Source organism: Bradyrhizobium sp. 956_D2_N1_4 (assembly GCF_052076025.1).
GTDB classification, from domain to species: Bacteria; Pseudomonadota; Alphaproteobacteria; order Rhizobiales; family Xanthobacteraceae; genus Bradyrhizobium; species Bradyrhizobium barranii.
The window spans coordinates 7,702,709-7,759,100 of record NZ_CP197237.1 but is presented as its reverse complement, the minus strand read 5'-3'; the positions used below and the strand labels follow the sequence as shown (position 1 = coordinate 7,759,100).

Sequence of the window (56,392 nt, the reverse complement as noted above, 5' to 3'; positions counted from 1 at the left end):
CACGGGGATCTGGAACGGATTGAGGAAGGTCGAGACGGCGACGATCGCGGCCATGGACGCAGCCACCGTCACCGGCACCGCGATGCGCAGAATCCGCACCAGGCGGCTGTGGCGCGCCGCGCTGGCAAACTTCGCCGCAAGCGCGGCGTCGTAGGTTGGATTCTGGGCCGAATTCACCTGAGCTCCCGAGGTGTCGCTCGTCTCGTCCGGTTGACGGGCGCACGCCATTGTATCCGGCGCCGCCTGAATATGCAGCCTGCGACAGGCCGCACGAAAGTGTCCGAAACGGGGCGGCAGCCCTAAGCTAACAGCGGCCCGAGGCCTCAGGAATGCGCGAAAATGTCCTCTTCCTGCCAGCCCTGGAGGTCGAGCAGGGCGCGGGTCGGCAGGAAGTCGAAACAGGCTTTTGCCAGCGCGGTGCGGCCTTCCCGCACCAGCATGGCGTCGAGCCGTTCGCGCAGGGCATGAAGGTGCAGCACGTCGGAGGCGGCGTAGGCGAGCTGCGGCTCGGTCAGGCTGTCGGAACCCCAGTCGCTGGATTGCTGCTGCTTGGAGAGGTCGACATTGAGCACCTCACGCACGAGGTCCTTGAGGCCATGCCGGTCGGTGTAGGTGCGGGTCAGGCGCGAGGCAATCTTGGTGCAATAAATCGGGCCGGTCATGACGCCGAACGTCTGGTACAGCACCGCGACGTCGAACCGCGCGAAATGGAAGATCTTCGTGATCGCGGGATTGGCCAGGAGGGCCTTCAGGTTCGGCGCGTCGGTGTGACCCCTGGGGATCTGCACCACGTCGGCGCTACCGTCGCCGGGCGAGAGCTGCACCACGCAGAGCCGGTCGCGGTGCGGGTTCAGCCCCATGGTCTCGGTGTCGATCGCCACCGCTCCGGTGTAGCGGGACAGGTCGGGCAGGTCGCCGCGATGCAGGCGTACGGTCATGGCGTTTCAAAACCTCAATCGAATTGGTCGGTCGGCATCATAAGCTAATCGGATTGCCCGCGATGTAGCCACTGGCGGCGGGCCGCGCAAGCGGCAGCTGGTCCCGCCGGGGCGCGGTCAGATCGCCGCCAGCATGATGCAGATCATCGCCGCCACCGTCGCGCGGCTGGCGCCATCGCGAAAAGTGTAGAGAATCGGATCGTCGGGCATCTCGCGGCGATGCGCCATCATCAGGGCACGGCCGAACCAGTAGAGCAGCAGCGGGTTGAGCAGCCACAGCATCCAGGGACGGCTGTAGAGCGGCGTCACCGCGGAGGAGGAGACGTAGAGCGAGAACACGGTCACCGCGTTCATGGCGCTTGCCGCCGCCATCGCGCCGATGATGTGCAGGTCGGTGATCCTGTAATCGCGGTTGGAGGGATCGGCGAGGCCGGCGCTCTCGCGCATGCTGAGCTCGCTGAAGCGCTTGATCAGGGCCAGCGAGGTGAACACGAACAGCGAGAAGATCAAGAGCCATTCCGACAGCACCACGCCGACGCCGACCGCGCCGGCGATGATGCGTAGCGTGTAGAGACCGGCGAGCGTCACGACGTCGACCAGCATCTTGCGCTTGAGCACGAGCGAATAGGCGATCGTGGTGGCGAGATAGCCACCGAGCACGCCGAGGAACAAAGGCGAGATGCAGAGGCTGGCGGCGACCGCGAGCAGCCAGAGCGCGGGAATCGCAAGCAGCGCCGAGGACATCGGCAGTCGACCTGCCGCCAGCGCGCGATGGCGCTTGGTCGGATGCTGCCGGTCGGCTGAGAGATCGAGCAGATCGTTCATCAGGTAGGCGCCCGACGCGCAGGCCGAGAACGCCAGGAACGCCAGCAACGCATAGCCGAGCGTCGCAAGGTTCATCTGATGCGCCGTGATCGCCGGCACGAATACCAGCGTGTTCTTGGCGTATTGATAGACGCGCAGCGCCTGCGCCCAGGTTTTGAGGCTGGCACGGCTGCTGCCGCGCGTTTCGATGCGCTCCATCGAGGCGCGATCGAACGGCAGCCAGTCACCCGCCGCGAGATCAGCCGGCGCAACGACGCCATCGAACCCGAGATGCGCGGCAATGCCCGCCGCATGGTGCGCCAAGCGGCCGGCCACCAGATAAATCTTGTCGCCCCCCGCCCGCGCCGCCAGGGCCTGGTTCAGCACGTCGGCATCATAGGGCAGATGGGCGTAGTCGAGCTCGGCCCGCGCCAGGATATCCGTGAGCGCCGCCATGCCCGGGCGTCCACCCGCGCCGAAGCGGGCCAGCATCCGGCCGGGGCTGGAGAACAGCGCTTCCAGCAGCAGCTCGGAACGGAGCAGGGCGCCTTCGAGATCGATGACAAGCGTCCGCGCCGCGGCGGGGACCGCCGACGGTGTGGGGACGCCAGAATCGTAGTGCCAGGCAGGCTGCTCCATCCGAAAACGCTCTGACTTGCCGCAACATGACCGGCCCTGAGGCCGGGGAGCAGGGAAATGGACGGCCGAGAGCCTAGGGGGCATTCGCTAAGGGCGACTTAACCGGGGGGAGAAGGGCCGGCGGCCCCTGGGGGATGCCGGGTCCAAACCATGCACCCTGCTGTTGCATGGATCCCACAACCCGGCGCCAGCTTCATGTTCCGGCAGGGCTTTTGCCGCGCGCCCCGTGAAAATCCTCCCGGCCGACCCCATCTGCCAGTTTTCGCGCGCTCGCCTGCCCCGCCCACAATGAAATCAGGTGTCATGACCGAACAGACGCTCGCTGCGCCTATCGACGACCAACAGGAACGCCAGCGCGGCTTTACGCGCTACCAGGCGCTCCTGATCGCGCTGCTTGCGTTTACGCAGTTCACGATCATTCTGGATTTCATCATCATGTCGCCGCTCGGCGCCATCCTGATGCCGGCGCTCGACATCACGGCCGGGCAATTCGGCGTCGCGGTGTCGGCCTACGCGTTCAGCGCGGGACTGTCGGGCATCCTGGCCGCCGGCTTTGCCGATCGCTTCGACCGCAAGCGCCTGCTGCTGTTCTTCTATGTCGGCTTCATGCTCGGGACCCTGCTCTGTGCCGCGGCGCAGACTTACCATGTGCTGCTGCTCGGCAGGATCGTGACCGGATTGTTCGGCGGCGTGATCGGCTCGGTCGTGCTGGCCATCATCACCGATCTGTTCGCGCTGCACCTGCGCGGCCGCGTGATGGGCTTCGTCCAGACGGCGTTCGCCGCGAGCCAGGTGCTCGGCATACCCGCCGGGCTGTTTCTCGCCAATCACTGGAACTGGCATGTCTGCTTCGTTGCGATCGTCGGCCTGTCGATCGTTGCGATCGCAATCATCGCCTTCGCGATGGAGCCGGTCGACGCGCATCTGAAACTGAAGCAGGACAGAAACCCGTTCCGCCATCTGATCGCGACCGTCGGACAACCGCGCTATACGCTGGCCTTCGCCGTCACGACATTGCTGGCGACGGGCGGATACATGCTAATGCCGTTCTCCAGCGCCTTCACCGTGCATAATCTCGGCATCGACATCCTGCATCTGCCGACGATCTATCTCGTCTCCGGCCTGTTCAGCATCGTCACGGGACCGCTGGTCGGCAGGGCGAGCGACGCGTTCGGCAAGTACCCGACCTTCGTCTTCGGCAGCGTGGTGTCTGTCATCATGGTGCTGATCTACACCCATCTCGGCCACGTCTCGCTCGCGACCGCGATCCTCGTCAACGTGCTGATGTTCGTCGGCATCTTCTCGCGCATGATCCCGTCGCAGGCGCTGATGTCGGCGATCCCCGACCCCAGCCAGCGCGGCTCATTCAGCGCGGTCAGCGCGTCGCTTCAGCAGCTCTCCGGTGGGCTCGGTTCGGTCCTCGCCGCCGCCATCATCGCGCAACAACCGGATGGTTCGCTGCTCCATTTCGACCGGATCGGCTACGTCGTCGTCGCGTCGGCAATCGTCTCGCTAGTCGCGATGTACTTTGTGCAGAAGGCGGTGGCGGAACGGACCGGGAGACGGGTGGTCTGAGGGCTCGACTTGAAAAAGCCCGCTATGCCCGCCCGCCGGCCAGCATTTCAAGCTGGTCGTGAAGCTGCGCAGGAAGATACGGCTTGGGGATGAACCTCGCCCCGAGTGGGATGTCATCCGCTGCCGGGCTGAGTTGGCCGGACGTAATGAGGAGCCGCACGGGCGGCCATCGGTCTCTGATCACCGCCGCCAGCCGAAGGCCATTCATCGAGCCGGGCATCTGAATGTCGGTGAAGACGACGGTGATCGCCGGTTCCGTCTCCAGCAGATTGACAGCCTCGTCCGCGTCGGCCGCCTCGAAGATATCGAAGCCCATATCCCGGACCATGTCAGCCGCGTTCATGCGGATGAGAAGGTCATCTTCGACGATGAGGATCACGTCCCTATGCTGGCTGAGATTGGACACTTATGCTCCGGCATAACCGAGCATAAGGTTTGAACGGCTTCTTTGTTCCACCGAACGTCTTGCAAAGGATCGCGTTTGTTAGAGTAGGGCGTTAGGGTTCACCATGGCAATTGACATCAAGGCGGACGTGGATGCCGTCCAGCAGATTGGGGCAGTTCCCAAAGTTTTGGATTTGGCCGCACGCATAACGGGCATGGGCTTCGTCGCGATAGCGCGCGTGACTTCAGATCAATGGATTTGCTGCGCCGTTCGGGACAGCATCGCCTTTGGCCTTGAGCCGGGCGGAGAACTGCGTGTCGAGACGACCATCTGCAACGAGATCCGGCAGCACGGCAACACGGTCGTCATCAACGATGTGCAGACGGACAGCGACTTCTGCAATCATCCGACACCGGCCATGTATGGATTTCGCAGCTACATCTCAGCTCCCATCGTCCTGATCGACGGAGCCGTCTGGGGAACATTGTGCGCCATCGACCCCACGCCTCGACAACTTCGTACGCCTGAAATCCTCGACACGTTTCAGCTGTTGGCCGAACTGATCGCTGCACAGCTCGAACTCAATCAACGTCTGGAGCGGAGTCAGGCCGATCTCATCGACGAGCGAAAAACGGCAGAGCTTCGCGAGCAGTTCATCGGCGTATTGGGGCACGATCTTCGCAATCCCCTCGCAGCCGTCGATGCGGGAATGCGCGTGCTGCTGAAGAACCTCGACACCGGGCGGGCGCCCGAAATCGCGCTCGGCGTTCAAAAAGCCGTCTATCGCATGGCCGGCATCGTCGAAAACGTCATGGACTTCGCGCGAGGCCGACTTGGCGGAGGTCTTACGATCAAGCGAGATGCGACGCTGCCTTTGGCGCCGGTGCTGGAGCAAATCATCGCGGAGTTCAGGACGGCCTGGCCGACCGTGACGATCAGTTCATCGGTCCAGATCGAAGAGCCCATCAGCTGCGATCGGAGCAAGATGGGCCAACTTTTCTCGAACCTGCTCGGGAATGCAATTACGTACGGTGACCAGAGTAGGCCGATCCACGTCGTAGCCAGAACCTTGGACGGAACGTTCGATCTGACGGTGTCCAACGAAGGCCCGCCAATCTCCGAAAAGGCGCTGGCAAACCTCTTCAAGCCATACACGCGAGGCGACCGGCCCAGTCAGCAGGGTCTGGGACTTGGTCTCTACATTGCTTCGCAGATCGCTCAGGCCCATGGCGGCAAATTGAGTGCGATATCGACCGGACGCGAAACGACCTTCTCTTTCGAGATGCCGATCTAGGCGGGCCGGGAGCAGGATCGTCTGGAGCCAGGTTATTGCTTTACGCTGGCCGGGAAAATGAGCGACTGATCGTCGATCTCCTGATCCGGGAGCTGATGGACGCCCGCCATGACGTGCAGCTCGACCAAGGGCGGCATGGCCGCTGCGGATAGCTCTATCGAGCGAGGTTGCGTCCTGAAGATCAGGGCAGAAGCGGCGATCAGAGCTGCAACGACGAAACAGGCGATCAGCAACCGGCGCATATGGCGTCTCCCACGTCTATGTGGAGAACAGAAAGCTTAACAAACAATAATGACCGCTAAACGCGGGCGCTCGACTCAGCGAACGCCGTTGTGGCGGACTCCTGCACGAAATGATCAAGGATGCCCGCGGCACCGAGTGCGACGACGGCGGCGAACAGACAGGCAATTATGAAAACGCGCATTCTGTTGATCCCTACATCTATAATCTAGCACGCTCCCAAACGGATTTGTGCAGCGGCGGTACAAAACGCCGTGTTCAACCTGGAAGTGCGAAGGCCTCCGCCTCGATATCGATGAACGTCCGTCCGAGCGCGCCAACGGCGGCATAGAAGTCTGCCGAACGCGCCCGCTCGAGATCGGCGAAAAAGCGCCTCATCCAGCGTGAGACATGCTGATCAAAGAAGAGGCGCTCGGCGCCTGCTGGTGCCAAAATGCTCCCGCCGGCAAAGCCTGCCATGATCTCACAGAGAAATCCCGCGTGATCCTCGGGCTCCGTACGCTCCGGGGCCTTTTCGAGGCCGAGCCCCTCGAGAGTTTCCCGCAACCGCGCGAGTGGACGGCCATACAGGGTATCGGACAGGTAGTGTGACGCATAAGGCAGGAGTGTTCCCTTGCCCAACCCTGCAAAGAGGGCGAAGAACTCGCGCGATGCGGCCTGCTCATTCGTCCGGCGCGCTGCATCCGCCAGCGCCATGTGCGCCACGCCCATCGGGCTGGAATCGCCGTGCAATGCAGAGATCCGGTGCAGCAGCTGCGTGTCCGGGCTGCGCGTCAGCAACGTCGCCAACAGCGCATATTCCTGCGCCCGGGCGAGGTCGAATTCATCGACGATACGCACTGAAGCGGTCGTTGAAGTTGGATCCATCATTGTTCGATCGCGCAAGACATATCATCCTGCCGGTTGCTAGCGAGGCAATGCGCTGCCATGACGTCGTGTTCGCTGGGAGGGCGGCTCTCCGGCAGCAGGACTGACGGACTGCATGCTCTCATTCCGCTCCTGGTCCGGTCGCGCCGTGGCATCATCGGGCAGCGATTGAGCTGCCCATGTCGTCGGTTCGAGACTGGGCTGTTCGGCATCGGGCTGCCCTTGCGGAATGAGCTCGGTTGGCGGCGGCACGTCCGCAAGCGCGTCACCCACCTGCTCCAGCCCCTTCGACATCCGCGCGACGAGATCGGCGACGTTGTCCGCCGGATCGAGCGGGCCAAATCCTGGAATTGCGTTGGGATCGTTGAAATCCCACTGGTTCTCCGCGATCCCGATGAAGTCGCGGATCGCAGGGTCGGCCGCCCAGGCACGGCGCAACGCCAGGCGCGTCAGTTCGGCCGGAACGCCCGTCTGCAGGAACGCCGCAATGTCGGTGTGAGCGGTGATCGATTCGATCGACGGCAAACTGGCGAGATCGAAAGGCTGGTCGTTCCCGTCATTCGCTACGGACGGCTCGGCAGCCTGCTCCTTGTCGACCGGAGCAAGTTCAGCGTTTTGGCTTTTCGAGGCTTGCTTGAGCCGCGCCCAGCGAACGAAGACGTTAGTCTCTGACATCGATCTCTCTCATGCCGTTGCTAACGATTGCGCTGCCGTTTGACGAATGGTCGTTCGACATGATGCTCGGCGATGAACCGGCCGACGATCTCGGAGATGCCTGGTGGCATCGGCACGGCTTCGACCAGATTGCTGCCTGCATCGGTAAACGCCTCGCCCTCCGCCGGATCGGCCGTGACCGCGAGCAGCTCGTAGGGCGGCTCGGAACCGGTCGGGCGCAAATTGACCCACAGCGTCGGCGATCCTGACGCGAGATTTTCGCGATAGTTGGTGGTTTCGGTCCGGTGCAGCTCGATCACGGCATCACCGGCATAGAACAACGTGACCTCGCCTTCGCCACCAATCGGAGTCCACGGCTTCGCGGACGGCTCTCCCGCGAACACCGAGACGGGCCGCCACAGAAAATCGGCCCACGCACTCTTCGCCTTGCGCCGTTCGATTGCGACACCGACAGCGATGCGTGCAAGACTTGTCGAGACCAATGTACCCTCTCGCGATCGAGACGTGGTTCCTGCTTCCGAAGCCAATCCAGCGAAGCCGCGCGCTCGCGCCAGGCGAGAGCGATAATCGTGCGCTCGTGATACGGGCGTCGTCTTTTCCGATACGCGGAGTATATACTTCGGGGGTGAACGGGCCAGTAGGTGGCCGCTCTATTTTGGGAGCCGCGAGATATTGTGACCGTCATATCTGACACCGGCAGGCGCCTCCTGATCTGCTCGTGCGAAGGGACGATGCCGCTCGATGCAGACGCAATTCGCCGCGGCTGCCGCGGTGAAGTGACGGCAGCGACGCAGCTCTGCGGCGCCGAACTCGGCCGATTCAAGGCTGTCGCCGCCGAAGATGGTCCGCTCACGGTGGCCTGCACGCAGCAGGCGGCGTTGTTTTCGCAGGTTGCTTCCGAAAATAATCGTGCGAATTCGATACAGTTTGCCAACATCCGCGAGACCGCCGGATGGTCCGGCGATGCCGACCGCGCGGGACCGAAGATGGCCGCGCTGCTGGCCGCCGCGGCCGAAGTCGCCGCACCCGCGCCGATGGTCCAGCTGGAAAGCAGCGGGGTCATCCTGATCTACGGCCGCGACGAGGCCGCGATCGAGGCTGGCGACTTGCTGAAGGAGCATCTCGACGTCACCGTGCTGATTGCGCCGCCAGCCGCGATCGCACCGCCACGTAACGCCGACTATCCGATTGCCAAGGGCCGGATAACGAGTGTCAAGGGACACCTGGGCGCGTTCGATGTGGTGGTCGACGATTTCGCCGAAGCCGCACCGTCCTCGCGTCGCGCCCTGACGTTTGGCGCGTCGCGCAACAACGCCCGTTCGACCTGCGACATCGTCCTCGACTTGACCGGCGGGCCGGCGCTGGTTCCTGCCGACTTGCGCGACGGCTATCTGCGTGCGGATCCCGGCAGTCCCGCAGCAATCCTCCAGGCCGTGCTGAAAGCGCGCGACCTCGTCGGGACCTTCGAGAAGCCACGCTACATCACCTTCGACGCCGGGCTTTGCGCCCACTCGCGCTCGAAGCGGACCGGCTGCACGCGCTGTCTCGATTCCTGTCCGGCCGGCGCGATCACACCTGCCGGCAACCATGTGGCGATCGACGCCGACATCTGCGCGGGCTGCGGCCAATGCGCGACGGCCTGTCCCACCGGCGCCGCGTCCTATGCGCTGCCGGCGGAAGACGCGCTGGTCAGAAAGCTGCGTGCCATGCTGCTCGCATACCGTCAGGCGGGCGGCGAGCGGGCCGTTGTCCTCGTCCATGACGAAAGCCACGGCGCGCCGCTGATCGACGCGCTGTCGCGGTTCGGCGACGGCTTGCCCGCGAACGTGCTGCCGTTCGCGGTCAACGAGGTCACGCAAATCGGGTTGGAGAGCATCATCGCGGCTTTTGCCTATGGCGTGTCGGCGGTGCGCTTCCTGCTGCGGGCCAAGCCGCGCCACGACGTCTCCGGATTGACGTGGACGGTCGCGCTGGCCGATCCGATCCTTGCCGGACTCGGCTGCGGCCCGGCCCGGCTTTCCATCATCGCGACCGACGATCCGGACCGTCTGATCGAAGCGCTCCGCACCGCGCCGGCCGACGCGCCCACTCCGCGCCCTGCGAGCTTCCGCGCCGTGGGCGGCAAGCGCGACGTGCTGCGCTTTGCGCTGGCCGAACTGCACCGCGCGGCGCCTGCACCCGTCGATGTCATTCCGTTGCCCGAAGGCGCGCCGTTCGGAGCGGTCGAGATCGATGCGGCCGGCTGCACGCTTTGCCTGTCCTGCGTGTCGGTCTGCCCAACGAGTGCGCTGCGCGACGACCCCGAGCGCCCGGCGTTGCGTTTTGTCGAAGACTCCTGCGTCCAGTGCGGCCTGTGCCGGACGACGTGCCCGGAAAACGTCATCACCCTGGTTCCGCAGATCGACTTCCGCGCCAGCCGCGCGCCAACCCGGGTGCTCAAGGAAGAGGAGCCGTTTTGCTGTATCCGCTGCGGCAAGCCATTCGGCGTCAAGAGCAGCATCGAGCGTGTGGTCGCGAAGCTCGAAGGCCAGCACTGGATGTATTCGGGCTCGGCGCAGCGGCTCGACGCCATCAAGATGTGCGGCGACTGCCGCGTCGGCTTCGTGGCCGAACAAGGTTTTGAATCTTATGGCGCAACGAGCCCGACCGTCCGCACCACCGACGATTACCTGCGTGACCGGGACGGGAAGCAAGACCCGGACGGCCGCTCCAACTGAATTGCCCGGTTCAGGTTAGTCCGGGCGCCATCGCGCTATTCAGCCGGCGTGGCCGAGGCTTGCCGGCCTTCCGCTTCGAGCTTTTCGGCGAGCCAGCGGTCGTGATGCTCTCTCGCCCAATTGATATCGACCTCGCCCGTACCCATGGCTTCGAACGCGCCTTCCATGCCGAGCGTGCCGATATAGATGTGTCCCAGGATCAGCGCGATGAAAAGGATCGCGATGACGGCGTGGGCGACCTGGGCGATCTGCATGTCCGCAATGTTGGTCCCGTAGAAGGGAAACAGCAGCACGAATCCCGATGCGGAGACCAGGAGGCCGGCTGCGACCGACAGCCAATAGACGAATTTCTCACCGAGATTGAAGCGGCCTGCAGGCGCATGTTTCGACTTGATGAAGCCGCCCCCCTGCTTGACCCAGTCAATATCGACTCGCTTAAACAGATTGTCCCTGAAGAAGAGCACCGTGATCAGAACGAGGCCCGCCACGAAGGCGAAGCTCGTGAAATTGTGCACGTACTTGGCGACCTGGGAGATGTCCGAGAATAGTTCCGGGCCGACGAGCGGCCGCAGCAGGACCTTGCCGAAGGTGATGTTCAGGCCGGTCAATCCGAGCAGCACGAACGAAACCGCCGTCAGCCAATGCGCGAACCGCTCGAAAGCCTTGAAGCGGACGATCGTCTGCCCGGAGCGCCCCGCTTCGATGCGAAGCCGGCCCATGATCAGATAGGCAAGCGCGAGCACCGCAAGCATGCCGACGATCACCACCGCCCCACCCCAGTGCAGCAGGACCTCGTGGAAATAATCCCAGGTCCGTCCCGCCGGCTGCATCAGCACGCTGGCTTTGACATCTGGGATGTCGATCCGGCCCTGGATGCGCGGCGCCTGTTCCAGAAGCGTCTTCTGATTGGTCACACTGGCGGTCGGATTGGGTGCCCCATCGGGACCGAGCTTCTGGGCGAGCACCGGGGCTGTCGTGAGACCGAACAGCATCAACAACAGCGCTGCGAAGCGAATGCGTGCGAAAGCCGTCATGACGGATACCCAATCTTCGTCCCTGATCGTCGCGCTTCCCATCGGCGGTAAGCGCAGGTCCCCTTACGACTTGACGTCCTCGTGATAGGCGGTTGTCCAGCCCCAGGCTCCGGAGCCGTAGCCGCGCTTCTCGACGCGCTCCTCGTAGATCTGGGCGATGATGTCGCCATCGCCTGCGAGCAGCGACTTGGTCGAGCACATCTCGGCGCACATCGGCAGCTTGCCTTCGCCGAAGCGGTTCGAGCCGTATTTCGCATATTCTTCGGCGCTGCCCGGCGCCTCCGGTCCGCCGCCGCCCGCGCAATAGGTGCACTTGTCCATCTTGCCGCGCGAGCCGAAGTTCCCGACCTGGGGATATTGCGGCGCTCCGAACGGGCAGGCGTAGAAGCAATAGCCGCAGCCGATGCACAAATCCTTGTCGTGCAGGACGATGCCGTCTTCGGTCGGATAGATGCACTTGACCGGACACACCGACGCGCAAGGCGCATCGGTACAGTGCATGCAGGCCATCGACACCGACCGCTCGCCGGGCTTGCCGTCATTGATGGTGACGACGCGCCGCCGATTGATGCCCCAAGGCACTTCGTTCTCGTTCTTGCAGGCGGTCACACAGGCATTGCAGTCGATGCAACGGTCCGCATCGCACAGGAATTTCATGCGTGCCATTGGTCTAACCTCTCATGCGGCCCGGATCTGACACAGCGTGGCTTTCGGCTCCTGCATGCCGGTGGCAGGATCATAGCCATAGGTCGTCAGCGTGTTGTTGCTCTCGCCGAGCACGATGGGATCGGCCCCCGTTGGATATTTCGCCCGAAGGTCGGCTCCCTCGTACCAGCCGGCGAAATGGAACGGCATCCAGGCAACGCCCTTGCCGACGCGTTCAGTCACCTGCGCCTTCATCCGGGCCCGCGAGCTGTTCTCTGCACCGGTCACCCAAACCCAGCCGCCATCGACGATGCCGCGCTCGGCTGCGTCCGCCGGGTTGATCTCGACGTACATGTGCTGCTTCAGTTCGGCGAGCCATCTGTTGGACCGCGTTTCCTCGCCGCCGCCTTCGTATTCAACCAGACGGCCCGAGCTCAGGATCAGCGGGAACTGCTTCGAGATCGCGCGATCGACGGCGGCCTTCTGCACGGAGAAACCGACATTGGGCACGCGGAATTGCTTCGCGTCCGGCAAGGTCGGATAGTCGGCGACGAGGTCGGGACGCGGCGTGTAGATCGGCTCGCGATGCACCGGAACCGGATCGGGAAGATTCCACGCAATCATGCGTGCCTTGGCGTTTCCGTAAGGCGAACACCCGTGTTCGATCGCAACCCGCTGGATGCCGCCGGACAGATCGGTCGACCATGACACCTTGTCGGGATCGGCCGGATTGATGCGCTCGATCACCTCGCGTTCTTGCGTCGTGAGGTCCTTGTCCCAGCCGAGTTTCTTCAGCACGCCAAGGGTGAATTCGGGATAGCCGTCCTTGATCTCCGAACCGACGGAGTACGAGCCCTCGGCAAGAAGATTATCGTGATCTTCCCGCTCCACCTCCTGCCCGTTCTCCATCACCTTGCGCTTCACGACGCGCTCGACTCCGAACCGCGCGCGGAAGGTGCCGCCGCCCTCCTTCACCGGAAGGTTGGTATTGTAGAGGATCGGCGTGCCCGGGTGCCTGTACTCGGGCGTGCCCCAGCACGGCCATGGCAGGCCGTAATAATCTCCACCAACCTCCGGATCATCCTTCGGCGCCCGCAGCGTCACCAGATCGAACTTGTGCTGGTTTCTCATGTGGGCCTTGAGCCGCTCCGGCGACTGGCCGCAATAGCCCGTCGACCAGCCGCCGCGGTTGATCTCGCGCAGGATGTCCTCCGCCGAGACCGCGCCGTTCTCGACCTTGATGTTCTTGAACATCAGGTCGGCAAATCCGAACTTGCGGGCGAACAGGTACATGGTGTCGTAGTCGTTCTTCGATTCGAAGACCGGATCGACGATCTTTTCGCCCCATTGCAGGGAGCGGTTGGAGTTGGTGCGCGAACCTTCCATCTCGAAGCTCGTGCAGGCCGGCAGGAGGTAAGTGCCGTTCTTGCGCTCCGACAGCACCGACCATGCGGTCGGATAGGGATCGCAGACCACCAGCAACTCCAGCTTCTCGATGCCCTTCACCGCTTCCGGCATCCGCGTGATGGTGTTGACGCCATGGCCCATGATGAACATGGCCTGCACCGGATTGGGCTGGCTGATCTGATTCTTCGGGAGCAGGGTTGCGTCGAACCAGCGCGTGCTGGGAATGCCAGGCGTTTCCATCAGCTTCTTGTCGGGGAAGCGCGACTTCATCCAGTCGTAGTCGACCTCCCATACCCGGCACCAATGCCGCCAGGCCTCCTCGGCAAGACCGTAGTACAGCGGCAGCGACGTGACATCGAGACCGAGATCGGTTGCACCCTGCACGTTGGTGTGGCCGCGGAAAATGTTGGCGCCTGCGCCGGGCAGCCCCATGTTGCCGGTGGCGAGCAGCAACAGGCAGCTGGCGCGGACATTGGCGGTGCCGGTGGTGAACTGGGTCTGCCCCATCGCCCAGATCAGGGTGGACGGCTTCTGTTTGGCGAACAGTTCGGCGACGTGCTTGACCTGCGCCTCCGGCAGGCCGGTCACGCGCTCGACCTCCTTGGGCGGCCACTTCGCAACCTGCTTCCGGACCTCATCCAGGCCATAGACGCGCTGAGCGAGGAATTCCTTGTCCTCCCAGCCATTCTCGAAAATGTGCCACAGCATGCCGTAGATCGTGGCGATATGCGTGCCGGGGCGAACCCGGACATATTCGGTCGCGTGCGCAGCGGTCCGCGTCATCCGGGGATCGACCACGATCATGTTGGCGCGGTTGAGCTCCTTGCCTTCAAGAATGTGCTGCAGCGAAACCGGATGGGCCTCGGCTGGATTGCCACCCATCAGCAGGATGGTCTTGGCGTTGCGGATGTCGTTGTAGCTGTTGGTCATCGCGCCGTAGCCCCAGGTATTGGCTACACCGGTGACCGTCGTGGAGTGGCAGATCCGCGCCTGATGATCGGAATTATTGGTGCCCCAGAACGCCGCAAGCTTGCGATTGAGATAAGCGGCCTCGTTGGTGAACTTGGCGGAGCCAAGCCAATAGACCGAGTCGGGCCCCGCCTTCTGGCGGATATCCAGCAGCTTGTCGCCGATCTCGTCGATCGCCTTCTCCCAGGAAATGCGCGTCCACTTTCCGTTGACGAGCTTCACGGGGTAACGCAGGCGTCGTTCGTTCAACACGTCGTCGCGAACTGCCGCACCCTTGCAGCAATGCGAGCCGCGATTGATCGGACTGTCGTAGTCGGGTTCCTGCCCGATCCATACGCCGTTGGCGACCTTGGCGATCACCGAGCAACCGACCGAGCAGTGCGTGCAGACGTTCTTGCGGGTCGTGACCGTTGTGCCGACAGGTGGCGGCGGACCGGCTTCGGCCTTGCGCACGCTGTGCAGCGCGAGTTCACCCACCGCGGCCAATGCGCCGGCCGTGACTCCCGAGCGCTTCAGGAACGTCCGCCGGTCCAGTTTCGCCGATGCTTCGTCGGCCGCCGCATCGAAAAGCCTGGCACGCTCCGGACGACGCTCGGACTTCCTGATCAGCACGGAAGTCTCCTATCGAACGGGATAGCTGTTGACGCGATAGAAATTCCTGACTTCCTGGGAGTCAGGTCGATAGCGAGCCTTCCGCTTCTGATCGAGATCAACGGGCTTTGCGGAAGCCGCTGCCGGCAACAATTGGCCGGCACCCAACGCACCGGCACAGACAATTGTCAGCCGAAGCAAGTCACGTCGAAGAAGCTTTGGCGCTTGATCATTCTTCAACGAAGCACACTCCCTGTCGGGGTCAGGCCTTCCCGAAGGCTATCCGAGTTTTGCGCCGGACATCAATCACAGACCTGCGTTGCATAATCTGCAGGAGCAGCCGTGCACGCAGCTTTGCGCTGGTGTTACCGCAACAAGCGGTCAATCGCCGTCAACATCATTGTTATCAGCCGTTCGGCTCTGCAGATTGTCGTGCGAATTGGAAACGGCGAAACATCGAGCAGGTGATTGCCGGACGGGTGACGTCACACGCGTCGCGAGTGACGAACTCGCGATCGATACGAATGATACGTCGACATCGTGAGCGATCGCCGAAATCCGCGTCGGGTCGAAGTCAATTCTGGGCGAGACGTCGTCACAGGCGAAGGGTGCTCAAAGTGACCCGCCTGTCACTGGCCGCGATTGGGAATGCGCTGCTTGAATGACCAAGACCCACCCCGGCGTATCGGCGGGACCGCGCCCCTTCGTTGCGCAGTCGTGGTCACGCAACACAAGGATGCGATTTATCTATCTGGAAATGCTGGGTATCCAGAAAAAGCTGGCGCCCCGGAAAGGACTCGAACCTTCACGGCCGCGAAGGCACCTGAAGCCAGAGCGTCTACCAATTCCACCCACCTGCGCGCGCCGTTTGGGGCACGGAGGCGGTTACCATGGTTCGGTGACGCGCTTGGCGCAGGACGATGCGCCTCTCTGGCAGCGTCAGAAATCAACCGTCATTGACAACCACAACGTACGCGGCATGCCGCTGATCACATAACCAGTCGGATTGCCGATCCAATAGCGTTTGTCGAAGAGGTTCGTGAGAGAAGCACGGAACGTAGTGGGTCGTCCCGCCAGCTGGGTTGCGTAACGTGCACCAATGTCGAACGTCATCCAGGCCGGAACACTTTGGATGTTGTCAGCGCTGACATAGGCCTGGCTGGTGTAGATGGTACGCGCCGTCGTGGTCAGCCCGGGCAGGAACGGAGTGTCCCACTCAACACCGAGATTGCTCTGCCATTCCGGAGCGCCGATGGCACGGTTGCCATCATGGAGGTGCCCTTCAGTCTTTGTCAGCCGCGCGTCAAGGTAAGTCACCCCTCCCAGGACGCGGATCCCGGGCCCCACTTCACCGAACGTATTGAACTCGATGCCCCGGTTCCTTTGCTCACCATCGAGACTGAAGATCCTGGTAACCGGATCGGTCGCGCCGCTCGGCAGGCTGATCTGGAATGCCGCGAGGCTCGCGCCGAAGCCTCCGAGATCGAGCTTGGTTCCGACTTCATACTGCTTTGTCTTGAAGGGCGCGAACACCGCATTGGTGTTGGCGGCGCCGGACGGCGGCGTTGGTCCAGGCGTGAGGCCTTCGATGTAGTTGGCGTAGAAGGACAGCTCCTTGATCGGCCGAACCACCAGCGCCACGGAAGGCGACGTGGCGCTCTGATCGTAGTGGGTCATTTCCAGGCCGCTCACGGGGGCATAGCTGTTCGCGATAACCTGCTGCTGTCGCGCTCCGACGATCACCTGAAGCATCCCGTTCATCATCGAGAGCGTATCGGCAACGCCGACACTTCTCAGACCGAGGAAATCCGACTTCCCCTCAGGGAATGAAGACACCGGGGTGCCCGGACTCGCCAGCAGGGTCGGCGTGTAGATGTTGGTAAGATAGTTTCCGTAATTGGTCTGACCGAGCCAGTCAGTGCGGTTCATGGCGCTGCCGCTGACAACGACCTCATGACCAACCGGACCTGTGTCGAAACGCGCCCGTACGCCGGCTTCGCCCGATACGCCGTCGTTTTTGCCGGTCTGGAAGCGAGAGGTCGAGAGGGCATCGCCTGCTGTGTTTAGAATGGTGGCGCCGGGGGCTTCCTGCTTATCGAAGGTGAATTGGTTGGCGCCGATTGCGCCGAACACGGTGACATTATTCGACACATCATATTCGGCGCGCGTAAGCCCGGTGAGGCTCTTCGCGCGGGCATAGTCGAACGGCTGGGCGAGGTTGATGCGGGGGTCCGGAGCGTTCGGCACCGCGATGCCAGTGACGGGCGTGTAGCCGCGAGCTGCCGCTTTCATCCAGTCGTCCTGATAGATGACATCGGCGGACCACCTGAAGCGCTCGCCCCGATAGTCAACGCCAAGCGAACCGACTCCGTCGCGTACCGACTGACGGTCGATCGTCGTATTGCCGCCATCGATCCCGCCGTTGAAACGAACGCCCCATTCGCGCTGCTCGCCGTAACGGCGCGCCACGTCGATCTCCGTGCCAAACCGCGCATTCGAGATGTAGCCGGCAGTCAGACGCGTCAGGTCCTCGTTTGCCCGTTTGGTCACGACATTGACGCTGCCGCCGATGCTGCCGGACGGAGCCATGCCATTGAGGAACGCCCCGGGTCCCTTGAGCAGCTCGATGCGCTCGATCGGCGCAGGGTTGATCCGGTAAGCCGGCACGAGGCCGTACAGCCCATTCAGCGCGATCTCGCTGTTCTCGACCCGGAAGCCGCGAATGGTCAGCGCGTCATAGCGATTGCTGCTACCGATCGCCGCCCGTACTGACGAATCGGAATTGGTCAGGACCTCGGCGACACTGGTCGCCTGCTGATCGCGGATGGTCTTTTCCGTGTAGCTCGTGAGGCTATATGGCGTTTCCATATAATCCCTGTTGCCGAGCAGGCCGACCTGTCCGCCCCTTGCGACTTGCCCTCCAACATACGGCACCGGCAACGCTGCCTGCCTTGCTCCAAGCGTAGCCGGCGCGCTCGTCACCGGCGCGTTCTCACGTCGCTCTGCCCGCCGCGTCGTCGCAGCGCGCGATGTATTGGATGACCGCTGTCGCCGCGCGAGAGAGGCTCGCTGCTCAGGCGCGACGACGGTCACGGGAGGGAGTGACTGTCCGGACGTCGCCGATTGTTGGCGGCCCGACTGCTGTGCGACGGATGAGGTCGTGGTCAAAAACACTGACACGCACGCAAGCCCAAATGCGCGCGAGAAGGTCACGTCGTTAAGCATGCAGTCCCCGGAGTCTTTTCTTCTTGATGCCCCGTCCCAGACACGAATCGCTTGGGACGAGAGCGAATAAGCATTCGGGAAAATCCATGCCAACTAGAAGGCGTCTAAGCTTCCAATTGATCCTGGCGCGCCGCTCTACGTTTCGATTTCACATCGCATCGATTGTTGGTAAGCGCGAAAGCCTTTTGCTGCCGCCCGAACGCGGGATTCGAAAAACTTCGTAAGACCGCAACGCGCCGGATGTGATCGCGACGAGCTATGAGGCAGACCGCGCGAAACCACCGCGGTCAATTGTCACAGACGCGCAATTGCTGGGGACTCAAGACCCGACATGACATCGCTACTGGTAAATGCATCGCACACCGCCGCGCGGAAGCGACCCAACATGCGATCGCTGCGGACGTGGGCCGGCATCCACCGCTGGACGAGCATCATCTCGACGCTGTTCCTGCTGATCCTCTCCCTGACGGGCTTGCCGCTGATATTTCAAAAAGAGATCGACGAGGCGTTTGGTTCATCGGGAATGCTGGCCGAAGTCCCGGAAAGCAAGGGCGTGCCAACGCTTGATTCCATCGTCTCGGCAGCGCGGGCGCGACACCCCGGCGATACGATGATCTCACTCGAATTTGCCAAGCGGTGGCCAATCGTGGAGACGCGCTCGGCGCCAACCCCGGATGCCGGACCCACCCGGATACACCGCGAGGTGATCGACCTTCGCACCGGTCAGCTCACAACGATGCCGCAACGGCGTAGTCCCGTGATGCAATTCCTGCACACGCTGCACGCGGATTTGTATCTGGGGCTGCCCGGCGGCTTGTTCCTTGCCGGCATGGCACTCGTCGTCATCGCCTCTGTCGTCTCGGGCTTGATACTCTATCCGCCATTCGTCCGCCGATTTGGATTTGGCACGGTTCGCATGAACAAGAGCCGAAAACTATTGTGGCTCGACCTGCACAATCTGACGGGCATCATTACGATGGCATGGCTGCTCCTCGTTGCCACGACCGGAGCAATCAACACCCTGCATGGCCCCGTTTCCACTTCGGTAAGGACAGCCATGTCCGACGAGATTCGGCGGCGGGTCGTCGTGACACCGGCAGGGCAAATGGAAGAGGTCGATCGGCCTGGGTCAATCGAAGCTGCGATTGCAGCTGCCCGCGGCAAGGTGCCAGCAGCGCGAGTGATGTCGTTGTTGTTCCCGAACGCTGAGATTAGTCCGTCCAACCACTACGTGGTTCTGATGAAGGACGGACAAATGATGACACAGGAGCTCTTCTACGCGGTGCTCATCGACGCCCATACCGGTGGCGTGTCGGATGTATTCGAGCCGACGGGTGTCACGAAGGCGCTGCTGATCGCCGAGCCGTTGCATTTTCCGACGACGTTTCCCGGCCTGGCGCCCAAGCTCGTCTGGGCGTTTTTCGACATCGTGACGATCATGGTGCTGGTGAGCGGTTTGTATTTGTGGGCCAGCAAACCGGGCGGTCGCATCCAGCGCAAACGCCCTGCGAAATAGGAAGCGCCGGTGCCGACACGGCGAGCGTATTCTTGCAAGCCAGGAGACAAACCACCCGTGGCCAAGAGAGCCGTCCAAGCACGCAGACGGGGCTCAACTAACTGGAATTGCTCATTTTCCAGAATTGTATGGTGCCCAGGAAAGGACTCGAACCTTCACGGCCGTTAAGCCACTGGCACCTGAAGCCAGCGCGTCTACCAATTCCACCACCTGGGCATGCCGTTTGGGGCACGGAGGCGGTTACTACGGTTCGGTGACGCGGTTGTCAAATGCTGCTTGGCACCTGCGCGGGGATGCGGATTGCGCATCGCAAACCGGCCCGATACAAGCCTGATAACACGCACTCTTTCCGCAGGAATGGACCCCAGGAATGGATCCCATGGCATCGAATCTGGAAACTCTCGTCACGGTTTTCGGCGGATCGGGGTTTTTGGGCCGGAATGTCGTCCGCGCGCTGTGCCGGCGGGACTATCGGGTCCGGGTCGCGGTGCGGCGGCCGGAACTGGCCGGGTACCTCCAGCCCTCCGGCAAGGTCGGGCAGGTCCACACCGTGCAGGCGAATCTGCGCTATCCGGCGTCGGTTGAGGCGGCGCTGCGTGATTCGCATGTCGTGATCAATCTGGTCGGCATCCTCACCGAGGGCGGCGCGCAGAGCTTTGACGCCGTCCAGGCGAGGGGCGCCGAGACCGTCGCCAAGGCGGCCGCCGCTGCCGGGGCGCGCCTGGTGCATGTCTCCGCGATCGGCGCCGATGCGGAATCGCCCTCGCGCTATGCCAAGGCCAAGGCGGCCGGCGAAGCGGCGGTGCTGGCCGCGGTGCCCTCGGCCACCATCTTCCGTCCCTCCGTGATGTTCGGCCCCGAGGACCAGTTCACCAACCGTTTTGCCGCGCTGGCGCGGATGTCGCCGGTGCTGCCGCTGATCGGCGGCGAGACCAGGATGCAGCCGGTCTATGTCGGCGACGTCGCCACCGCGATCGCGGATGCCGTCGACGGCAAGGCCAAGGCGGGCGCGACCTACGAGCTCGGCGGGCCGGAAGTGCTGACCATGCGCGAGATCATCGAGGCCATTTTGGCCATCACCGACCGCAAGCGGGCGCTGGTCCCGCTGTCGTTCGGCCTTGCTCGCTTCCAGGCCAACTTCCTGCAATTCGCGCCGGGTGCGCTGAAGCTTACGCCGGACCAGGTCACGCTGCTCGAGCACGACAATGTCGTGTCGGAGGCGGCCAAGGCGGCGGGGCTGACGCTGGAAGGCCTCGGCATTGCCGGGGATTCGCTGGAGGCCATCGCCCCGCAATATCTCTGGCGTTTTCGCGCGGCCGGGCAGTTCCAGCGAATGAGCGTTTGAGGTTTCCGCAGCGTCATGGCCGGGCTTGACCCGGCCATCCACGTCTTTCTCACCGCGGCCACCAAGAACGTGGATGCACGGCACAAGGCCGGGCGTGACGAGACTGTGGTGTGGGTCGCAACCGCCTCAAAACTTCAGCTTCTTGAACACCGCTTCCGGCAGCGTCTTGATGATCAGCATCACGAGACGCCATTTGCCGCTGACATAGACGACGTCGGTCTTCTTCTCGACGGCGTTGAGGATCGCATCGCCGACGACCGGCGCCTCGACGGTGAGCGGGCCGATCAGCTTCATGCCTTCCGTCATTTTCGTGCGGACGAAGCCAGGTTTCACCGTGACGACGTGGACGCCGCTGCGGCTAGCGCGGGCGCGCAGGCCCGACAGGAAGGCGGAAAAGCCTGCCTTCGCTGAGCCGTAGACATAATTGGAAGCGCGGCCGCGATCGCCGGCGACCGAGGACACGCCGACAATCGTGCCATTGCCGCGCGCCAAAAACTTTTCCGCGAACAGGCCGAGAATCAGCGAGGGGCCCTCGTAGTTCGAGCGCATGATCGTGGTGGCATGCGCAAGTTCGCTTTCGGCATTTTGCTGCACGCCCAGTAGGCCGACGATCGAGATGACGACATCAGGCAACGCAGCAAGGCCGCTCACAAAGCCCTCGAACGAAGCGGTATCGAGCACATCGAATTTGTGGAGGCCAACCTCGACATTGTAGCGCGCGCGCAGATCGGCGGCGTCAGGCTCCAGTGCGGCGACGTCACGGCCCGCGAGGGCGACATCGTATCCGGCCTTGGCAAAGGCGCGCGCGGCGGCGCGGCCGATATCGGAGGAGCCACCGAGCACAATTGCGGACTTGCGTGACGTCACGGCTTAAACCTCATCGAACAGGCGTTGTGAAAGTTTTGAGCGGATGGTCCCGGCGGGATCGAGCGATTTGCGGATCGCGTTGAAGCGCCGCAAGGCCGGATAGCCAGCTTCGAACGTGGCGCGCGACTGGCGGGCATCCTTGGCCAGATAAAGCCGGCCGCCGGCGGCGACGACCAGGCGGTCGATCTCGTCGAGGAAATTCAGGATGTCGCCCTTCACCGGGAAATCCAGCGCCAGCGTGTAGCCGGGCAGTGGGAACGACAGGATGCCGTCGCCCTGGCCGAGTTTCTTGAGCACCGCGAGGAAGGAGGCATCGCCGCGCCGGGCGACGCGATCGAGGATCTCGCCGAGCACGGCGCGGGCGCCCAGCTCCGGGATCACGCATTGATGCTGGAGGAAGCCACGCCGGCCGTAGATGCGGTTCCAGTCGGCGATACTGTCGAGCGGGAAGAAATACGGATAGAGCGAGACCACATGGCCGCCGCCGGCGCGCCGCGCGCCCATGCGATAGTAGAGCTCGTTGAAGGCGCGGATGCTGTAGCGGTTCAGCGTCATCGACGGCAGGTCGACGGGCACCGCGAGGCCGGGATTTTTGCCGGCGGGAAATGCACCGGCGCCGTCGGCAATCTCGCCCGTCCTTGCGTGCTCGCCGAGATAGATCAGCGAGCGGCCGAGTTCACTGCCGCGTGCGGCACAATCGATCCAGGCCACCGAATAGGTCGCGGAATCGCCCGCATCGAGCGCGCGCATCGCGGCGTCGAGATCGGATGCGGAGATCACCCGCTCGCGGATCCACCCCGTTTCGACCGGTCGTAGCCGCATCGTCGCCTCGAGGATCACCCCGGTGAGGCCCATGCCGCCGACGGTCGCGAAGAAGGCATCGGAATTCTGTTCGCGCGAGGCCTCGATGGTCTCGCCCTGCCCGGTACGCAGCAGGATGCTGTCGACATAGCGGCCGAAACCACCCTCACAATGATGGTTCTTGCCGTGGACATCGGCGGCAATGGCGCCGCCAACCGAGACGAAGCGCGTACCCGGCACGACGAAGGGCAGGAAGCCGCGCGGGCCAAAAGTGTCGATCAGGTCCGACAGCAGCACGCCGGCTTCGAGCCGGATGCGTCCGGTCACGGGATCGAACGACCGGACCCGGTCGAACCCCGTCATCGCGATGGTCCTTGCGTCGCCGATCGCGGCATCGCCATAGGCGCGGCCATTGCCCCGAGCCACGGAGCCCGTCACCACGGCTTCGCCCAAGGCCTCGAACGACCGCGGCCGCAGCAGCTCGCTATCGACGACCGGGAAACGCCCCCAGCCGCTGACGAGGGTCATAGTTCAGCTCCTGTGCCGGGCGCGCGCCGCCCTGCTCTGGAAACTGCCTACCGATCAAAAGCTTATATTGCGTTGAGGCGCGTCAGTGAGTTTTCGAGAGGTTAACGGCCGAGCGCCAGTGCGATCAGGCCGAGCGTGCCGACGATCACGCGCCACCAGGCAAACACCGCGAAGCCGTGGCGGGTGACGTAGCTCAAAAACGTCTTCACCACGATGATCGCGGTGATGAACGACACCACGAAGCCGATCGCGACGATGCCCATGTGGTCCATCGTCATCTCGGAGCGGTTCTTGTAGAAATCGTAGGCGAACGCGCCGATCATGGTGGGAATGGCGAGGAAGAACGAGAACTCCGCCGCCGCGCGCTTGTCGGCGCCCAGAAACATCGCGGCGACGATGCTGGCGCCGGAGCGCGACACGCCCGGGATCATCGCGATGCACTGCGCGATGCCGATATAGAGATACATCAGCAGCGGAAAGCGGGTGGCGTCATGCTCCCGCGCCTTGAGATCGAGCCGATCGACCCACAGCAGGATGGCGCCGCCGACGATCAGCGAGAAGCACACGACCCACGGATTGAACAGCAGGGTCTTGATGTATTTGCCGGCAACGAGACCGACGATGACCGCGGGCAGGAACGCCACCAGCACGCCGATCACGAAGCGGCGCGCATAGGCGTCGCCGGTGAACATGCCGATCGCGACGTCCCACAATTTCTTGAAGTACAGCACGACGATCGCAAGGATGGCGCCGAGCTGGATCAGAACGGTAAACGAATCCCAGAACGCGCCTTCGCCGAGATGGAAGAAGCGCTCCGCGAGCAGAAGGTGGCCGGTCGAGGACACAGGAAGGAACTCGGTCACACCCTCGATGATGCCGAGGATCACTGCCCGTATTGCGTCTGACATATTTACGGTCCATTTCCGCTGGAAAAGCGGGGCTCTTCTCGCCTATTCGTCCTGCTCTCGCAATCGCAAAATGCGGCATCGCACCCTTGCCTCGCGGTTTTGAAGGACTAGTGTGGCGCCGCACAAACATTGATGGATTCTTAATCACCATCAAATAGTCAAAGGCTTCATGTTTACGCTGTTTCATCATCCGTTCTGCCCGCATTCGCGTTTCATCCGCCTGATCGCGGGAGAATACGGGCTCGAATTGCGGCTGGTCGAAGAACGCAGCTGGGAGCGGCGCGAGGCATTTCTGCTGCTCAATGCGGCCGGCACCACGCCCGTCCTGGTGGACAAGGAACAATCGCCCATACCGGGCGCCGCGATCATCGCCGAATATGTCGATGAGGCCTACGGCGCCGACATGGGACCGAAGCGCCTGATGCCGGAAACGGTCGCCGAGCGCGTCGAGGTGCGCCGGCTGATGGCCTGGTTCAACGAAAAATTCTTCGAGGAGGTCTCGCATCCTCTGGTCACCGAGCGCATCTACAAGCGCTTCATGAGCGAGGAGAACGGCGGCGGCGCACCCTCGGCCGACGTGATGCGAGCCGCCAAGGCCAACGTGCGCTATCATCTGGCCTATATCGGCTGGCTGGCGCAGACGCGGAACTTCCTCGCCGGCGACCGGCTCACCTACGCGGACCTCGCCGCCGCGGCGCATCTCTCGGCGATCGACTATCTGGGCGACGTGCCATGGAGCGAGGACGACGCAGCAAAGGCGTGGTACGCGCGGGTGAAATCCCGCCCGTCGTTCCGTCCGCTGCTGAGCGAATGGCTGGCGGGCGTGCCGGCATCGCGGACCTACGTGGACCTCGACTTCTGAACTCGGATCCGACCGAATTGAAGGCGGCGCTTGCAAACGAGGCACGCGCGCTCGGCTTCGACTGCATCGGCATCACCGCATCCGGCACGATCGAAAACGCCGGAAAGCATTTTCTCGAATTCATCGCCTCGGGCGGCCATGGCGACATGGACTGGCTTGCAGCACACCCCGAGCGCCGCGTCGATCCGCGCGGGCTGTGGCAGGACGTGCGCAGCGTCATCATGCTCGGCGTCAATTACGGGCCCGACCAGGATCCGCTCGCGATCCTGAAGCAGCGCACGCGCGCGGCGATCTCGGTCTATGCGCAGGGCGACGACTACCACGATCTCATCAAGAAGCGCCTGAAGGCGCTGGCGCGCTGGTTGGTCGCGACCGCGCCGTCGGACGTCAAGGTGTTCGTCGACACCGCGGCGGTGATGGAGAAGCCGTTGGCGCAAGCCGCGCATCTCGGCTGGCAGGGCAAGCACACCAATCTCGTCTCGCGCGAGTTCGGCTCCTGGCTATTCCTCGGTGCGATCTACACGACGCTCGAGCTGCCGCGCGACGACGCCGAGATCGATCATTGCGGCTCATGCCAGGCGTGCCTCGACATCTGCCCGACGTCGGCGTTTCCGGCGCCCTACAAGCTCGATGCGCGGCGCTGCATCTCGTATCTCACCATCGAGAACAAGGGACCGATCCCGCGCGAGTTTCGCAAGGCCATCGGCAATCGCATCTATGGCTGCGACGATTGCCTTGCAGCGTGTCCCTGGAACAAGTTCGCGCAGGAAGGACGTGAGGCAAAGCTCGCCGCGCGCGACGAATTGCGCGCGCCGTCGCTTTCCGAACTCGCACGGCTCGACGACGCATCGTTTCGCGCGCTGTTCACGAAGTCGCCGGTGAAGCGCATCGGCCGCGACCGCTTTTTGCGGAATGTGCTGATCGCGATTGGTAACTCCGGTGAGGCGATGCTGGCGGAGGAGGCGCGGCGATCGCTCGGCGATGAGAGCGCGTTGGTGCGCGGCGCTGCGGTGTGGGCGCTGAGGCAGTTGGTGTCGCGCGGAGAGTTTGAGGCGATGAGGTCTGCCGCGGCGAGCTACGAGCACGACGAAAGCGTGCGTGAGGAGTGGCAAGCCGCCTCCCAACTCTCCACTGTCATGCCCCGCGAAAGCGGGGCATCCAGTACGCCGCGGCCTCTCGATTGAACCACAATCGTCTCGGGGTACTGGATCGCCCGGTCAAGCCGGGCGATGACACCGTTGTTGTGGTGAGAGCGCTTCACGCCTCCTCACCATGAGGATTGGGGACCTTGATTTCCTCACGCGTTTCCTCAAAGTCGCGCGTCATGACAAACATGCCTTTCTTCACCCGCGACGACGATACATTCCATCCGACGGAAGTGGCCAACGGTCCCTGGGATCCGAAATCGCTGCACGGACGCGTCATCGTCGGCCTGCTCGGCTTCGCCATCGAGGAGCGCCATTCCGGCCCGGAATTCGTCCCGGCGCGGCTCACGGTCGACATGTTTCGGCTGCCGACCATCGACAAGCCGATCGAAGTGACGACGCGGCTGGTGCGCGACGGACTACGCATTCGCGTGGTCGAGGCCGAATTTGTCTCCGGCGGCGTCAGCATGGCGCGTGCCTCGTGCCAGCTGCTGCGCAAAACGCAGAATCCGGACGGCAACGTCTGGTCGCCGCCGAACTGGGACGTACCGAAGCCGGACGACATTCCCAAGCCCACCGATCCCAGGCTCGGCATGAACGGCAAATGGACGACGCGGCCGATCGTCGGCCATATGGGCTCGCTCGGTCCGCGCCGGCTCTGGATGAGCGAGGTGCGCGAGCTCGTGGCCGGCGTTCCGATGACGCCGTTCGTGCATGTCGCTGTTGGTGCCGACTTCGCGAGCCCCTTTGCGAATGCCGGCGACAAGGGGCTCGGCTACATCAACAGCGACGTCACGATCTATCTGCATCGGCTGCCGGTGACGAACTGGATCGGCTTCGACGTGGTCAATCACCAGGCGACCGACGGCGTCGCGATCGGCGAATGCTGGCTCTACGACGAGCAGGGCCAGATCGGCACCGCCACCGTCGCCGCGCTGGCACAGCGCAAGCCGATGGCGAATCCGTCGAAGCGATAGTCGTTACTGTCATTCCGGGGCGCGCGCAGCGCGAGCCCGGAATGACAAGAGGAGAGGGCCGCGCGGCTACGCCAGATGCCGCTGCATCTCAGGCCGCGCTTTCAGCTCGGCGCCCTGCTTGCCGACGATCTTAGCAATCCGTTCCGGCGCAAACTTCAGATCGACGAACGCCGGCGCGGTGTTGGCGACCTCGTGATAGCTCACGATCTTGCCGTCGCGCAGCGTCATGATCGCGACGCCCTCGAACATCGCCCGCGCGCCGTTCGCTTCGGCCAAGGTCGAGCGATAGCTGAAGGTGTAGCGCGCATAGAGCGTGGTGCCGTCGGTCACGGGGTCATGCATGTCCCAGCGGAAATCGGTCGCCGTGCGATAGAACCAGTCGTCGACCATCGCTGCGATCTTTTCGCGGCCTTCGAAGGCGCCGTAGAAGACATCGTGATAGACGCCGTCCTCGGTGAAGAGATCCGCGAAGGCTTTTCCGTTACGCTGTTCAACGGCGTCGCAGAAGGTGCGCAGCATCGTGGTGGCGGTCATTGTATTTGCCTCCCAGTGTTTCTTGTTGTGCCCTCTCCCCTTGTGGGCCTGTTGCGTAATTCGTCAATTGTGATTCCCTAGGGCAAAGCCTTGGAGGGTAGCGATGGCGGTCAAGCGGACGGGACAGCCGAGCTTTGTGGAAGCGCTGATGCCGAAGGGGGCCGGCGCCAATGCGGCGCTGGATCGGCTGGCGGGCCTGGTCAAGTGGTACCGGTTCGAGAAGCTGATCGGCCATTTGCGGGATGAAGGGAGCCCCGGTCGACCAGGCTATCCGGTGCTGGTGCTGTTTCGTGCTGTGCTGTTGCAGTCGCTGTATGGTCTTTCGGAGCGCGAACTCGAGGAAGCGCTGGGCGACCGGTTGTCGTTCAAGCGCTTCGTCGGTTTGAGCCTCGAGGATGCGACGCCCGACCATACGGTCCTGAACCGCTTTCGGAACCAGCTTGTCGAACAAGGCCTGCTGGAGAAGCTGTTTGGTGAGCTGGATCGTCAGCTTGAAAATGCCGGCGTCATCCTCAAGCGCGGCACGATGCTGGATGCGACCTTGATCCAGGCGGTGTCGGCTCCTCCGAAGGAGGATCGCCCCTCAAACGATCCCGACGCCCGCTTCACCAAGCGGCAAGGCAAGAGCGGCACGACGTTCGGTTACAAGGCCCATGTCGGTGTCGACGAAGGATCCGGCTTGATCCGCACGGTACTGACCACACCGGCCAACATCAACGACACGACACCGGCGGACGCTTTGATCCGCGGCGATGAAGCTGCGGTGTGGGCCGATGCGGCTTACGACACCCATGCCCGACGGGCCCGGCTGAAGGCGGAGGGCAAGAAACCCCGCATTGCTCGTCGGCCCAACCGGCATCACCCGGAGTTGCCGCCGAGGCTCAAACGCTACAACCTCCTCATCGCGCGCCGCCGAGCCCAGGTCGAGACCACCTTCGCTACTCTCAAACGCCGCATGCGGCTGACCTGCATCCGCTACGTCGGTCTGATCAAGGCGACCGGGCAAGTTCTGCTCGCCTCAATCGCCTTCAACATGAGGCGGTGGGCCACGATCGCCGCGTGAGCTGCCCGCTGAGGGCAACAACTACAGATCTTCGCAGGCATTGCCAGGACCAAGGCCTTCTCTCCTGACGTCTTCAGCCTCAAAAGCCGATAACGCAACAGGCCCCTTGTGGGAGAGGGCAGCTCCGCTCGTTGACACGCATTCACCTGGGTGAGGGGTCTGTCTCCGCGAGTCCAACTCTCATTCGGACGTGCAGAGACAACCCCTCATCCGGCGCTTCGCGCCACCTTCCCCCACAAGGGGGGAAGGAAGAAACTCTCACCCGATCTCGGCCACCGCGGCAAGAATGCGGGCGATGTCCTGCGGGCGGGAGAGGCGGTGATCGCCGTCCTGGATCATGGTCAGCACCACGTCGTCGGCGGGCAGGCGATGCGTCAGCGCGAATGCGTGCTGCCAGGGCACATCCGGATCCTGCGCGCCCTGGAGGATGCGCACGGGACAGCCGAGATCGATGGCGCTGCCGAGCACGAGGTGATTGCGGCCCTCCTCGATCAGATTCCGCGTGATCGGATAGGGCGAGCCATCGCCATAATCCGACGGCCGCAGCCAGAAGCCCTTGGTCTCGATTTCTTTCTTCACCGCGGGCGAAAAATTCTTCCACATCAGCCCCTCGGTGAAGTCGGGCGCCGGCGCGATCAGCACCAGGCCCGCAAGCGACGCTTTACTGGCCCGCTTCCTGATCTCGCGCGCGAGCAGCAGCGCCATCCAGCCGCCCATCGAGGAACCGATCAGAACCTGCGGGCCGTCGCAGAACCGCTCGAATACCGCCACGCTGTCCTCGAGCCAGCTTCCGATGGTTCCATCGGCGAAATCGCCGCCGGATTCGCCATGGCCGGAGTAGTCGAACCGGACCGCGGCGCGGCCGTGTTCCCGGGCCCAGCCGTCCAGCGCCACGGCCTTGCTGCCCTGCATGTCCGACTTGAACCCGCCGAGCCAGACCAGTCCGGGTCCTCGACCGGCGCGGCTGCGCACCGCGATCCTGCGTGCGGACGGGCCCTCGCCCACATCGATGAAGCCGAGCACGGCTTCGGGACTTGCATTGCTCATGGAACGTTTACTCTGGTTGTTCGGTTTGAACTGTCTGGATGCGTTCCGAGGCCCAGCCCAGCATCGCTATTGCCCTTTGGGACGCTTGCGGAACAGAAGCAAGGTGTCTATGTCCTGCAGCGTGCCCATGGGCGTGACCAAAATGCCTCGCATTTGAGGCTTTTTCGCCTCCCGCACGCGACTTGCTTGCCCGCAAACGCATCTTCCTTCAGACTAGCCGCCTCTTTCACAATTTTGGAGAACCACCCATTCGCCGTCCCAATAAAGCCCCGCCCGTTGCCAGCAAAGACGGGCCGCGCATCAATGATGATATTCGCAATGCGCAAATCCAGCTGATCGATCAGACCGGTGACAACAAGGGCACGGTCGAAACCGTCATGGCCATCCGCATGGCCCAGGAAGCTGGCATGGATCTGGTCGAGATTTCGCCGAATGTCAGCCCTCCCGTCTGCAAGATCATGGACTACGGGAAGTACAAGTATTCCGCCCAGAAAAAGGCCGCCGAAGCCCGCAAGCGGCAGAAGATCGTCGAGATCAAGGAGATCAAGCTCCGCCCGATGATCGACGACCACGATTACGACGTGAAGATGCGCGCGATGCAGCGGTTCTTCGAAGAGGGTGACAAGGTCAAGATCACGCTGCGCTATCGCGGCCGCGAAATGGCGCACCAGGAGATCGGCACCAAGCTTCTGGACAAGATCAAGAACGATGTCGCCGAGCTCGCCAAGGTCGAGCAGGACGCCAGGTTCGAGGGCCGTCAGGTCGTCATGGTGCTGGCGCCGCGCTGACGTCCGTTTTTCAGGACTGAGAGTTCAACGGCCCGTCCGGATTTCCGGCGGGCCGTTTGTGTATCAGGACCGGGTCGCATGCCAGATGCCGCTGCAGCGGTCGCCGGAAATGATGCCGTTCCAGGAGCCTGCACCGGCCACCCCGCCGAGCCGGCCGCCTCCACTGGCGTGGGACGCGCCGACCGAGACCTGGACCGCGACGGCGCCGCCGCGACGAACCGTGCCGGAGACCCGGCCGCCGCCGGCGGATGACACCCGGCCGCCGGTGACGGTGAAGGGGACGCTGTAACCGGAACTGCAATTGCCCCGCGTGGTGGCGAAAGTGACATTCCAGATGCCGTCATAGCTGCCGATACGGGCGTCGGCGGTCGAGGGCAGCATGGCCGTGGCCAGCACGGCAAGCAGCGCCAGGCGGCGCGGGCGGGCGAGGTCCGTCAAGGACGAAAGCGATCGGGGAAAATGGGCCATTTTGGTCTTGCTCCAGGCAACATGGCTTGGACATATGGGTGGTAACTCCGAATAGTCGCCAGGCAGGTTTCGGCGGTTCAGCGTTGCCATTTGGCTTGTCCTCTGTCATAAGCCCAGCCTTCATCGCCCGGCTGATTAAGGGCTGCCGTGGCGGTGTCCGTGCGGGTTTCGCGCTTGTTCGTAAAACCTGAGCACAATCAACGCTCTAACGAGCATTTTTGACGGCCAGCCGCCTTCGCGGGCGGATTTCTGTGGCCATTAGGAGAGCCAAATGCCCAAGCTGAAGACCAAATCGGGCGCTAAAAAGCGCTTCAAGGTGACTGCCACCGGCAAAGTGATGCACGCCCAGCGCGGCAAGCGTCACGGCATGATCAAGCGGACGAAGAAGCAGATCCGTCAGCTGCGCGGCACTCGCGTGCTGTTCAAGACCGACGGCGACAACGTCAAGAAGTACTTCTTGCCGAACGCCTGATCGCGTCCAAGATCGTCGAAGATCATTGCCACCTCCGCCGCGCTCGCGCGGCGATCCGAAAACCAAGTCATCTCTGAAGGATTTTGTCATGTCTCGCGTCAAACGCGGTGTGACCGCCCACGCCAAGCACAAGAAAGTCTACAAGGCCGCCAAGGGTTTCTATGGCCGCCGCAAGAACACCATCCGCGCCGCCAAGCCGGCCGTGGAAAAGGCCCAGCAGTACGCGTTCCGTGATCGCAAGCGCAAGAAGCGGACTTTCCGCGCGCTCTGGATCCAGCGTCTCAACGCCGCCGTGCGTCCGTTCGGCCTGACCTACAGCCGATTTATCGACGGTCTCGCCAAGTCGGGCATCACCGTGGACCGCAAGGTGCTGTCGGATCTCGCGATCCACGAGCCTGCGTCGTTCCGGGCGATCGCCGAGAAGGCCAAGGCTGCGCTGGCCGCCTAAGCGGCTGCTTCAGAGCAAGCCCAGCACTAATGGCCGGCTCCGCCGGCCTTCAGCGCACGTCGCGAGTAACGCTGGGCGACCTCCGCCCGGCAGAAGGCCGTGGCCGAGATATACATGGTGCCGGACTTGTTCCGGTACTTCCGGTCGCAGACCCGCAACTCGCGCTGATAGCTGAGCTTCTGCGGCGTTCTCAGCCGGCCGACAAAATCGGCCTCGCACTTCTTCTCGACCGCTTCGCCGAATTGCACGTCGCCGCTGGCGCCGTATGCGCAAGCATCGAACAGCGTCATGGCACGGTCGCAGCTCGGCGCCGCGTTCAGGACCGCGATGATGTCATCCATCGACGTCGATTTGGCCGGGCATTCCTCCGCGGCGTGAGCCGCGCTCCCCAAAAGAACCAAGCTCAAGCCGACCACCCAGGATCGTAAACGCATCGTCTTCTCCCTCGACTTCAGGTTGGTGCCAGCCATGCCTATAGGGTTCAAATGCCCTGCATTTACGACGGCTATACGGCTTGACGTTCCGGCCCGGCTGCGGCCACAACCGGCAGCGTTTTGAAAGGATCCGACCGTGTCCGACCTCGCCAGTCTCGTCCAATCCATCCTCACGCAGATCAGTGCTGCCGGGGACGAAGCCGCCCTCGAAGCCGTCCGCGTTGCCTCCCTCGGCAAGAAGGGCTCGATCTCGGCCTTGCTTGCAACGCTCGGCAAGATGTCGCCGGACGAGCGCAAGACGCAAGGCGCGGCGATCAACCAGGCCAAGGACGAGGTCACCCAGGCCCTCGCCGCGCGGCGCGACGTGCTGAAGTCGGCGGCGCTCGATGCGCGGCTCGCATCCGAGACCATCGACGTCACCCTGCCGCTGCGCGATGCGCCGACTGAAGTCGGCCGCATCCATCCGCTGAGCCAGGTCTGGGACGAGTTGACGACGATCTTCGCCGACATGGGATTCTCGGTCGCGGAAGGCCCCGACATCGAGACCGATGACTACAACTTCACCAAGCTGAATTTCCCGGAGGGCCATCCCGCCCGCGAGATGCACGACACCTTCTTCTTCCATCCGAAGGAGGACGGCTCGCGCATGCTGCTGCGAACCCACACCTCGCCGGTGCAGGTGCGCACCATGCTGAGCCAGAAGCCGCCGATCCGCGTGATCTGCCCGGGCCGCACCTACCGCATCGATTCGGATGCGACCCACACGCCGCAATTCCACCAGGTCGAAGGCCTCGTCATCGACAAGCACTCGCATCTCGGCCACCTCAAATGGATCCTGCACGAGTTCTGCAAGGCGTTCTTCGAGGTCGACCACATCAACATGCGCTTCCGGCCGTCGTTCTTCCCGTTCACCGAGCCGTCGCTGGAAGTCGACATCCAGTGCCGCCGCGACAAGGGCGAGATCCGGTTCGGCGAGGGCGAGGACTGGCTCGAGATTCTCGGCTGCGGCATGGTGCATCCGAACGTGCTCCGCGCCTGCGGCATCGATCCCGACGAGTACCAGGGCTTTGCCTGGGGCATGGGCATCGACCGCATCGCCATGCTGAAATACGGCATCGCCGATTTGCGCCAGCTGTTCGACAGCGACGTCCGCTGGCTGTCCCATTACGGCTTCAAGCCGCTCGAAGTGCCGACGCTTGCGGGAGGACTGAGCTCGTGAAATTCACCCTCTCCTGGCTGAAGGATCATCTCGACACCGACGAGCCCCTGGAAAAGCTCGCCGACAAGCTGACCATGATCGGGCTCGAGGTCGAGAACATCGACGACAAGGCGAAGGCGCTGAAGCCGTTCACCATCGCGAAGGTGATCTCGGCCGAGCAGCATCCGAACGCGGATCGCCTGCGCGTCTGCATGGTCGACACCGGCGATGGTGGCGCACCGGTGCAGGTCGTGTGCGGCGCGCCGAATGCGCGCACGGGCCTGGTCAGCGTGTTCTCGCCGCCGGGGACCTACATTCCCGGCAAGGACATCACGCTCGGTGTCGGCACCATCCGCGGCGTCGAGAGCCGCGGCATGCTGTGCTCGGCGGCCGAGCTCCAGATCTCCAACGACCATGACGGCATCATGGAGCTGCCGGCGGATGCGCCGATCGGCGCGGCATACGCCGCATGGGCGGGCCTCGGCGATCCCGTGGTCGAGATCAATCTGACGCCGAACCGGCAGGACTGCACCGGCGTGCACGGCATCGCGCGCGATCTCGCCGCCGCCGACATGGGCAAGTTCAAGGACCCCACCATCAAGCCGATCAAGGGCGAATTCCCCTGTCCCGTGAAAGTCACGGTCGAGGACGCCACGCTGTGTCCGGGCTTCGCGCTGCGCCTCGTGCGCGGGGTGAAGAACGGGCCGTCGCCGGAATGGCTGCAGAAGCGGCTGACCGCGATCGGGCTGCGTCCGATCAACGCGCTGGTCGACATCACCAACTTCATGACCTACGACCGCGCTCGCCCGCTGCACGTGTTCGACGCCAAGAAGGTGAAGGGCAATCTCGTGGTGCGCCGCGCCCGCGATGGCGAGGCGCTGCTGGCGCTCGACGGCCGCACCTACAATCTCGATCCCGCCATCTGCGTGATCGCGGATGAGCACGGCGTCGAATCGCTCGCCGGCATCATGGGCGGCGAAGCCTCGGGCTGCGACGAGAACACCACCGACGTGCTGATCGAATCGGCGCTGTGGAACGAGATCAACATCGCCCAGACCGGCCGCAAGCTCGGCATCAATTCGGACGCGCGCTACCGCTTCGAGCGGGGCGTCGATCCGGCCTTCATGGTGCCGGGGCTGGAGCTCGCGACCAAGCTCGTGATGGAGATGTGCGGCGGCGCGCCGTCCGAGAACGTCGTGGTCGGCAAGGCTTTCGGCGACGATCGCGTGATCGATTTCCCCGTTACCGAGGTCAAGCGGCTCTCCGGCATCGAGGTGCCGCAGCCGGAGATGAAGCGCATCCTGACCCATCTCGGCTTCATGATGGCCGGACCGGGTCCGGTGGTGAAGGTCGCGGTGCCCTCGTGGCGCACCGATGTGCATGGCAAGGCCGACATCGTCGAGGAGATCGTGCGCATCTACGGCGTCGACAAGGTGCCGATGACGCCGTTCGAGCGCGGCGAGGACGCGCGCAAGCCGGTGCTGACGCCGCTCCAGCTCCGCACCCGCCGCGCCAGGCGCGCACTCGCGAGCCGCGGCATCATCGAAGCGGTGACCTGGTCCTTCATCACGAAGTCTGCGGCAACCCTGTTCGGCGGCGGCCAGCGCGAGCTCGAAGTGGCCAACCCGATCGCCTCGGATCTCTCCGACATGCGGCCGACCCTGTTGGCGGGCCTGATCGCAGCGGCGCAGTCCAACGCCGATCGCGGCTTCGGCGATGTCGCGCTGTTCGAGGTCGGCCAGCTGTTCAAAGGCGACCGCCCGCAGGATCAGTTCATGGCGGCCAGCGGCGTTCGGCGTGGCTTTGCCTCGTCCGAAGGTCTGGGACGGCACTGGTCGGGTTCGGCGCAGGCCGAATTGTTCGACGCCAAGGCCGACGCGCTCGCGGTGCTTGCCGTTGCCGGTGCACCGATGCAGGCGCTGCAGATCGTCGCGGGCGGACCAACCTGGCTGCACCCGGGTCGCTCGGGCACGATCCAGATCGGCCCGCAGAACGTGCTCGGCTATTTCGGCGAGATGCATCCGCGCGCGCTCGAGGCGCTCGGCGCCGATGGCCCGCTGATGGTGTTCGAGGTGATCCTCGACCGCATCCCCGAGGCGAAGAAGAAGCCGACCCGCACCAAGCCCCTGATCGAGCTGTCGGCCTTCCAGCCGGTGTCGCGCGACTTCGCCTTCATTGTCGACCGCACCATCAAGGCCGGCGACATCGTTCGCGCCGCGCAAGGCGTCGACAAGAAGCTGATCACCGGCGTGAATGTCTTCGACGTCTACGAGGGCAAGGGCATCGATGACGGCAAGAAGTCGATCGCGATCGCCGTGACGATCCAGCCGCGCGAGAAGACGCTGACCGATCAGGAGATCGAGGCCGTCGCCGGGAAGATCGTGGCGGAAGTCACGAAGAAGACCGGCGGCGTCTTGCGCGGATGACCCTTGCGGATGTTCTTCCGAAGGACGTCAGCCTCACCGTTGCGATGGCGCTCTGCGCCGTCGCTTTTGTTTCGGGCACCGCGCGCGGCTTCTCCGGCTTCGGCTCGGCGCTGATCTTCATGCCGCTGGCGAGCAGCATCGCGGCGCCGCGTCTCGTTGCCGCGCTGCTCCTCGTGATCGATTTCGTCGCGGCCCTGCCGCTGCTGCCCGACGCGTGGCGGAAGGCGGACCGCAAGGCCACCGCGGTAATCGTGCTGGGCGCGCTGGTCGGCGTACCGGTCGGCACCTATTTCCTCAGCGTGCTCGAGCCCGTCACCACGCGCTGGATCATCTCCTGCTTCGTCGCTGCGCTGTTGCTGCTGCTGCTGTCGGGCTGGCGCTATCGCGGCAAGGACCACGCCTGGCTCTCGGTCGGCATCGGCGGCCTCTCGGGCTTCTGTAGCGGACTGGCGCAGACCGGCGGCCCGCCGATCGTCGGCTACTGGCTCGGCCGCCCCATCGCGCCGATCGTCGCGCGCGCCAATATCGTGCTGTTCTTCGGCGCGTCGGATTTCTTCTCGATGGTCAGCTATGCGACGACCGGCCTGATCTCACGCGAATCGCTGGTGCTGTCGCTGATCGTCGGCCCGGTCTATGCGATAGGCGTCGCGTTCGGTGCGTCGCTGTTCGGCCGCGCCAGCGAAAAAGTGTTCCGCGCGATTTGCTACGGTCTGATCGCGATGGCGGTGATCGCGGGGCTGCCGGTGCTGGACGGGATTTTGCGGTAACAATCTCCGCTGTCGTCCCTGCGAAAGCAGGGACCCATACCGCGTGATTTGTCGATAAGCGCAGGTGGCAGTACCGACCAAGGACCCCTAACTGCTAGCTTTCGCCAAACCACTCCCTGTGGTTATGGGTCCCTGCGTTCGCAGGGACGACAGCGGAGTGTTTGGCGACTTAATTGCCCTACTGCCGCGGCGCGCGGCGCTTCTTCGTCGACTGCGTCGGCACGTCGGCCGACTCGTCCTTGAGCGCGCCGATCTTGCGCAAGGCCGCATCCGCCGCGCGCTCGCCGCTTTCCCAGGCGCCGTCGACGGTGCCCCACAGCGTCTCGTGCGTGGCTTCGCCGGCGAGGAACAGGTTGCCGATCGGCTCGGTCAGGATCTTTCGCGAGAGCTGGCCGCCGGGCGAGGCCGCCGACATCGCGCCCATCACGAAAGGCGAGGCGTTCCAGCGCGTCGCGGTGGTCTTCTGCACGGCGGCCGCAGCCTCGCTGCCGAACAGCTTCGTGATCCATTCCCTGGCGAAGGCGACCATCGCCTTCTCGCCCTGCTCGGAGAGATCGCGGCCGAACGAGCCGCCAACATCGATCGAACACAGTGAAGAGCCGCCGATATTGGCGAGCATCAGCGCCGTGCGCGTCGAATTGCTCTGCTCGATGAGGATGTCGTCGCGCGAGAGCCCCAGCGGATTACCCGGCAGTTGCAGCACGATGCGATCGTAGCTGCCGAGCGTGAGCTTTGACGCCGCGTCGAGCGTGCGCTTGGGAATATCAGGCCCGAACTTGATCGCGCCCGACGTCAGCACGTTGGTCGAGACCGTGACAATGGCGGCGCGTGCGGCGATCCTGCCGGATGGCGTCTCCACGCTGACATCGCGATTGCTCCAGACAATCCTGCTCACCGGCGTCGCCAGCGCCACCGGCGCCTGTTCGCCGAGCCTGGTGATCAGGGTCCCCAGGCCCTGGCGGCAGGCGATCGCGGTGTTGCGGTCCTGCGCACGCGCCTTGTCGATCGCCGACAGCTCCTTGAGGTCTTTGCCCGCAAAGCTCGCACCGAGCACGAATTCGGCCGCACCGGCCCAGTCGCCGAGATCCTTCGGCAGCACCGAGGCGCAGGCCGTATCGAGCTTGCCGCGCCCGGCCTCGTCGATGGCGCGGTTGGCGCGCACCAGCGCCGCCAGGAACTGTTCGGTCTCGCCCGCGCGCGCATTGCGGCGGCCGATACGCATCTTCTGGCCGGTCGGTGCCGGCAGCACGTCGAGCCCGGCACTGCGCGCCAGCCGGATCATCGGATTGGTCTCGGGATTGTGCATCCAGCGTGCGCCACGATCGAACGGCACGTCGAAGGTCGTGCTGTCCGTGATACAGCGGCCGCCGATCTGGGATGCCGCTTCTACCACCACGACCTTGCGGTTGGCGGCCATGATGCGCCGCGCCGCGGCAATTCCGGCCGCTCCCGCGCCGATCACGACGATGTCGGCCTCGCGCGGCAGGGGTGCGGCAGTCGCGCGCAGGACCGGCATCGCGGCAAGGGCCGCCGACGCCGATAGGAAGCTGCGGCGCGTGATTGTCATGTCATGGTTTCCGGGAACTTGCGGCGAACGGGAACAGCCCGCGAACCTTGCTGCATCTGGTGTTGCACGGCAACCATCATGGTGAATCAATCGTGCTTGATCTCACAGAGTGATGAACCGAATTGCAACACGTTTCGACCATGATAGAGAAGGGAAAAAGACGGCCGGAAAAGGCCGTGGGGGGAGTTTGAAATGGGGACGGTTCTGGACTCAGTCGGCAAGCTGATTGCCGCGTACCTCTCGAAGGAGGTGCCGGGCTACGAGCCGTTCACGCCGAGCGACCCGGAGCACCTGCGCGGCGTCATCGAGCCCGGCGACGTGCTGCTGGTCGAGGGCAACAACCGCATCTCCGGCATCATCAAATATCTGACGCAGTCGACCTGGTCCCATGCCGCGCTCTATGTCGGTCCGGTCGAGGGCGCCACGGAGCCCAACGGCGAGCCGCATGTGCTGATCGAGGCCAATATCGGCGAGGGCGTCACCTCGGCGCCGCTGTCGAAATATTTCCCGTATCACACCCGCGTCTGCCGCCCGGTCGGGCTGTCCTATGAGGACCGCACCACGGTCTGCCGCTATGCGATCAACCGCATCGGCTTCGGCTATGACACCAAGAACATCGTCGACCTGATGCGCTTCCTGTTCCCGTTGCCGATCCCGCAACGCTGGCGGCGGCGCATGATCTCGATCGGTTCGGGCGATCCGACAAAAATCATCTGCTCGGCGCTGATCGCGCAGGCCTTCGATGCCGTGCGCTATCCGATCCTGCCGAAGATCACCAAGGCCGGCAGCCGCGCCGCCCGCCGCGAGATCCTGCACATCCGCGATTCCTCGCTCTACATGCCCCGCGACTTCGACATCTCGCCCTATTTCGAAGTCGTCAAACCCACCATCGTGCACGGCTTCGACTACACCGCGCTGCACTGGGCCGACAAGCAGAAGCCGCTCGAGGAGGTAGCGGGCACATTCAGTGTGTTTCCAGAAACGCTCAGTGCGCCGCCGCTCGTTCCTGAGACGGTTGACGAAGAAGCGCCGACTGAAGTTCCGGCTGAAGAAGTGAGCGCGCAGCCCGCGGAGATGGGCGCCATCTGCTCCGAGCATTTTGTGCTGCTGAACGAACTGGCGATGTACCGCGCGCGGGGACGCGCGCAGGAGATGGCGGCGTAGCTAATGCGCCGGCTGTCGTCCCGGCGAACGCCGAGAGACGTTGCACCGCTCTTTCCACCGTCATTGCGAGCGTAGCGAAGCAATCCAGAGTCCCTCGGCGGAGGCAGTCTGGATTGCTTCGTCGCTGCGCTCCTCGCAATGACGGAAGTAACGACCTATCGTTCCGCTCGCCCGATCACCGCCATCAGCTCCGCGATCTTCTCGCGCTGATCGGCCTTGTCGCCGCTCGCGATCGCGTGCTCCACGCAATGGGCGACATGATCTTTCAGAACCTCTTCCTCGACCCGGCGCAGCGCGGCACGCACGGCCGAAATCTGCGTCACGATGTCGATGCAGTAGCGGTCCTCCTCGACCATTTTCGAGAGGCCGCGAACCTGACCCTCGATCCGGCCAAGACGTTTTCCGACGGATGCCTTGATGTCCTTGCGCATGCGCTCTATATACCCCCGTAGGGTATATGCTGCAAGGCCGGAGCATGGCAATGAACGACGCCGACCACGGGCACCATCACACGTCGGAAACATCGTCCGGATGCGGCTGTTCCGCCAAGGCTGCTCCCGAGGCCGCCCCCAAGGCTGCCCCGCCAGTCGACAAGCCCGCAGCGTCCTCCTGCTGCGGCGGGCACGGCGATCACGCGCATGACCATGGCGCCGCCGCGACCAAGGTCCTCGATCCCGTCTGCGGCATGACGGTCGATCCCGCGAGCTCGAAGCATCACCACACACATCACGGCGAGACCTTCCATTTCTGCTCGGCCGGCTGCCGCACCAAATTCGCCGCCGATCCCGCAAAGTATCTCGCCAGAGAGAAGGCGCCCGAACCAGAGATGCCCGCGGGCACGATCTACACCTGCCCGATGCATCCGGAGATCCGCCAGGTCGGACCCGGCAGCTGCCCGATCTGCGGCATGGCGCTTGAGCCGGAGGTCGCGAGCCTGGAGACCGGGCCCAATCCGGAACTCGCCGACATGACGCGGCGGTTCTGGATCGGCGGCGCGCTGGCGCTGCCACCGGTGGTGCTGGAGATGGGCGGCCATCTCGCGGGACCACATAACTGGATCGATCCGGCGCTGTCGAACTGGATCCAGCTCGCCTTCGCCACGCCCGTCGTGCTGTGGGCCGGCTGGCCGTTCTTCGTCCGCGGCTGGCAGTCTCTGGTCACCCGCAACCTCAACATGTTCACGCTGATCGCGATGGGTACGGGCGTCGCCTATGTCTACAGCGTCGTCGCGACTGTCCTGCCGCAGATTTTCCCAGCGACCTTCCGCGGTCATGATGGCGCCGTTGCCGTCTATTTCGAGCCCGCCGCTGTGATCACCGTGCTGGTGCTGCTCGGCCAGGTGCTGGAGCTGCGCGCCCGTGACGCGACGTCGGGTGCGATCAAGGCGCTGTTGCAGCTTGCGCCAAAAACCGCGCGCCGCGTCGATGCCGATGGCGGCGAGCACGAGGTCGAGATCGATGCGCTCCACTCCGGCGACCATTTGCGCGTCCGTCCCGGCGAGAAGGTGCCGGTCGACGGAATTATCCTCGAGGGACGCTCCGCGCTCGACGAATCCCTCGTCACCGGCGAATCCATGCCGGTCACCAAGGAGCCCGGTGCGAAAGTCATCGCCGGGACGCTCAACCAGTCGGGCGGCTTCATCATGCGCGCCGACAAGGTCGGGCGCGAGACGCTGCTGTCGCAGATCGTGCAGATGGTTGCGGACGCGCAGCGCTCGCGCGCGCCGATCCAGCGGCTGGCCGACCAGGTCGCGGGCTGGTTCGTGCCGACCGTGATCGCCGTCGCCATCGCCGCCTTTGCCGCCTGGGCCTGGTTCGGACCGGAGCCGCGGCTGGCCTTCGGCCTCGTTGCTGCCGTCAGCGTGCTGATCATCGCCTGCCCCTGCGCGCTTGGCCTGGCGACCCCGATGTCGATCATGGTCGGCGTCGGCCGCGGCGCGCAGGCGGGCGTGCTGATCAAGAACGCCGAGGCGCTGGAGCGGATGGAGAAGATCGACACGCTGGTGGTCGACAAGACCGGCACGCTGACCGAGGGCAAGCCGAAGGTGGTCGCGATCGTTCCGGCTGCCGGCTTTGCGGAGGACGACATCCTCCGCATTGCGGCCAGCGTCGAGCGCGCCAGCGAGCATCCCCTCGCCGACGCCATCGTGCGCGCCGCGAAGGAGAAGCAACTCACCCTCGCTCAGGTCGAACAGTTCGACTCGCCGACGGGCAAGGGCGCGACCGGAATAATCGACGGCAGGAGCATCGTGCTCGGCAACGCAAAATACCTGGGGTCGATCGGCATCGACACCGGAGCGCTCGATGCCGAGGCCGAACGGATGCGCCAGGACGGCGCCACCGTGATCAACATGGCCGTCGACGGCAAGCTGGCCGGCCTGTTCGCGATCGCCGATCCGGTCAAGGCCTCGACCCCGGAAGCGCTGAGGGCGCTGGCCGATGAAGGCATCAAGGTCATCATGCTGACCGGCGACAATCGCACGACGGCGGAAGCGGTGGCGCGCCGGCTCGGTATCGCCGAGGTCGAGGCCGAGGTTCTGCCCGACCAGAAGAGCGCGGTGGTGACGAAGCTGCAAAAGGCCGGGCGCAGCGTCGCGATGGCGGGCGACGGCGTCAACGACGCGCCCGCACTGGCGGCCGCCGAGGTCGGCATCGCCATGGGCACCGGCACGGACGTGGCGATGGAGAGCGCCGGCGTCACCCTGTTGAGCGGTGATCTCACCGGCATCGTGCGTGCGCGAAGACTGTCGCAGGCGACCATGAGCAATATCCGGCAAAACCTGTTCTTCGCCTTCATCTACAACGCCGCCGGCATTCCGATCGCGGCCGGCATCCTCTACCCGGCGTTCGGCATCCTACTGTCCCCGATCATCGCCGCGGCGGCAATGGCGCTGTCCTCGGTGAGCGTGGTCGGGAATGCGCTGCGGCTGCGCGGGACCCGGCTGTGATGATGACGGTGCGCTCCCTCGCCCCGTTCTTACGGGGCCGCGACGAGCTTCGCTCGCACTGAGAGGGTCGGGGTGAGGGGCTGCTTCCGCGACCACGGTGACAATTGGACTCGTGGAGAGTCCCCCTCACCCGGAATTCAAGCTACGCTTGAACTCCGACCTCTCGCCGCAAGCGGGGCGAGGTAACAAGAGCGGTACGCGCGGAGAGGACCTGATGCAGCGGATTACGATCACCATCGAGGACGATCTTTTGGCGGAGATCGACGCGGCTGCAGAAGCGCGCGGCTATCAGAACCGCTCCGAGATCATCCGCGACCTCGCGCGCGCCGGCCTGCAACAGAGCACCGAGGACACCGCACAGACCGGCCCCTGCGTCGCCGGCCTCGTCTACGTCTATGACCACGCCGCGCGTGATCTTTCGAAACGCCTGGTGCAGGAATTCCACGGCCACCACGACCTCGCGCTGGCCACCCTGCACGTCCATCTCGACGACAACAATTGCATGGAGATGACGGCGCTGCGCGGCGACGCCGGCGAGGTCAGGCATTTCGCCGACCACATCATCGCCGAACGCGGCGTCCGCTACGGCCGCGTGGTGATGATCCCGACCGGTGAAGGGAAGCAGGCGAAGGCGCGCAAGCACGGGCACCGGCACGAGTAGGAGCGAGTCGCACACGCGCTTAACCCTCTCCCCTTGTGGGAGAGGGTGGCTCACCGCGCAGCGGTGAGACGGGTGAGGGGTATTTCTCCGCGAATTCTGAACGCGCGGAAGGATACCCCTCATCCGGCGCTTCGCGCCACCTTCTCCCACAAGGGGAGAAGGAAGAGAGAACCTCACGCCGAGAGTAAATTCTGCAGCGCTTCTCCGTTGGGGACACCGAGGCCGGAGCAGGCGTCCCAGCCGGGGCCGGCCTTGTACATGCCGTGCAGATCGCCGGTGATGTCATTGTTGCCGACCGTGATGTCGCGGAACACACCTTGCGTGTGCGCGGCGTAGATCAGCGGGTTGATGAAGCCGACGGTCTTGCCGAATTTCTTCGTCGTCGCCTCGTTGATGCGGGCGATCAACCCCGCCATCAGCGGCGCCACGGCACTTGTGCCGCCGATGGTGGTGCCGACGCCGTTAAGGAAGATCTGGTAGCCGGTCGCGGGATCGGCATCGCCGGCAACATCGGGCACCCCCCGACCATTGTGATGCGTCGGTGATTTCGGCACATGGGCCTGGGCCTGGTATTGCGGCCGCGGGAACACGACGCTGACACCGCCGCCGCCTGCGCCGCCCTGCGGCCCGCCGTTCCAGACCACTTCGTTGATATCGCCGTTCGGCGCCTTCAGATTGGTGCCGCCGCAGGCGAGTGCAAACGGGCTCGAGGCCGGGAAATCTGCATGTGGCTTGCCGTCCCAGTCCGCGCCCATGTCAGCCGAACCATTGTCGCCGGAGGCAACGCAGACGGTGACGCCCATCGCGGCGGCGTCGCGGATCGCCTCGTTCAGGCCGTCGACGAATTGCTGCGAGCCTTCCTGGTCTTCCGGCCCGCCCCAGCTGATCGAGATCACCGAAGGTTTTCGCGCGGTGTCGTGGACGGCGGCCTTGACCGCATCGATGAAGCCGTTGGTGGTATTGGGCGCGAAATAGACCACGATCCTGGCGCCGGGCGCGATCGCACCGGCCACCTCGATGTCGAGCACGACCTCGCCGTCGGCGTCGGAATGGCCGGGCTTGTTGGCGCCGCCGTCGACGCTCGCGGGCGCGATCTTCGGCATCGGGATGCCCGCCTTCTTGAAGAAGGTGCGCAGGTCTGACGTTTTGTAGCCGGCGCCCGTGGGATGGCCTTTCTGGTCGATGTCGTTGAGCTCGATGATGGCGATGCACTGGCCGGCGCCGGTCTCGCCGCCGGGGAAATTGTAGAGCTGGGCGATCTGATCGACCGAGAAGCTGCCGCCCTGCGCGGCGCGTGCGGCTGCGCCCTTCTGCGGCAGCTTGCGGCGGAAGTGGGGTTGCGCCACCGGCCGGTTGTCCAGGCCGTGCACGCCGACCACGATACCTGCGAGCTCGGCCGGGATCTGCACGCTACCTTTACGCATGCGATGGGTCGCGCCCTCGTATCTGACCTTGTTGAGCTTGACGCCGAAGGCTGCGCTCATGGCCTTCACCGTCCCGGTCAGCTTCACGGTGCGGGACGCCAGATGCACGCTCTTGACGTTGAGATCGTGGTGATGCGCGAAATCGTCGATCTTGGCGACGTCGGCGGTATCAGCACCCATCTCTGCGCCGAACTCGGCACGCGAGAGATACTGCCGCTCGCGCGGCGGTTGCGCGCCGAGCGTCATCACCTGCTCATCGTCGGCACGCTTCGCGCGCAGGCGAACGCTGATCTCGATTTCCTGCTTGGGGTCGGCTGCGCCGACGAGCTTGGCCCCCTTTGGCAATTTCCGTGCGCTGTTCGCCAGCGTCACGCGCGTGGTCGAGCTTGCCATGACTTCCTCCGTTTGTGATTGGAAGGCAGATTGTCGCATCTCAACTATAGGTGTAATCTCAAACCCAAATTGGTTCAGGCATTTGAGCGATATTTTTTCGGAAAACCTCTTGTTTGGCAGGGGCAACATCCGACTGGCTCAGATCGGCACGGAATCGGTCAATACTCACGACCATTCGGCGACAAGGATTTCGATTTAAAATTGCAACCGTTGGCTTGTCTGGCCGACCAACGGAAGACGTTTGTCGAAATCAGACGTCTGAAAATCAATTTGGCGGAGACAATGCGATGCGTGCTGACCGCAAATGGGTTGAGAGAAATCTCGGTTTTGATCCGATCACGACGCCGCCCCCGCCCGACACCTTCGTGGTGAAACGCGTGGCCAAGGGCGCGGTGAAGAAATCCGCGAAGGTCACGACCGAAGACTTTCGGCGCGAGATCATCGATTTCGATTCCGAATCGAGCGAGGGCCGCGAGTTCATGGCCTTCTCGACCTCGACCGGGCTGTCGCGCTTCACCGACATTGCCTGGCCGAAAGGGCTGGCGCCGCAAACCGGGCCGAAGCCGAAGGGCAACGGCAAGGGACCGCTGCCGCGCGCCGACGTGCTGGTCGTGACCTGGACCGTCGACGAAGGGCACGCCCTCAGCCGCGTGCTGACGCCGGGCAAGGACTCCCGCAACGATTACCTACCCTATACGCACAATTACGCGGCCATCTCCAAGAAGATGCGCAACGGCTGTCCGGCCAAGGAGCTGAAACGGCTCGGCACCTACTGGACCACCACGATCGGCAAGAAGAAGGTCGTGATCTTCAAATCCGATTCGCACATGTCGCAGGACGGTCCGCAGCTGCCGAACATCGATGTCTGGCGCCAGATCATCACCGAGGTGCAGCCGACGCTCGTCATCACCACGGGCACGGCCGGCGGCATCGGCAAGGAATTCGAGGTCGGCGACGTCGTCGTCAGCCCGATCGTTCGCTTCGACTGCCTGTCGAAGTTCAAGAAGCAGCCGTTCGCGCAGGAGCATTTTTCCAGCAGATCCGCGGTGACGAAGAAATTCGCGCAGGCCAAGACGCTGTTCAAGGCCAATGCCGGGCAATTGCCGAAGGACAATACAAGGGCGCCGAAGATCTTCGTCGTGAAGCCGAGCGGCCTGTCCTCCTCCGTGGTCACCACCGACTTCTTCGGCTTCGACACCTCGGACGACCACTTCCATCTCCAGGGGCTCGGCGACGTCTCCGAAATGGCGATGCCATCCTTGGCCTGGTCGCGCAGGAGATGGGCGACAAGGCACCGCGCTGGCTCGCGATCCGCAACGTCTCCGATCCGCAGATCAAGGCCGAAGGCACCTTGCAGCAGCAGGAGCAGATCGCCGCCAAGATCTACAAGGGGTTCGGCCGCTGGAGCACGGTCTGTAGCGCCATCACCTGCTGGGCCAGCATCGCGGCGGAGCCTTGAGCCGAGCGATCCGGCCAGCGCAGACGACAAAGGACGGACAATCAATCAGGGAGAGTGGAACGGCCATGGCGCAGATCACGATCAACGGCATCACCATCGATCCTTCGGCTCCGCACGCGGAACGCGCGGCGCTGTCGCTGGATCATGCGAATGCGAAGGAATCCGACTACATCATCGTGCAGACCAACCAGCCGCTCAACGCCGAGCGCAGAGGGCAGCTCGCCAAGGCCGGCGCCGAGATCCTGGAAGCCGTCCCGGGCAGCGCCGTCATCTGTCACTTTCCGGCGGCCGGGCTCGACAAGGTGCGGAAACTGCCGTTCGTAACATGGGCAGACCTCTACCCGGGCATCGTGAAGATCGCGCCGGCACTGCGCAACCTCGACACCCAACCCGGAGGCGTCGCTGCGGCGCGCGCGCTTGCGGCAAAGCCGGCGGCGCTCGACCGCACCAGCGTGACCGTCGACGTCATGCTCCACCGCAATGTCGGCGTGAAGGCCGCTGCAAAGAAGATCGCGGAAGCGGCGCATGTGCAGCTCGACGACGTCGTTCCGGGCACTGCCAAGGTGCGGGTGACGCTGAAGATGCGCCGTCTTGCCGACGTCGCGGCGCTCGACGAGGTACGCAGCGTCGAGAAGGTCTTTCCCCGCAAGCTGCTCAACAACATCGCGCGAGGCATTCTTCGCGTTCCCGCGGCGACGCCCAGCAATGGCGGCGAAGGCGCGGGCGAGATCATCGCGATCGCCGATACCGGTTTCGACAAGGGATCGACCACGAACACGCACCCGGCCTTCAAGGGACGCGTCAAGAAGCTCTACGCGCTCGGCCGGCCCGGGCGCAAAGACGATCCTGATGGTCACGGCACCCATGTCGCGGGTTCGGCCCTCGGCGACGGCGTATCGAAAAGCGACGGCCCGATCCGCGGTACGGCTCCGGGTGCCAAGCTGGTTCTGCAATCCGTGCTCGACAGCGGCGGCAATCTCGGCGGCCTGCCCGACAGCCTCGATGCGCTGTTCGGTCCGCCCTACAAGACGGACAAGGCGCGAATCCATTCCAACTCCTGGGGCAGCGTCGGAAATTTCGGCGTGTACGACTCCCAGGCCAACGAGCTCGACACATTCGTCTACGCGCACCGCGACATGCTGATCTGCTTCGCCGCGGGAAATGAGGGCAGCGACAAGGATGGCAATGGCCAGGTCGACCCCAACTCCGTGACGCCGCCGGGTACGGCCAAGAACTGCCTCACCATCGGCGCCTGCGAGAACAATCGCCCCAACGAGGCCATGACCTACGGCAGGGCGTGGCCAGACGATTTTCCGGCCACGCCGATCAGCTCCGATCGTGTGGCCAACAATCCCGAAGGCATGGTGGCGTTCAGCAGCCGCGGACCCACCAACGACGAGCGCATCAAGCCCGACGTCGTGGCGCCGGGATCGTTCATTCTGTCAACCCGATCCCGCGCCACGAAATCGAAGGGATGGAAGCTCTCGCAAGACCCGCTCTACATGTTCGAGGGCGGCACCAGCATGGCGACGCCGCTGGTGGCCGGGTCCGTCGCGGTGGTCCGGGCGTTCCTGAGGAAAAGCCAGGGACTGAAGTCGCCGAGCGCCGCACTGCTCAAGGCGCTCGTCATCAACGGAGCACGCAGTCTCGCCGGACAATACCATCCGTCAGAGGCGGGGTCCGTCGCGAACAACAGCCAGGGCTTCGGCCGGGTCGACGTTCAGGCCGTGGTCGGTCCCCATGCCGCCAACGAAGAGCTGCAGTTCTTCGACGAGAAGAAGAAGCTGGACGCCGGGGACCGCGAAGACCGCACGGTCACGATACCGGCGGGAAGCAGCCGCCTGAAGGTCACGCTGGTCTGGACCGATCCGCCCGGCGAAGGCCTGCAAAGCGACCTCGATCTCGTCGTGGTGGCCAACAAGCAGGAACGCCATGGCAACATGCCGGCCGGCTCGAAGGACTTCGACCGCAGGAACAATGTCGAGCAGGTCAGCTTCGAGAATCTGCCGGCCGGCGAAGCGGTGATATCGGTCATCGCTCATTCCATCGCCGTCGCGCCGCAGAACTATGCCCTCGTCATCAGGGTGAGCTAGAGCGTCTTCAAGCGAAGTGGCTGCCGGCTCGCGCGAAGAAAACGCGTCAAAACAAGCGCCTTGAGCTTCCGTTCTGATTCAATCAGAACCGAAGCTCCGGGCGCGGCAATCTGTCCCGGAAGGCTCGACCTCTTGTCGAACCTTCCGCGCATGTCTACCTCTCGCGGGTGGTTTTGCTGAGAGGTACTCCGATGCTCGATGCCGCCGTAAAGGCGCTGTCGCAATTGATCTCGCCGCCGATGCGCTCGATCCTGTGGCGATCGATCGGGCTTGCACTGGTGCTGATCATCGTGCTGGCGATCGGCTTGCAGCGGCTGCTGAGCTGGTTTGCGACCTATGGCGAGGTCTGGCTGGAAGGCCTGCTCGGGCCGAGCTGGCATTCCTCGCTCGAGGTCCTCGCCTGGATCGTCTCGATCACGGCGGGCCTCGGCGTCGTGTTCGGCGGCGTGTTCCTGATGCCTGCGATCACCTCGCTGGTGGCGAGCCTGTTCGTCGACGACGTCGCCGACATCGTCGAGCGCGAGCATTATCCCGCCGAGCGGCCGGGCGCTGCGCTGCCGTTCAGCCAGGCGATCTACGAGGGCGTCAAGACCGCGCTGCTGACGATCGTGGTCTATCTGGTGGCGTTGCCGCTGGTCCTGTTCGCCGGTGCCGGATTCCTGATCTTCTTCGTCGCCGCCGCCTGGCTGCTCGGGCGCGAATATTTCGAGCTCGCCGCGATGCGCTTCCGTTCGCCGGAGGAGGCCAGGGCGATGCGGCGCGACAACGCCGCGACCATCTTCACCGCCGGCCTTTTCATTGCGGCCTTCGTCTCGATCCCGATCGTCAATCTGGCGACGCCGATCTTCGGCATGGCGTTCATGGTCCACATGCACAAGCGCCTGTCGGGGCCGCGGCCCGAGCTGATCGAGCCGGCGCGGCAGATGCGGTGAGGCCTCTCAGTTCACTTGCACCCCGCATTTGCGCAGCAGCATCTTGGCGAAACCGAACGGCGCCGGCGTGAACGGGCCCGGTGGCGCCCGGGTGATCAGCGCGACGACGCCGAGCGCGACCATCGCTAGCCAGAAGCACAGCCAGAAGCCGTCGATATAGGCGAGCACATTGGCCTCGCGCTGCACCAGGCCCGCGAGCGTGCCGACCGCGCGCGCCTGCGCCATGCCGGTGCCGTGGGCCGCGAAGTAATCGGCGAGCTGCTTGAGCCTACCCACCACGTCGGCATTGCCGACCACAAGGTCCTGGCCGAGATAGAAGGAATGGACCTGCTCGCGCACGCGCAGCCACGTTCCCATCAGCGCGATGCCGATCTCCGCGCCGCCGAGCCGCATGATCTGGATGTAGGCGGCAAAGGAGGTGGCGCGGCTCGGATCGGCGTTCGACAGCAGCGTGATGATGATCGGCAGCAGGAGCAGCGACTGCCCGATCGCCTGGAGCAGCACGATGCCGACAAAATCCTCGCGCGCCCAGACATGGCTGAGCTGCGTGCCCCAGAGATTGGCCGCGGCAAAGCAGGCAAAACCCAGCACCACGACGAGCCGCGTATCGAAATGCCGCAGCAGCCAGATCGAGATCGGCACCAGCACGAACATCGGCAGCGCGCCATAGGTGAGCAGCAGCATCCCGCTCTGCTCCGGCCGGAGCAGAACGACATTGCCGAGGAAATTCGGCACCAGCGACGAGTTGGAGAGGCTGGTCAGCGTGTAGAGCAGGATCAAGATCAGCCCCAACCCGACATTGCGCGAGAACAGCACGTTCACATGCGCCCAGGGCTGTCGCACCAGCGACTCGTTGACGAGGAAGCCTGCGAACAGCACCACACCGCTGACGAGCAGCGCCATCACCGTCCCCGAGTTGAGCCAGTCCAGGCGATTGCCCTGGTCGAGGCCGGCATAGATCATCGAGACCGCGGCGCCGAGCAGCAGCATGCCGCCCCAATCGGCCTCGCGCAGCAGCGTGCGGTTCACCGGCTCGCTCGGCGTGCCCAGATAAACCATCAGGCCCATCAAGGGCGCGATCACGACGCTCTGCCAGTACATCCATTGCCAGCCGAGATGGTCGACATAGAAGCCGACCAGGGAGCTCGACGTATCCAGCGCAAAGCCGACCCGGATCGAATAGAGCGAGATCGCCGGCACCCACCATCGGATCGGCAGGTTTCGTAACACGATCATGAGCGTCGCAGGCACGAAGGTGCCGAGCAGCAGGCCATGAACGACGCTGAGCGCGAGCAGCGTCGGATAATCGTGCACGAAGGGAATGATCAGCGACACCGCGGCGTAGACGAGGCTCGGGATGCCGAGCACGCGGCGCAGGCCGAACACCGTCGCGAGCCACGCCACCGCCGGCGCAATCAGGATCTGCGAGCCGATGCCTGCGGTCGAAAGCCAGGCGCCCTCGTCGAACGAGAGCGAGAACGCACCGCGCAGGTCCGGCAGACCGACCGTGGTCAGCCGGCTGTCGAAATTGGCGAGGAACGAGCCGAGCAGCACCGCCGCCACGGCAAACAACGGCTGTGGCGCGATGCCGCCGCGCGACAGAGGTCCGCGGCCGGCATCGTCATTTTCCGCCATTCGCGGCCTTCGTGTCGATGCTGGTGACGACCGACATGCCCGGCACCAGCCGCGCCAGCAGCGGCTGGTTGTCGTCGAACTGGATGCGCACGGGAATGCGCTGCACGACCTTGGTGAAATTGCCGGTCGCATTGTCCGGCGGCAGCAGGGCCACCTGCGCGCCGGTCGCGGGCGCAATGCGCTCGACCTTGCCGCGCAGCTTCTCGCGCGGGAAGCCATCGACGGTGATCTCGACCGGCTGGCCCGGCGCGACATGCGTGAGCTGGGTCTCCTTGTAATTCGCGATCACATAGACCTTCGGCAGCGGCACCACGTTGATGAGGTTGGTGCCGATGTTGACGTAGTCGCCGGGCTGCACCTGGCGCTCGCCGACGACGCCGTCGAACGGCGCGGTGATCCTGGTATAGCCGAGCTTCAGCTTCGCGCTCGCCAGCGTCGCCTTGGCCGCCGCGACATCGGCGGCGCGCTGCTTCTTGGTGCCCTGCAGAACTTCGAGTTGATGCTGCTGCGCGGCGATGACGGCGCGACTGGCACGTACGTCGGCCTGCGCCTTCGCATAGCCCGCGACGGCCTGTTCCAGCCGCTGCCGCGTGCCGGCTTCCGTCTGCGTCAGGGATTTCTGGCGATCCTGCTCCTGCCGGGCCTCGACTTCCAACGCTTCCGCGGACAGCTGCGCGGCCTGCGCCTGCGCGATGGTCGCATATTGCAGCTCGACCTGGTTGCTCAGATTGTCGAGCACGGCCTGCGCGGCGGCGACAGCGGCCTCGGACTGCGCGACCTGGGCCTGGTAGTCGGCGGGATCGATCTGGATCAGGAGATCGCCGGCCTTGACGCGCTGGAAGTCGGAGACCCCGACGGTCAGCACTTCGCCGGAGACGCGGCTTGCAAGCCGCGTCAGATCGGCGCGCACATAGGCGTCGTTGGTGGTCTGGACCACGGCGTTGCCGACCCATTCGTCGAAGCGCAGCGTCGCCAGTGCCACGAAGGCGAGCGCGACGATCACGGCGAACAGGGGGATCGCGAGCCGGCCCCAGAGCGAGCTCGCCGGCCGCTGTGTCGGCTTCGGCGGCGGAGCCGGTGCCGCGGCCGGCGGTGGCGGTGGCGATGGCGATGGCAATGGCGATGGCGATGGCGATGGCGATGAGATTTGTTCTTGCTGACTCACGACATGTCCCCAAAACCGGCTTGCTTCACATCGCCCCCCGAAACGACGGCGCCACCTCAGACCGTCTTCTCCGGCCACCGGCAGAGATCGTTGATCAGGCAAACCTCGCAGCGCGGCTTGCGGGCGAGGCAAGTATAGCGGCCATGCAGGATCAGCCAATGATGGGCGTGCAACATGAACTCGGCCGGGATCACCTTTTCGAGACCGAGCTCAACTTCGAGTGGCGTCTTGCCGGGCGCGAGCCCGGTGCGGTTGCCGACCCGGAAGACATGCGTGTCGACCGCCATGGTGTGCTCGCCGAAGGCCATGTTGAGCACCACGTTGGCGGTCTTGCGCCCGGCGCCTGGCAGAGATTCGATCCCGGCGCGCGTGCGCGGCACCTCGCCGCCGAATTCGCTGAGCACCTTTGCCGACAGCGCAATCACGTTCCTGGCCTTGGTGCGATAGAGGCCGATGGTCTTGATGTATTCGCGCAAGCGTTCTTCGCCGAGGTCGAGCATCTTCTGCGGCGTGTCGGCGATCTCGAACAATGCGCGTGTCGCCTTGTTGACCCCGGCATCGGTGGCCTGCGCCGACAGCACCACCGCGACCAGCAGCGTGAACGGATTGACGTGCTCGAGCTCGCCTTTCGGCTCCGGATTGGCCTTGCGGAAACGGCTGAAGACCTCGTGGATCTCGGCCGGCGTCCAAGGTTTGGTAGAATTGGGTCTTGTGGCCTTGAGCGATTTCCTGGCGGGAGCCTTCGGCTTCGCAACTATCGCCTTTGCCTTTTTCTTCGGCACGGACGCTTTGCGCGGGGCCGGCTTGCGGGTGATTTTCGCCATGATCCGGATATACTGAGGGACGATGAGCACAGGCAACGAAATTGAGCGCGGGCGATCTGAAAGCGAGACGGAGCCTCAGATCTTCTCCGCGCTCCTGACGCCGCACCGCTCGCTGAACCGCACCGGCTTCCTCGCCGTGATGCTGTTCCTGAGCGTGGTGAGCTTTGCCACCGGCCTCGCCTTCCTGATGATGGGTGCGTGGCCGGTGTTCGGCTTCTTCGGCCTCGACGTGCTGGTGATCTGGTGGGCCTTCAAGGCTAATTTCCGCACCGCGCGGGCGCGCGAGGAGATTTCGGTCACGACGTCTGAGCTGCGGGTGCGGCGCGTCAGTCATCGCGGCCAGGTCGCCGAATGGACGTTCAATCCGCTCTGGGTCCGCCTCGACATGGAGGTCGACGAGGATTTTGGCATCGAGCATCTCTATCTGATCTCGCGCGGCCACCAGATCCAGATCGCCCGCTTCCTCGGCCCGGACGAAAAAGCAAGTTTTTACAAAGGCTTGGTTGAGGCCCTGAACGCCGCCAAGCGCGGCCCGACCTACAACCCGGTCTCCTGAGTCCGGATCGGAAATCGGGTGGTTTCGGCCCGGCGCCACGCCTACATTTCCAGTCATGATGACACTCGCCATAAATGACCAGCGCCTGGCCAAGCCGGGCTCCCAGAACGCCGCGTTGCGCGATTACGACTCCGTGCGCCGGGCGATCGCATTCATCTCGGAGAACTGGCGCACCCAGCCGGCCATCGAAGCGATGGCGGATGCGGCGGGCGTCACGCCGGATGAGCTGCACCATCTGTTCCGCCGCTGGGCCTCGATCACGCCGAAGGCGTTCATGCAGGCGCTGACGCTCGATCACGCCAAGGGACTGTTGCGGGACTCCGCGAGCATTCTCGATGCCGCGCTCGACTCAGGTCTTTCAGGACCGGGCCGGCTGCACGATCTCTTCGTCACCCATGAAGCGATGTCGCCCGGCGAATGGAAGAACGGCGGCGCGGGCCTGACGCTGCGCTACGGCTTCCATCCCTCGCCCTTTGGCACGGCGATCGTGATCGCCACCGACCGCGGCCTGTCAGGCCTTGCGTTCGCCGATCCCGGTGATGAGAAGGTCGCGCTCGCCGACATGACGCGGCGATGGCGCAACGCAACTTACGTCGAGGATCACGAAGGCACCGCACCGCTCGCACAGCGCATCTTCGACACCAAGCTGTGGCGGCCGGACCAGCCGCTGCGCGTGGTGATGATCGGCACCGATTTCGAGGTACGGGTGTGGGAGACGCTGCTGAAGATCCCGATGGGTCGCGCGGTGTCCTATTCCGACATCGCCTGCAACATCAACAGCCCGAAGGCCTCACGCGCCGTCGGCGCTGCGGTCGGCAAGAACCCGGTCTCGTTCGTCGTGCCCTGCCATCGCGCGCTCGGCAAGAGCGGCACGCTCACCGGCTATCACTGGGGCATCACCCGCAAGCAGGCGATGCTGGGCTGGGAGGCCGGGCAGCTGGGGATGCAGTGAGCTCTACGCGAGATGTGCAGAAGCTGAGCTACAGCAGCATTCAAGAAATGCCGTAATCTGCCAAGCGCTTCTTTGCGGCTTCCACCGTCTCTGAAGAAAATTCGCTTGAGTACTTGATAACTAGTGCCTCTGCGGACAGCTCCTTGGCCATTCCAAACTCGACCAACTTCAAGAAGCCCGTCGAGGGTGTGGGCTTCATTGCCAAGTCGGCCAACGTTTGCCTTACGCCAACTCTGCCTAGTTTCTGACGAGTCCTGCTCAGACGCTTTGTCGTGCCGCTTTCTTCCGACAAGGCTTCTTCCAAGGCTCGCATCACGACCGCAAACTCAGATTCCAGTGGATCGTCAATATTGCGCCCTTCAATTCGGCAAAGCTGGCGAAACGCTGCATGATAAACATCATCGCGCTTTAGGCGCTTAGCGTTCGCCATCCAATTGCGCAGCTTTTTTTTATCCCATTCGTTTGACAGGTCAGGAAGCTGCGCATTCATGGACTACCCCGCCAGATCCAGCTTTGAGGCCACCGTCGAATCCGCGTTGAGCCGGTAGATGATCGGCACACCGGTCGCGAGCTCGCGCTTCAAAATGCCTTCGGGCGAGAGCTTCTCCAGCACCATGATCAGCGCGCGCAGCGAATTGCCGTGGGCGGCGACCAGCGTGCGCTTGCCGTTGAGCACGCCGGGCAGGATCTCCTGCACGTAATAGGGCAACGCGCGCGCCAGCGTATCCTTCAGGCTTTCGCCGCCGGGCGGCGGCACGTCGTAGGAGCGGCGCCAGATCAGCACCTGGTCCTCGCCCCATTTCTTGCGGGCGTCGTCCTTGTTGAGGCCGGAGAGATCGCCATAGTCGCGCTCGTTCAGCGCGAGGTCTTTGGAGGTCGGCAGGCCCTTCTGGTCGAGCTCGCCGAGAATGAGATCGAGCGTGTGCTGCGCGCGCGTCAAGACCGAGGTGTAGGCGACGTCGAACACGAGGCCCTGTGCCTTCAGCTTGCGGCCGGCTTCCGTGGCTTCCTTCACGCCGAGCTCGGTGAGATCAGGATCCTTCCAGCCCGTGAACAGGTTCTTCAGATTCCACTCGCTCTGACCGTGGCGCACGAGCACGAGGAGACGTTCGCTCATTGACTGCTTTCCATTCAGGTTATTGTTGAGGAATGATCTTGGCGGAAAGCCGCTTCACATCTTGCGCTAACGCGGCCCTTCGGGTCCGGTTCATGCTCCGGCTCGCTCAGATGTCTGCGAGACCGAGCACGTCGGCCATGGAGTAGTGCCCCGGCTTCTTGCCATGCGCCCACAGCGCCGCCTTGAGCGCGCCGTGTGCGAACAGCATGCGGTCTTCGGCGAGATGCGACAGCGTCAGGCGTTCGAACGGACCGAGGAAGGTCACGCTGTGCTCGCCGGCGACGGTGCCGCCGCGCAAGGAGGCAAAGCCGATGTCGCCCGGCTTGCGCGCGCCGGTGATGCCGTCGCGGCCGCGATCCGAATGCTCATCGAGCGAGATGCCGCGGCCGGCGGCAGCGGCCTGGCCCAGCATCAGCGCAGTGCCCGAGGGCGCATCGATCTTCATGCGGTGGTGGGTTTCCACGACCTCGATGTCGAAGCTCTCGTCGAGTGCCTTGGCGACGCGCTTGACCACCGCGGCGAGCAGATTGACGCCCAGGCTCATATTGCCCGACTGCACCACGACCGCACGGTTGGTGACGCTCTTGATCACGGCGTTGTCGGAGGCCGACAGTCCGGTGGTGCCGATGACGTGCACGATGCCGCGCTCGGCCGCGATCGCGACGTTGGCGATGGTCGCGGCCGGCACGGTGAAATCCAGGATGCCGTCGGCATCTTTCGACATCGCCCAGAGGTCGGCCGAGAGTTTGACGCCGTTGGCCGGCAGGCCCGCGAGTACGCCGGCATCCTTGCCGAGCAGCTCCGAGCCGGGCGCCTCCAGGGCTCCCGCCAGCACCGCGCCTTCGGTGTCGGCAATCGCTCGTGCCAGCGCCCGGCCCATCCGGCCGCCTGCCCCAGCAACAAT

General features: G+C 64.1%; 53 protein-coding genes, 1 tRNA gene and 1 pseudogene (2 of these 55 cut by a window edge). 24 read left to right on the top strand and 31 right to left on the bottom strand.

Features of this window, described 5'->3' with window-relative positions; all coding sequences use genetic code 11:
• From lptC to AB7535_RS36670, 3 genes are all read right to left on the bottom strand, one after another.
• Nucleotides 1–177: the start of an LPS export ABC transporter periplasmic protein LptC gene (gene lptC / locus AB7535_RS36680; RefSeq protein WP_063985962.1), read on the bottom strand. It extends 555 nt beyond the left edge of the window; 177 of the gene's 732 nt are visible here — the first part of the coding sequence; its start codon is at nt 175–177; its stop codon lies off the left edge, out of view.
• A gap of 146 nt (nt 178–323) precedes the next feature.
• The gene (locus AB7535_RS36675) at nt 324–938 is read right to left on the bottom strand and encodes a ribonuclease D (protein WP_354113213.1); all 615 of its coding nucleotides are present in this window, start codon (nt 936–938) and stop codon (nt 324–326) included.
• Between the two features lie 117 nt (nt 939–1,055).
• Complete coding sequence (locus AB7535_RS36670; RefSeq protein WP_354113212.1) at nt 1,056–2,381, bottom strand: UbiA family prenyltransferase; 1,326 nt, start codon at nt 2,379–2,381, stop codon at nt 1,056–1,058.
• 303 nt (nt 2,382–2,684) lie between these two features.
• On the opposite strand from AB7535_RS36670, the gene AB7535_RS36665 reads away from it, so the two are divergent.
• A complete protein-coding gene (locus AB7535_RS36665) occupies nt 2,685–3,956 on the top strand; it encodes an MFS transporter (protein WP_354113211.1) in 1,272 nt (423 codons plus the stop codon).
• 22 nt (nt 3,957–3,978) lie between these two features.
• On the opposite strand, the gene AB7535_RS36660 is transcribed toward AB7535_RS36665, so the two are convergent.
• Complete coding sequence (locus AB7535_RS36660) at nt 3,979–4,335, bottom strand: response regulator (RefSeq protein WP_354113210.1); 357 nt, start codon at nt 4,333–4,335, stop codon at nt 3,979–3,981.
• Nucleotides 4,336–4,465: 130 nt separating this feature from the next.
• Here AB7535_RS36660 and AB7535_RS36655 point away from each other — a divergent pair, with 130 nt between their 5' ends.
• Nucleotides 4,466–5,635, top strand: a complete 1,170-nt coding sequence (locus AB7535_RS36655; RefSeq protein ID WP_063980194.1) for a GAF domain-containing sensor histidine kinase — start codon at nt 4,466–4,468, stop codon at nt 5,633–5,635.
• A 32-nt stretch (nt 5,636–5,667) separates the two neighbouring features.
• Here AB7535_RS36655 and AB7535_RS36650 read toward each other — a convergent pair whose 3' ends face one another.
• The 5 genes from AB7535_RS36650 to AB7535_RS36630 form a co-directional block, all read right to left on the bottom strand.
• The gene (locus AB7535_RS36650; protein WP_354113209.1) at nt 5,668–5,877 is read right to left on the bottom strand and encodes a hypothetical protein; all 210 of its coding nucleotides are present in this window, start codon (nt 5,875–5,877) and stop codon (nt 5,668–5,670) included.
• A gap of 56 nt (nt 5,878–5,933) precedes the next feature.
• Entirely contained in the window at nt 5,934–6,059 is a 126-nt protein-coding gene (locus AB7535_RS36645) for a hypothetical protein (RefSeq protein ID WP_256376444.1), read from the bottom strand.
• A gap of 74 nt (nt 6,060–6,133) precedes the next feature.
• Nucleotides 6,134–6,745 carry a TorD/DmsD family molecular chaperone gene (locus AB7535_RS36640; RefSeq protein WP_354113208.1) on the bottom strand — a complete coding sequence of 204 codons (612 nt, stop codon included), beginning with the start codon at nt 6,743–6,745 and terminating at the stop codon, nt 6,134–6,136.
• Nucleotides 6,746–6,781: 36 nt separating this feature from the next.
• The gene (locus AB7535_RS36635) at nt 6,782–7,417 is read right to left on the bottom strand and encodes a DUF3306 domain-containing protein (protein WP_354113207.1); all 636 of its coding nucleotides are present in this window, start codon (nt 7,415–7,417) and stop codon (nt 6,782–6,784) included.
• A gap of 20 nt (nt 7,418–7,437) precedes the next feature.
• Nucleotides 7,438–7,899, bottom strand: coding sequence for a DUF3305 domain-containing protein (locus tag AB7535_RS36630; RefSeq protein WP_354113206.1), 462 nt, complete (start codon nt 7,897–7,899; stop codon nt 7,438–7,440).
• A 249-nt stretch (nt 7,900–8,148) separates the two neighbouring features.
• Here AB7535_RS36630 and AB7535_RS36625 point away from each other — a divergent pair, with 249 nt between their 5' ends.
• Entirely contained in the window at nt 8,149–10,134 is a 1,986-nt protein-coding gene (locus AB7535_RS36625; RefSeq protein WP_439037532.1) for a 4Fe-4S binding protein, read from the top strand.
• 35 nt (nt 10,135–10,169) lie between these two features.
• Here AB7535_RS36625 and AB7535_RS36620 read toward each other — a convergent pair whose 3' ends face one another.
• From AB7535_RS36620 to AB7535_RS36605, 4 genes are all read right to left on the bottom strand, one after another.
• On the bottom strand, nt 10,170–11,168 hold the full coding sequence (locus AB7535_RS36620) for a formate dehydrogenase subunit gamma (protein ID WP_354113204.1): 999 nt from the start codon (nt 11,166–11,168) through the stop codon (nt 10,170–10,172).
• A gap of 63 nt (nt 11,169–11,231) precedes the next feature.
• The gene (fdh3B, locus tag AB7535_RS36615; RefSeq protein ID WP_014490880.1) at nt 11,232–11,834 is read right to left on the bottom strand and encodes a formate dehydrogenase FDH3 subunit beta; all 603 of its coding nucleotides are present in this window, start codon (nt 11,832–11,834) and stop codon (nt 11,232–11,234) included.
• A gap of 12 nt (nt 11,835–11,846) precedes the next feature.
• Nucleotides 11,847–14,801, bottom strand: coding sequence for a formate dehydrogenase subunit alpha (locus AB7535_RS36610; protein ID WP_439037531.1), 2,955 nt, complete (start codon nt 14,799–14,801; stop codon nt 11,847–11,849).
• Nucleotides 14,802–15,719: 918 nt separating this feature from the next.
• Nucleotides 15,720–17,762 carry a TonB-dependent receptor gene (locus tag AB7535_RS36605; protein WP_439037530.1) on the bottom strand — a complete coding sequence of 681 codons (2,043 nt, stop codon included), beginning with the start codon at nt 17,760–17,762 and terminating at the stop codon, nt 15,720–15,722.
• Nucleotides 17,763–18,336: 574 nt separating this feature from the next.
• Between AB7535_RS36605 and AB7535_RS36600 the strand changes: the two genes are divergently transcribed.
• On the top strand, nt 18,337–19,521 hold the full coding sequence (locus AB7535_RS36600; RefSeq protein WP_354113201.1) for a PepSY-associated TM helix domain-containing protein: 1,185 nt from the start codon (nt 18,337–18,339) through the stop codon (nt 19,519–19,521).
• A 129-nt stretch (nt 19,522–19,650) separates the two neighbouring features.
• Here the strand turns inward: AB7535_RS36600 and AB7535_RS36595 are convergent.
• Nucleotides 19,651–19,737, bottom strand: a tRNA-Leu gene (locus tag AB7535_RS36595).
• A gap of 163 nt (nt 19,738–19,900) precedes the next feature.
• On the opposite strand from AB7535_RS36595, the gene AB7535_RS36590 reads away from it, so the two are divergent.
• On the top strand, nt 19,901–20,866 hold the full coding sequence (locus AB7535_RS36590; RefSeq protein WP_071917038.1) for a complex I NDUFA9 subunit family protein: 966 nt from the start codon (nt 19,901–19,903) through the stop codon (nt 20,864–20,866).
• Nucleotides 20,867–20,992: 126 nt separating this feature from the next.
• Here the strand turns inward: AB7535_RS36590 and AB7535_RS36585 are convergent, their stop codons facing one another.
• From AB7535_RS36585 to AB7535_RS36575, 3 genes are all read right to left on the bottom strand, one after another.
• A complete protein-coding gene (locus AB7535_RS36585; RefSeq protein ID WP_354113200.1) occupies nt 20,993–21,733 on the bottom strand; it encodes an SDR family oxidoreductase in 741 nt (246 codons plus the stop codon).
• A gap of 3 nt (nt 21,734–21,736) precedes the next feature.
• A complete protein-coding gene (locus AB7535_RS36580; RefSeq protein ID WP_439037529.1) occupies nt 21,737–23,062 on the bottom strand; it encodes an FAD-binding protein in 1,326 nt (441 codons plus the stop codon).
• A 101-nt stretch (nt 23,063–23,163) separates the two neighbouring features.
• Nucleotides 23,164–23,970, bottom strand: coding sequence for an undecaprenyl-diphosphate phosphatase (locus tag AB7535_RS36575; protein ID WP_354113198.1), 807 nt, complete (start codon nt 23,968–23,970; stop codon nt 23,164–23,166).
• Nucleotides 23,971–24,139: 169 nt separating this feature from the next.
• On the opposite strand from AB7535_RS36575, the gene AB7535_RS36570 reads away from it, so the two are divergent.
• The 3 genes from AB7535_RS36570 (at nt 24,140) to AB7535_RS36560 (ending at nt 26,954) form a co-directional block, all read left to right on the top strand.
• On the top strand, nt 24,140–24,832 hold the full coding sequence (locus AB7535_RS36570; RefSeq protein WP_063980220.1) for a glutathione S-transferase family protein: 693 nt from the start codon (nt 24,140–24,142) through the stop codon (nt 24,830–24,832).
• Complete coding sequence (queG, locus tag AB7535_RS36565; protein ID WP_354113197.1) at nt 24,781–26,016, top strand: tRNA epoxyqueuosine(34) reductase QueG; 1,236 nt, start codon at nt 24,781–24,783, stop codon at nt 26,014–26,016. Before AB7535_RS36570 ends, queG begins: the two co-directional genes overlap by 52 nt.
• A 140-nt stretch (nt 26,017–26,156) precedes the next feature.
• On the top strand, nt 26,157–26,954 hold the full coding sequence (locus tag AB7535_RS36560; protein ID WP_354113196.1) for an acyl-CoA thioesterase domain-containing protein: 798 nt from the start codon (nt 26,157–26,159) through the stop codon (nt 26,952–26,954).
• A 66-nt stretch (nt 26,955–27,020) separates the two neighbouring features.
• Here AB7535_RS36560 and AB7535_RS36555 read toward each other — a convergent pair whose 3' ends face one another.
• On the bottom strand, nt 27,021–27,488 hold the full coding sequence (locus AB7535_RS36555) for a nuclear transport factor 2 family protein (protein ID WP_135214011.1): 468 nt from the start codon (nt 27,486–27,488) through the stop codon (nt 27,021–27,023).
• 103 nt (nt 27,489–27,591) lie between these two features.
• On the opposite strand from AB7535_RS36555, the gene AB7535_RS36550 reads away from it, so the two are divergent.
• Nucleotides 27,592–28,551: an IS5 family transposase gene (locus AB7535_RS36550; protein WP_166348444.1), complete on the top strand. Its 960-nt coding sequence runs from the start codon at nt 27,592–27,594 to the stop codon at nt 28,549–28,551.
• A gap of 258 nt (nt 28,552–28,809) precedes the next feature.
• On the opposite strand, the gene AB7535_RS36545 is transcribed toward AB7535_RS36550, so the two are convergent.
• Nucleotides 28,810–29,598, bottom strand: a complete 789-nt coding sequence (locus AB7535_RS36545; protein ID WP_439037528.1) for an alpha/beta hydrolase — start codon at nt 29,596–29,598, stop codon at nt 28,810–28,812.
• A 248-nt stretch (nt 29,599–29,846) separates the two neighbouring features.
• Between AB7535_RS36545 and infC the strand changes: the two genes are divergently transcribed.
• The gene (gene infC, locus AB7535_RS36540) at nt 29,847–30,386 is read left to right on the top strand and encodes a translation initiation factor IF-3 (RefSeq protein ID WP_071917037.1); all 540 of its coding nucleotides are present in this window, start codon (nt 29,847–29,849) and stop codon (nt 30,384–30,386) included.
• Nucleotides 30,387–30,449: 63 nt separating this feature from the next.
• On the opposite strand, the gene AB7535_RS36535 is transcribed toward infC, so the two are convergent.
• Nucleotides 30,450–30,854, bottom strand: a complete 405-nt coding sequence (locus tag AB7535_RS36535) for a hypothetical protein (RefSeq protein ID WP_085404991.1) — start codon at nt 30,852–30,854, stop codon at nt 30,450–30,452.
• 271 nt (nt 30,855–31,125) lie between these two features.
• On the opposite strand from AB7535_RS36535, the gene rpmI reads away from it, so the two are divergent.
• Nucleotides 31,126–31,326 (top strand): 50S ribosomal protein L35, encoded by a 201-nt coding sequence (gene rpmI, locus AB7535_RS36530; RefSeq protein WP_008539890.1) that lies wholly within the window; start codon nt 31,126–31,128, stop codon nt 31,324–31,326.
• 88 nt (nt 31,327–31,414) lie between these two features.
• Nucleotides 31,415–31,774 carry a 50S ribosomal protein L20 gene (rplT, locus tag AB7535_RS36525; RefSeq protein ID WP_439037527.1) on the top strand — a complete coding sequence of 120 codons (360 nt, stop codon included), beginning with the start codon at nt 31,415–31,417 and terminating at the stop codon, nt 31,772–31,774.
• 26 nt (nt 31,775–31,800) lie between these two features.
• Here the strand turns inward: rplT and AB7535_RS36520 are convergent, their stop codons facing one another.
• Nucleotides 31,801–32,208, bottom strand: coding sequence for a hypothetical protein (locus AB7535_RS36520; RefSeq protein WP_063985967.1), 408 nt, complete (start codon nt 32,206–32,208; stop codon nt 31,801–31,803).
• Nucleotides 32,209–32,344: 136 nt separating this feature from the next.
• Here AB7535_RS36520 and pheS point away from each other — a divergent pair, with 136 nt between their 5' ends.
• From pheS to AB7535_RS36505, 3 genes are read left to right on the top strand one after another with little or no spacing between them, the layout of a single operon-like run.
• A complete protein-coding gene (gene pheS, locus AB7535_RS36515; RefSeq protein ID WP_354114568.1) occupies nt 32,345–33,427 on the top strand; it encodes a phenylalanine--tRNA ligase subunit alpha in 1,083 nt (360 codons plus the stop codon).
• Nucleotides 33,424–35,832: a phenylalanine--tRNA ligase subunit beta gene (gene pheT / locus AB7535_RS36510; protein ID WP_354114569.1), complete on the top strand. Its 2,409-nt coding sequence runs from the start codon at nt 33,424–33,426 to the stop codon at nt 35,830–35,832. Before pheS ends, pheT begins: the two co-directional genes overlap by 4 nt.
• Nucleotides 35,829–36,599 carry a sulfite exporter TauE/SafE family protein gene (locus AB7535_RS36505; protein ID WP_231143742.1) on the top strand — a complete coding sequence of 257 codons (771 nt, stop codon included), beginning with the start codon at nt 35,829–35,831 and terminating at the stop codon, nt 36,597–36,599. The genes pheT and AB7535_RS36505 overlap by 4 nt, the downstream gene beginning before the upstream one ends.
• A 178-nt stretch (nt 36,600–36,777) precedes the next feature.
• Here the strand turns inward: AB7535_RS36505 and AB7535_RS36500 are convergent, their stop codons facing one another.
• Complete coding sequence (locus tag AB7535_RS36500; protein ID WP_354114570.1) at nt 36,778–38,166, bottom strand: flavin monoamine oxidase family protein; 1,389 nt, start codon at nt 38,164–38,166, stop codon at nt 36,778–36,780.
• Nucleotides 38,167–38,358: 192 nt separating this feature from the next.
• Here AB7535_RS36500 and AB7535_RS36495 point away from each other — a divergent pair, with 192 nt between their 5' ends.
• Nucleotides 38,359–39,330 carry a YiiX/YebB-like N1pC/P60 family cysteine hydrolase gene (locus AB7535_RS36495; protein WP_063980228.1) on the top strand — a complete coding sequence of 324 codons (972 nt, stop codon included), beginning with the start codon at nt 38,359–38,361 and terminating at the stop codon, nt 39,328–39,330.
• Between the two features lie 155 nt (nt 39,331–39,485).
• Here AB7535_RS36495 and AB7535_RS36490 read toward each other — a convergent pair whose 3' ends face one another.
• Complete coding sequence (locus tag AB7535_RS36490) at nt 39,486–39,761, bottom strand: metal-sensitive transcriptional regulator (RefSeq protein ID WP_007598521.1); 276 nt, start codon at nt 39,759–39,761, stop codon at nt 39,486–39,488.
• A gap of 50 nt (nt 39,762–39,811) precedes the next feature.
• Here AB7535_RS36490 and AB7535_RS36485 point away from each other — a divergent pair, with 50 nt between their 5' ends.
• Both AB7535_RS36485 and nikR read left to right on the top strand, forming a co-directional pair.
• A complete protein-coding gene (locus tag AB7535_RS36485) occupies nt 39,812–42,277 on the top strand; it encodes a heavy metal translocating P-type ATPase (RefSeq protein WP_439037526.1) in 2,466 nt (821 codons plus the stop codon).
• 214 nt (nt 42,278–42,491) lie between these two features.
• Entirely contained in the window at nt 42,492–42,938 is a 447-nt protein-coding gene (nikR, locus tag AB7535_RS36480) for a nickel-responsive transcriptional regulator NikR (protein WP_028148816.1), read from the top strand.
• 173 nt (nt 42,939–43,111) lie between these two features.
• Here nikR and AB7535_RS36475 read toward each other — a convergent pair whose 3' ends face one another.
• Together AB7535_RS36475 and AB7535_RS36470 are read right to left on the bottom strand one after the other, a co-directional pair.
• Nucleotides 43,112–44,755 carry a S53 family peptidase gene (locus AB7535_RS36475; protein WP_063980231.1) on the bottom strand — a complete coding sequence of 548 codons (1,644 nt, stop codon included), beginning with the start codon at nt 44,753–44,755 and terminating at the stop codon, nt 43,112–43,114.
• A 265-nt stretch (nt 44,756–45,020) separates the two neighbouring features.
• Nucleotides 45,021–45,422 (bottom strand): hypothetical protein, encoded by a 402-nt coding sequence (locus AB7535_RS36470; protein ID WP_441279806.1) that lies wholly within the window; start codon nt 45,420–45,422, stop codon nt 45,021–45,023.
• A gap of 58 nt (nt 45,423–45,480) precedes the next feature.
• On the opposite strand from AB7535_RS36470, the pseudogene AB7535_RS36465 reads away from it, so the two are divergent.
• The 4 genes and pseudogenes from AB7535_RS36465 to AB7535_RS36450 all read left to right on the top strand — a co-directional run.
• Nucleotides 45,481–45,942 (top strand): annotated as a pseudogene (locus AB7535_RS36465) (phosphorylase family protein); the annotation flags it as partial.
• A gap of 92 nt (nt 45,943–46,034) precedes the next feature.
• The gene (locus tag AB7535_RS36460) at nt 46,035–46,214 is read left to right on the top strand and encodes a hypothetical protein (RefSeq protein ID WP_354114573.1); all 180 of its coding nucleotides are present in this window, start codon (nt 46,035–46,037) and stop codon (nt 46,212–46,214) included.
• Nucleotides 46,215–46,279: 65 nt separating this feature from the next.
• On the top strand, nt 46,280–48,307 hold the full coding sequence (locus tag AB7535_RS36455) for a S8 family serine peptidase (protein ID WP_354114574.1): 2,028 nt from the start codon (nt 46,280–46,282) through the stop codon (nt 48,305–48,307).
• A gap of 191 nt (nt 48,308–48,498) precedes the next feature.
• Complete coding sequence (locus tag AB7535_RS36450; RefSeq protein WP_063980234.1) at nt 48,499–49,239, top strand: sulfate transporter family protein; 741 nt, start codon at nt 48,499–48,501, stop codon at nt 49,237–49,239.
• A 6-nt stretch (nt 49,240–49,245) separates the two neighbouring features.
• Here AB7535_RS36450 and AB7535_RS36445 read toward each other — a convergent pair whose 3' ends face one another.
• From AB7535_RS36445 to nth, 3 genes are read right to left on the bottom strand one after another with little or no spacing between them, the layout of a single operon-like run.
• Complete coding sequence (locus tag AB7535_RS36445) at nt 49,246–50,874, bottom strand: MFS transporter (protein ID WP_071908821.1); 1,629 nt, start codon at nt 50,872–50,874, stop codon at nt 49,246–49,248.
• Nucleotides 50,861–52,039 (bottom strand): HlyD family secretion protein, encoded by a 1,179-nt coding sequence (locus tag AB7535_RS36440; RefSeq protein ID WP_439037525.1) that lies wholly within the window; start codon nt 52,037–52,039, stop codon nt 50,861–50,863. The genes AB7535_RS36445 and AB7535_RS36440 overlap by 14 nt, the downstream gene beginning before the upstream one ends.
• 56 nt (nt 52,040–52,095) lie before the next feature.
• On the bottom strand, nt 52,096–52,863 hold the full coding sequence (gene nth / locus AB7535_RS36435) for an endonuclease III (protein ID WP_167767940.1): 768 nt from the start codon (nt 52,861–52,863) through the stop codon (nt 52,096–52,098).
• 22 nt (nt 52,864–52,885) lie between these two features.
• Between nth and AB7535_RS36430 the strand changes: the two genes are divergently transcribed.
• A complete protein-coding gene (locus AB7535_RS36430) occupies nt 52,886–53,419 on the top strand; it encodes a DUF2244 domain-containing protein (protein WP_135213996.1) in 534 nt (177 codons plus the stop codon).
• A gap of 55 nt (nt 53,420–53,474) precedes the next feature.
• Nucleotides 53,475–54,371, top strand: a complete 897-nt coding sequence (locus AB7535_RS36425; RefSeq protein WP_135213995.1) for a methylated-DNA--[protein]-cysteine S-methyltransferase — start codon at nt 53,475–53,477, stop codon at nt 54,369–54,371.
• Nucleotides 54,372–54,411: 40 nt separating this feature from the next.
• On the opposite strand, the gene AB7535_RS36420 is transcribed toward AB7535_RS36425, so the two are convergent.
• From AB7535_RS36420 to dapB, 3 genes are all read right to left on the bottom strand, one after another.
• Entirely contained in the window at nt 54,412–54,861 is a 450-nt protein-coding gene (locus AB7535_RS36420) for a hypothetical protein (RefSeq protein ID WP_135213994.1), read from the bottom strand.
• A gap of 3 nt (nt 54,862–54,864) precedes the next feature.
• Nucleotides 54,865–55,488 (bottom strand): 2,3-bisphosphoglycerate-dependent phosphoglycerate mutase, encoded by a 624-nt coding sequence (locus AB7535_RS36415; RefSeq protein WP_014490847.1) that lies wholly within the window; start codon nt 55,486–55,488, stop codon nt 54,865–54,867.
• Nucleotides 55,489–55,594: 106 nt separating this feature from the next.
• Nucleotides 55,595–56,392: the 3' portion of a 4-hydroxy-tetrahydrodipicolinate reductase gene (gene dapB / locus AB7535_RS36410; protein WP_028148808.1), read on the bottom strand. 18 nt of this gene lie beyond the right edge of the window; 798 of the gene's 816 nt are visible here — the last part of the coding sequence; its start codon lies beyond the right edge, outside the window — the gene reads right to left on this strand; the stop codon is at nt 55,595–55,597.

Coding starts and splice junctions, on each gene's coding strand:
- AB7535_RS36675 (WP_354113213.1), bottom strand. CDS start 938: ATGACCGTACGCCTGCATCGCGGCGACCTGCCCGACCTGTCCCGCTAC.
- AB7535_RS36670 (WP_354113212.1), bottom strand. CDS start 2,381: ATGGAGCAGCCTGCCTGGCACTACGATTCTGGCGTCCCCACACCGTCG.
- AB7535_RS36665 (WP_354113211.1), top strand. CDS start 2,685: ATGACCGAACAGACGCTCGCTGCGCCTATCGACGACCAACAGGAACGC.
- AB7535_RS36655 (WP_063980194.1), top strand. CDS start 4,466: ATGGCAATTGACATCAAGGCGGACGTGGATGCCGTCCAGCAGATTGGG.
- AB7535_RS36650 (WP_354113209.1), bottom strand. CDS start 5,877: ATGCGCCGGTTGCTGATCGCCTGTTTCGTCGTTGCAGCTCTGATCGCC.
- AB7535_RS36645 (WP_256376444.1), bottom strand. CDS start 6,059: ATGCGCGTTTTCATAATTGCCTGTCTGTTCGCCGCCGTCGTCGCACTC.
- AB7535_RS36640 (WP_354113208.1), bottom strand. CDS start 6,745: ATGATGGATCCAACTTCAACGACCGCTTCAGTGCGTATCGTCGATGAA.
- AB7535_RS36635 (WP_354113207.1), bottom strand. CDS start 7,417: ATGTCAGAGACTAACGTCTTCGTTCGCTGGGCGCGGCTCAAGCAAGCC.
- AB7535_RS36625 (WP_439037532.1), top strand. CDS start 8,149: ATGCCGCTCGATGCAGACGCAATTCGCCGCGGCTGCCGCGGTGAAGTG.
- AB7535_RS36620 (WP_354113204.1), bottom strand. CDS start 11,168: ATGACGGCTTTCGCACGCATTCGCTTCGCAGCGCTGTTGTTGATGCTG.
- fdh3B (WP_014490880.1), bottom strand. CDS start 11,834: ATGGCACGCATGAAATTCCTGTGCGATGCGGACCGTTGCATCGACTGC.
- AB7535_RS36600 (WP_354113201.1), top strand. CDS start 18,337: ATGACATCGCTACTGGTAAATGCATCGCACACCGCCGCGCGGAAGCGA.
- AB7535_RS36590 (WP_071917038.1), top strand. CDS start 19,901: ATGGCATCGAATCTGGAAACTCTCGTCACGGTTTTCGGCGGATCGGGG.
- AB7535_RS36580 (WP_439037529.1), bottom strand. CDS start 23,062: ATGACCCTCGTCAGCGGCTGGGGGCGTTTCCCGGTCGTCGATAGCGAG.
- AB7535_RS36575 (WP_354113198.1), bottom strand. CDS start 23,970: ATGTCAGACGCAATACGGGCAGTGATCCTCGGCATCATCGAGGGTGTG.
- AB7535_RS36570 (WP_063980220.1), top strand. CDS start 24,140: ATGTTTACGCTGTTTCATCATCCGTTCTGCCCGCATTCGCGTTTCATC.
- queG (WP_354113197.1), top strand. CDS start 24,781: ATGGCTGGCGGGCGTGCCGGCATCGCGGACCTACGTGGACCTCGACTT.
- AB7535_RS36560 (WP_354113196.1), top strand. CDS start 26,157: ATGACAAACATGCCTTTCTTCACCCGCGACGACGATACATTCCATCCG.
- AB7535_RS36555 (WP_135214011.1), bottom strand. CDS start 27,488: ATGACCGCCACCACGATGCTGCGCACCTTCTGCGACGCCGTTGAACAG.
- AB7535_RS36550 (WP_166348444.1), top strand. CDS start 27,592: ATGGCGGTCAAGCGGACGGGACAGCCGAGCTTTGTGGAAGCGCTGATG.
- AB7535_RS36545 (WP_439037528.1), bottom strand. CDS start 29,598: ATGAGCAATGCAAGTCCCGAAGCCGTGCTCGGCTTCATCGATGTGGGC.
- AB7535_RS36535 (WP_085404991.1), bottom strand. CDS start 30,854: ATGGCCCATTTTCCCCGATCGCTTTCGTCCTTGACGGACCTCGCCCGC.
- rpmI (WP_008539890.1), top strand. CDS start 31,126: ATGCCCAAGCTGAAGACCAAATCGGGCGCTAAAAAGCGCTTCAAGGTG.
- rplT (WP_439037527.1), top strand. CDS start 31,415: ATGTCTCGCGTCAAACGCGGTGTGACCGCCCACGCCAAGCACAAGAAA.
- AB7535_RS36520 (WP_063985967.1), bottom strand. CDS start 32,208: ATGCGTTTACGATCCTGGGTGGTCGGCTTGAGCTTGGTTCTTTTGGGG.
- AB7535_RS36505 (WP_231143742.1), top strand. CDS start 35,829: ATGACCCTTGCGGATGTTCTTCCGAAGGACGTCAGCCTCACCGTTGCG.
- AB7535_RS36500 (WP_354114570.1), bottom strand. CDS start 38,166: ATGACAATCACGCGCCGCAGCTTCCTATCGGCGTCGGCGGCCCTTGCC.
- AB7535_RS36495 (WP_063980228.1), top strand. CDS start 38,359: ATGGGGACGGTTCTGGACTCAGTCGGCAAGCTGATTGCCGCGTACCTC.
- AB7535_RS36490 (WP_007598521.1), bottom strand. CDS start 39,761: ATGCGCAAGGACATCAAGGCATCCGTCGGAAAACGTCTTGGCCGGATC.
- AB7535_RS36485 (WP_439037526.1), top strand. CDS start 39,812: ATGAACGACGCCGACCACGGGCACCATCACACGTCGGAAACATCGTCC.
- nikR (WP_028148816.1), top strand. CDS start 42,492: ATGCAGCGGATTACGATCACCATCGAGGACGATCTTTTGGCGGAGATC.
- AB7535_RS36475 (WP_063980231.1), bottom strand. CDS start 44,755: ATGGCAAGCTCGACCACGCGCGTGACGCTGGCGAACAGCGCACGGAAA.
- AB7535_RS36460 (WP_354114573.1), top strand. CDS start 46,035: ATGGGCGACAAGGCACCGCGCTGGCTCGCGATCCGCAACGTCTCCGAT.
- AB7535_RS36455 (WP_354114574.1), top strand. CDS start 46,280: ATGGCGCAGATCACGATCAACGGCATCACCATCGATCCTTCGGCTCCG.
- AB7535_RS36450 (WP_063980234.1), top strand. CDS start 48,499: ATGCTCGATGCCGCCGTAAAGGCGCTGTCGCAATTGATCTCGCCGCCG.
- AB7535_RS36445 (WP_071908821.1), bottom strand. CDS start 50,874: ATGGCGGAAAATGACGATGCCGGCCGCGGACCTCTGTCGCGCGGCGGC.
- nth (WP_167767940.1), bottom strand. CDS start 52,863: ATGGCGAAAATCACCCGCAAGCCGGCCCCGCGCAAAGCGTCCGTGCCG.
- AB7535_RS36430 (WP_135213996.1), top strand. CDS start 52,886: ATGAGCACAGGCAACGAAATTGAGCGCGGGCGATCTGAAAGCGAGACG.
- AB7535_RS36425 (WP_135213995.1), top strand. CDS start 53,475: ATGATGACACTCGCCATAAATGACCAGCGCCTGGCCAAGCCGGGCTCC.
- AB7535_RS36420 (WP_135213994.1), bottom strand. CDS start 54,861: ATGAATGCGCAGCTTCCTGACCTGTCAAACGAATGGGATAAAAAAAAG.
- AB7535_RS36415 (WP_014490847.1), bottom strand. CDS start 55,488: ATGAGCGAACGTCTCCTCGTGCTCGTGCGCCACGGTCAGAGCGAGTGG.